Raw genomic sequence first — 57,671 nt, 5'->3', positions numbered from 1 at the left:
ACAAAAAGAAAAATATAAGTATTATGAAGGCAGATACGTTCTACTGGATCGTCGCGGCAGTCCCTATCTTTGTTATAGGCCACTGGATTTTGAATAGAGATCTGGATAATATCAAATATGTTTTTCTCAATTTCAGTGTAAATGGCATGATTAATGCGCTCATTGCGGGAGTCATTATTGATTATTGGCTTACTAAATATCCAACCCCAAGAGAAAGACCTTTTACTATACCGTTACCCAGTATTGCATTCAAATATATTGTCTCGTTTGTTGTGATTGTATCTTTGATGCTGATTACCGCTGACAGCCGCAGGCAAATGAATGACATTAAGACCTCTATACTAGCCAACCTTAAAAATGCATCATACGGTGTGGTACAGGATCATAACAGAGGGATTCTGAATAAAGATAACCTGCAAAATAGTATACAACTGTATCAACAATATTTTGAAGTGAATCTGATTGTCTTAAATGAACAAGGAGAGATCGTAGCTCCCGCACAGGAAAGTATGAACAGAGGAGAACCATTGAACTTGCGTGAATACCACGCCACTTATATTGATGGAACCCGGTTGTATCAGAAAAATACGAATAATTTCCAAAGGGATACCCTGCAAAATTGGAAAAACACTTCATTCATTTATGAGGTACAGACGATTGAAGGATTTCCGTATAAGATTCTCATTGAAATGGATTCCCAACATGATTACAACCAAATTCGAATGATCTATCTGGTCGCTCTTCAGTCACTCTATCTAATTATGCTTACATCCATGATAATTGCTTCTCCTCTGAGCAGGAAAGTGGTAAGTCCCATGAAGGGCCTTACCCGATTGACAGGTTCGTTGCCACTCATCCTATTCCGTGACCGACAAATTAACTGGCCGACAAGCCGTGTTACTGAAGTCCAGATTCTTATCAACAACTTGAGAAAAATGGCCAATGTGCTGGTCGAACAATTTGAACAAATTCGCCAGGATAAGATGACTTTGGAAGACCGTGTGAATTCAAGGACACAAGAGTTACAAAACAGTGAAGAAATCAAGAAGGCCATTATAGATTCTTCGATTGACCCGATCATTTCCGTAGAACCGAGCGGTATCATCATTGAATTTAATCCGGCAGCTGAACAATTATTTGGATGGCAATGTAGAGAAGTGGTTGGTACAGCTCAAGTCTCTACTTTATTTAAAGGAGCGAGTTTTGAAGAGATAAAAGAGCGATTGGAAAATTTCGGGTATGTCAGGCGACAACGTTTTATTGTTCTTACAGATGAAATTTCCGGTCTGCATCGAGATGGCTCCACTTTCCCAATTGAATATAAAATCGTAGAGATTCAGGTAGGGAATAATGAGATTCTTTATAACCTTTTTATTAAAGATATGACAGAAAGAACGATTGCAGAGGAAGAGAAAGTCAGACAGGCACTTGCTCTGGAAAACTTGAATGGCGAATTGGTTAAGGAAAAAAGCGCTATACAGGAGCAGCGGGATATTAGTGAACACTTTATCGAATCGGTTAGAGAAGGTTTGGTAATGTGTGATCTAAGAGGTACCATTACGATTGTTAACCAGCAGATCGAAAAAATGTTTGGATTAGGTCATTTCTTGGGTCGATCCATAGCGGATTTCGCGAAAGCAATGGATCTTGCTTCCACTACAGCGGATCTGTGTTTGGTGGATAAAGTGAATTCATTTTTATTAAGGGAACTCTCGTTTGTTGAGACGGAATTCACATACGGTGCTGACGGTACGGGCAATGTGTTTTCTTTATATATCAAACACATAGAAAGCCCGCATAAATCTTTGAATCATGGGTTCTTGCTAGTGTTTAGGGATTGTACCGAAGAAGAGCGATTAAATCGAATGAAAAATGAATTGATCAGCGTTGTGTCCCATGAATTAAGAACACCAATTGCAGCCATTATGGGACATGTGGAATTGATGTTGATGTATGACATACCTTCTGAAAAGCGGAATCAGTTTATGCAAACGATATCTGCAGAGGGGAAACGGCTAACAGGTCTTTTGGATGATTTCCTGGATATTCAGCGCTTGGAAAATGATCGAATGACTTATCATATGACGTATGTTCCTCTGATTGAACTTGTAGAAGGTGTCGCGGAACAATGGAACTTGAAAGCGACACAGCGTATATACGTACATGCCTTGGAAGGTGATTTTTTTGCCTATGCGGATCGGAATCGAATCATCCAGGTTCTTCATAATGTCGTAGGGAATGCGGTGAAATATTCACCTGAAGCAGATCGTATAGATATCACTGTTTGGGAAGATGAAGAGCAATTATGTGTGGATATAAGAGATTACGGCATTGGAATTGCCGAAAATGTCCAAGGTAATCTTTTTACCAAATTTTACAGAGTTGATAATTCGGATCACCGACAAATTGGAGGGACAGGATTGGGGTTATATATTTCCAGAAAGATCGTTGAAGATCATGAAGGGACACTAACTTTTTCTTCTGCAAAAAATAAAGGAAGTACATTTAGGATACGTTTGCCTAAGCATGGTGAATTGATTTGAGTGTGACGACTGTAAGGGGGTGCATCAATAGAAAATAACTTTGATTTGAGCAGGCTGAAATATGGACAGACAGTACGATTACTTTATGATGGTCGTCCGAAAAGGGTGGCCGATTCTAAGGAAGGTGAGGTACATTTTTACTCAATATTACTATATAGGCCCTTATAATCATGACGGATAGGAACAGGTTTACACAGAAAGTTTTGTATTGCCTGTTAAGTCTGCTGCTTATTATCAACGAACCGGCCTATGTGGGGGCCCAAAGTACCCAGAAAGATGTATTTAAGGATATTCGTCATTCGTATGCAAATTCAGAAATTAATGATTTAGCACGAAACAAGATTATTGAGGGATACCGGGATGGAACTTTCCGTCCCAATCAGCCGATCAATCGTGAAGAATTTGGAACTATGGTGGCACGTGTTTTATCTCTTCCCAAAGTAGAACCTGGAAACTCTACACCAGCTAGAGTCTCTCCTTGGGCTGAGCCATGGATAGCAGCTGTTGTAGAGGCGAAAATACCAAATGTACTACCAAATAAACACTGGTTTGGTGCTAAAAACAGAGTGACACGGGAAGAAGCCATCATGTGGTATATTCGCGCATTGGGTTTGGAAAACAAGTTACATTCGCTGGATCAAATGCCCGATTTCAAAGATGCCGATCAGATATCAACGGAGGCAAGAAATGCTCTTTGGTTTGCTCAACAGATTGGGATGATTCAGGGCAATGATGGCGGAGAATTTAAGCCACAAGCTATTTTGGATCGGCAGGGAGCTGCAGCTATTAGCCATAGAGTCTATCGCAATGCAGGGAAGTACAAAGCTGAAGCTTCTAAATTAATAGGGATGATGGAACCGGGGGCTTCGACTGAAGAACCTGAAACAGAAGAGCCAACGAATCCGATCCCGACACCGTCGGCTCCAACGAATCCGGGACCGACCCTACCGGATCCAGGACAGACACCACCGGATCCAGGACAGACACCACCGGATCCGGGACAGACACCACCGGATCCGGGGCAGACACCACCGGATCCGGGGCAGACACCACCGGATCCGGGACAGACACCACCGGATCCGGGACAGACACCACCGGATCCGGGGCAGACACCACCGGATCCGGGACAGACACCACCGGATCCAGGACAGACACCACCGGATCCGACGAATCCGGAGGTTATTCCCGTTTCTGTTACATTCGTTACCTATACCATTCCTGGAGCACACGAAGCCTTTGGCTCCAATTGGAGCATGGGGCATATGCTCTTAGATGCCCAGAATCAGGAGATTCCAGCAGATCGTCTTCCTGCAGACTTGCAAGTTGTATTCTCAGATGATTTTCAGATTTTGGGTCCAAGTGGAAATATTTCTAATTTCTATAATATTCCATCACCAGGATCTTTGGTACAGGGACAGATCAGGGTGGCCTCTGCGAAGAACGGAACGGACTGGAATCAGTCTTTTAGTTTGCTGGTGGAGCCATCTTCAACAGGACAACAATTCTTTGCTGTTTCTATTCTACTTGAAGATACTGGAGTTCAAGCGACAACAATCGCCGAAATGGACGAAATGAGAAGTATGTTGTCTTCAATAGACCCTTCATTGAAAGTGACATGGGCCTTGGATAACCGTTTTGTTTTTAGTGAGAGCCAGCGGCCGCAATTACAACGTCTTTTATATTATGTTGATACGTATGGCGATGAAATTGGAATAGCGTCGGGGTACCCTAATAACAACTATTCCTTACCTCAATGGGCAGATGAAATGAATTCATGGTTGTATATGTATCGATATAATGCGTTGAATCACTTACATGTTGGAGGAACCAATGGAGATTCATCGGTATGGGCCAGCATTCCTGATGCATATCGTCCCAAATCATTATCAACCTATGCAGTCAATCCAGAGCAAGCGATGTGGTTGAAGCAAAATTTCAATATTGACTCATTTATGGGATGGGCAGCGACACAATATAATGTGGATCAGCTCTCAGCGGAAGGTTCACCTTTAATGCCATACTGGTCTAATACCAACAATCCCATGGTCCCTGCTCAATCTTCAGCGGATAACAGTGGTTTAATTTTCATGAATGCAATAACTGTTGATCCGATCGGATCACGTTACACTACGGGATCATCGCGCTGGACGATTCATCCTGCAGATCCATACGTGAATGAAATGAATGCTTTACCACAGTTGCGTACCACTTCGAGTTATATCAGTAATCCGTATCGTGAACAGAATACTGTGAACTACTTATCTCTAATTATAGGTGCAAATTGGGTGATGCGAACGCCGAATCTCAAATCGAATTGGTCAGCCTATATTAATCAATTTCCTAAAGAAGCCGTAACCAACGTAGTAGGCGTTCACCAACTATCAGAGATTTATAAACAACGTTCCGGCGGAACTAATGATCACAGTCGTTTCACCCTAATGTTCCGGGGTACGGGGTATACAACATCACTGGGTGGTAACGATTCTCCTTCCAATCTCCGCTACCTTTGGATGGAAAACAAGACAGAAAGAATTGTTCTGGCCAAAGTGGATCAGGAGTCCTCGTGGAATATCATTGATTTTACTGACTATTCACGGACGCCAGTTCCTACACTTCCCTACACACAGAACGGTGCGGCAGATGACATCAGCTATGTGACCGGCAGAAACTATAAGCTTTCTCCCAACGCACCTCTTACACCGGCTGAGGTGGATCGTGTGAAACAGCGGCTTCAATCGATACAGTTTAATGAGACGGTGAACTATCCTTAATTGTCACCATCCGGTGTATTTTATACCGATGAACTCACATATGGGCCTTTATCTTTCTTGGATAGCTTCCGAGAGATAAAGGCTTTTTGTTTTTCAAATTTTAGGATAAAAAAACATGATTTTTTGCAAACTGTCTATATAGCCATAATTTGCATTCCATGCAAAAGGAGGACGGCAGGTCTATGTTTCGCAAACAAGAGAAAACCCTTATTATCGTCTGTTTGGTCGCAGCCGTGATCGTGCTGTATGCCGTTGTCAAAAGTATTATCCGGATCATGAGTTATTGAGGATGAGGCATATCGTCACACAGGCGGTTTGAAGTCGTACATAACGATTATGTGAAAGAGGAGTGTAATCCCATGTCATCCCTGGACCCTGTTTTGCTCAGCCGGATGCTGACCGGTCTTACCTTGTTCGTGCACATCATTTTTGCTTCCATCGGTGTAGGCGTTCCACTCATGATCGCCTTGGCTGAATGGCGCGGACTGCGCACCAATGATATCCATTACACCTTGCTGGCGCGCAGATGGGCGCGAGGTTTTGTCATTACCGTTGCCGTTGGTGTGGTTACAGGCACCTCAATCGGTTTACAGCTCAGCCTGCTGTGGCCGATGTTTATGCGAGTAGCGGGGCAGGCGATTGCCTTGCCGCTGTTTATGGAGACATTCGCCTTTTTTGTGGAAGCCATCTTTCTTGGAATCTACCTCTACACATGGGACCGTTTCAAAAAGAAATATACCCATATGCTGCTGTTGATTCCGGTGGCACTGGGATCCTCTGCCTCTGCGATATTCATTACAACGGTGAATTCTTTTATGAACCAGCCTCAGGGGTTTACCCTGATTAATGGCATCATGAAGGACATCCATCCGATTGCTGCGATGCTGAATCCGGCTACCCCGACCAAGGTATCCCACGTGCTCGCCTCGTCATACACATTGAGTGCGGGTATATTGGCAGGCATCGCCGCATTCAGCTTGCTTCGGGGTCGGGATCATGTGTATTACAAGAAGGCACTTAAACTCACAACGGTATGTGCGCTCGTATTTGCGGTCAGCACCGTCATGATCGGAGATTCTTCCGGTAAATTTCTGGCGAAATACCAGCCGGAGAAGCTGGCTGCCGCAGAGTGGCATTTCAAAACGATGACGAAGGCGCCGCTGGTCTATGGGGGTATTCTTGACGAGAACAATGAAGTGAAATACGCCATTGAGATTCCCTATGCACTCAGCATACTGGCGGGAAATAGACCGGACACGGAAGTGAAAGGGCTGGAAGAATTTCCGGCCGATCTCAGGCCGCCGTTGTCCATTCACTATATGTTTGACCTGAAAGTAACGACGGGCGTGATCATTCTGCTGATTCCGGTGCTCTATGTGTTCCGCCGCTGGCTGCCGGGGCGTAAACCTTATCCCAAATGGCTCTTGCTCGGCATCGTCCTGCTTGGACCGCTGGCCATGATTGCGATTGAGCTGGGCTGGATGTTCGCCGAAGTTGGCAGACAGCCATGGATATTGCGCGGTTACATGAAGGTGTCGGAAGCAGCAACAACATCATCCTCCGTAGGCTGGATGCTGGTTCTGTTTATCCTGCTGTACCTGATCCTTTGTTTTTCAGCGATTCGGGTACTCAGCAAGCTGTTCCGTAACAAGGAAGCAGAGAAGGAACTGGAGTCTCTCGGCCTGGAAGGAGGGATTGGGCATTGAGCTTTGAAATTGCAGGCATCGCGATCTTGTGGACGTTTCTGTTTGGATATCTGATCGTGGCTTCAATTGATTTTGGAGCCGGATTTTTCAGCTTTTACAGCATATTAACCGGACACGAGAACAAAATCCATAATATTATTCAGCGCTATCTCTCACCCGTGTGGGAAGTGACGAATGTGTTTCTGATCTTTTTTGTTGTTGGTCTGGTCGGATTTTATCCGGACAGCGCTTTTTATTATGGGACAGCCTTGCTTGTTCCAGGTTCATTGGCGATTGTGCTGCTTGCAATCCGGGGCGTGTACTACGCCTACAATACCTATGGGAACCATGGGCAGAACAGCCGGATCTACATGGCATTGTACGGAGCGACGGGATTGCTGATTCCGGCGGTGTTTTCCACCATTTTGGCGATATCCGAAGGTGGAATTATTGAGCAGGTAGGTGATCAGGTGGTTTTTCGCTGGCGTGAGTTTCTGACGAATCCGTATACCTGGTCTGTTGTATTGCTTGCCCTGGTAAGTGTGCTGTATATCTCAGCGATGTTTCTTTCCTACTATGCCAAGCGGGCGGAGGATGAGACTGCGTTTGAAGTCCTTCGGGAGTATGCGCTCTTATGGAGTCTGCCTACGATCTTTGCCAGTTTTCTGGCATTTTTACAAATTAACAAACAGAATCCCGCACACTTTGAGCAGATGTTGAATATCTCTTGGATGTTCATCGCATCTTTTATCTGTTTTGTGATCGCCGTCTCGCTGTTATGGAAACGTAAATATCTGGGCTGGTGCTTTATCGTCGTCATGCTGCAATTTGCCTTTGCCTGGTACGGGTATGGGCGTTCACATCTTCCATACATTCTGTATCCGTACATTAATATTTACGACAGCTTTACGAACAAGACGATGGGTATTGCGCTCATTACGGCGTTCAGCCTGGGATTGCTGGTGCTCATTCCTTCACTCGTGCTCATTATGAAGCTGTTTCTGTTTGATGCCAATTATGTGCGAGGTAACGCTGGCAAAAAGAAAGGATGAGTCCGTTCATGCTTCCCAACATGCTGTTCTTCATGCTTCCACGGTTGCTTCTCAGCTCTGACACGGGAGTGACGGGTATTCCCGGTATAACGGGATTAAGTTTTTTTGAGACCTTTACGATTATGTACGCCCCACCACTGATTATCGTGGCTGCAATTGCGTTTTTGTTCGTCTACTTGGCGAAGTGCAAAAATCCAAAGGATTGATTCGTTGGTACGTACTTTCCAATTCGGGATAATCTTTTGTTAAGATACAAGGAGGGGAGGAGGGCCCTTTCATGCCGAAAATCCGTTATAACAACATTGATAATGTAAGTACGGACAAAACGCTGAAGGAATTCAAGCAATGGAGGGAGCAACGGCGCAGCAAAGTTAAGGATTATTCCTATACCGTGCCCAAGCACCCACCTGAACTGGATTATCTGCACGCCAACCGGGCTGAAACCACGATTACCTGGATTGGGCATTCCACGTTTTTCATTCAATATCATGGACTAAACATCGTGACAGACCCGGTCTGGGCCGAAAAAATGGGATTTCAGCGCAGACTCGGTGCCCCTGGCATTCCGATTCAGGATATTCCGCCTTTGGATGTCATTCTGATCTCACATTCACACTATGATCATTTGCATCTCGCATCGCTGCGGAAATTGGTGACGGCCAAGACGCTGCTCATCGTTCCCGATGGTCTTAAGCGCAAAATGGTGCGCAAAGGATTCCATCGGTGTCATGAGATGAAATGGTGGGATCATATTACGCTTGGCGGGGTCAAAATAACCTTTGTACCTGCGCAGCACTGGACGCGCCGAACCCTATTTGATACCAATACGTCCCATTGGGGCGGCTATGTATTGGAACAGAATCATCCGGCAGTTGTCCCGTCTGATGAGAGCGCTGCGACGAGGGAGGATTATGATTCTGAAACATCCAGAGCAGCAGGAACAGATGATCCAGTAGAGGCATCGACTAATCATTCTCCTGGCGGCCCGCCAGTCATTTATTTTGTAGGAGATACGGGATACTTTCAAGGGTTCAAAACAATTGGTGAACGCTTCGACATTGGTGTCACCCTGATGCCCATTGGTGCGTACGAGCCGGAATGGTTCATGACTTCCCAGCATGTGACGCCGGAAGAAGCGTTGCAGGGATTTGTGGAAACGGGTTCCCAGCTTATGGTCCCGATGCATTATGGTACATTTAAGCTGGCGGATGACACACCCAAGGAAGCACTCGATCGAATGGAAGTGGAACGAGAACGCCTGGGAATCAATGCAGAACGCATTCGGGTGCTGGGACATGGCGAGACGCTCCGTATCCGGCACGAAGAAAGTAAACAAGACTAACAAAAGTGATCTAGATATGCTAATGTAAGGGTATACCCGCATGAACGGTACATTTACCAAATCTTTAACGATTAAAAAGCGGCCAATTTTCGAATTTGCCGCTTTTTTGTGTTATAATATGGTGCCAGAATAGGCTTCGGGATATTGAATCCATGATTGAATTAGTTGCTATTCATGCAGTATGCAGAATATTAAATAAAAGGATGGTATGCTTAATGATTAGTACAAGCGGCATCACGCTCCGCTACGGAAAACGTGCACTTTTTGAAGATGTGAATATCAAGTTCACGCCAGGCAACTGTTACGGTCTGATCGGCGCCAACGGAGCCGGCAAATCAACATTTTTGAAAATTTTGTCCGGTGAAATTGAAGCAAACTCGGGAGAGGTGCACATCACCCCGGGCGAACGCATGGCCGTTTTGAAGCAAAACCACTTTGAATATGATGAGTATCCGGTTCTCGAAACTGTAATTATGGGCCACAGCCGTCTTTATTCCATCATGAAGGAGAAGGACGCATTGTATGCCAAAGCGGACTTTACGGAAGAAGATGGTTTGCGCGCAGGTGAGCTTGAAGGTGAGTTTGCTGAATTGAACGGCTGGGATGCTGAGCCGGATGCAGCGGCACTCCTGATCGGTCTCGGTATCGAACGTGACATGCATGAGAAGAAAATGGTGGATCTGAGCGGTAACGAAAAAGTTCGTGTCCTGCTTGCACAAGCTTTGTTTGGTCGTCCAAACAACCTGTTGCTCGATGAGCCTACCAACCACTTGGATCTCGAATCCATTCAATGGCTGGAGAACTTCCTCATGGATTATGAAGGTACTGTTATTGTGGTATCCCATGACCGTCACTTCCTGAACAAAGTATGTACACATATTGCTGATATCGATTTTGGTAAAATCCAGCTGTACGTAGGTAACTACGATTTCTGGTATGAATCCAGCCAATTGGCACTTGCTTTGCAACGTGATGCCAACAAGAAAAAAGAAGAGAAGATTAAAGAGCTACAAGCCTTTATTCAACGTTTCTCTGCGAATGCTTCCAAATCGAAGCAAGCGACTTCGCGTAAGAAACAACTCGACAAAATCACGTTGGATGATCTTCGTCCATCGAACCGGAAATATCCGTTCATCAACTTCAAGCCTGAGCGTGAAGCGGGTAAACAATTGCTGACCGTTGACCGCATCAACAAAACAATTGATGGTGTGAACATGCTGAATGACCTCAGCTTTGTGGTGAATAAAGGGGATAAAATTGCCTTTGTTGGCCCGAACGGTAATGCTAAATCGTTGTTGTTTGATATTCTTATGGGAGAAACAGAAGCGGATAGTGGCGAATACACTTGGGGTATTACCACAACTCAGGCTTATTTCCCGAAAGACAACTCCAAATATTTTGACGGAGTAGATATGAGTCTCGTGGATTGGCTTCGTCAATATTCCAAAGATCAGGATGAAACGTACCTGCGTGGATTCTTGGGTCGTATGCTGTTCTCAGGCGAGGAATCCCTGAAAAAAGCAAGTGTACTCTCCGGGGGCGAGAAAGTTCGTTGTATGCTGGCGAAAATGATGCAAACAGGCGCTAACGCGCTGATTCTGGATGAGCCAACGAACCACTTGGATCTGGAGTCCATTACCGCACTGAACAATGGTATGATTGATTTTGACGGCACTATGCTGTTTACATCCCATGACCATCAGTTCATTCAAACCATCGCTAACCGGATTATTGAAATCACGCCAAACGGCGTTATTGATCGCCAAATGAGCTATGATGAGTATCTGGAAAGTGACGAAATTAAAGAATTGCGTAACAAAATGTATCCGGTAGAAGCTTAAGATTAGCTAATCTGTCTACATTGAGTATAGTTAACATGGTTAACTATACGTTTTAATAAAGATAAAAAAGAACCGCAAGCTCTCCAGAAGAGGCTTGCGGTTCTTTTTTGGTCATACAGGGTGATCCTGTAACCATAGAAACATCTCATACAAGAGCTTCTTGCGGTCTAGGACCCGCCAGTACGGCGGCGCTGATTGTTAGGCTTTTTGTTGTTTTGGCTCTTCATCGCTTTGGGGCCGCCTTCAAAATAGGCACTGGACTGGTTACCCGTGTTTGCCTGTTCTTTCTTCTGTGCCAGTTTCTGGCGTATGGCATCCTGCAAACTGATCTTTTTCGGTTCGTTATTATCGCTCATCGTTATTTCCCTCCCGGTCTTACAGTAAGCCGTCCGAATTGGACGGGATGTACTCATTTTATACGTTTTACAAAAGCCCCACAAGGGCAACCTGATAAAATGCTGAAATCCTTCACTTTTTTGACTGGGCCAACATTTTTTCTCTTCACCTACAGCCCTGCGGTCTGGCAACTTTGTTTCGGCTTTCCTACAGCAATGCAGCTTGGCAACACTGTTTCTATAGACCCACACGGTACGCATTTGGTAACATGGAACAACCGTAATACGAAACGTTAAAGGAGTGTCGCCCGGTTTGAACGCCTATGAAGAAATACGCAAAGGAGAGCGTGGGGCTTGGGTCAGTATTGTGGCCTATCTGGTCTTGTCTGCTTTTAAATTGATCTGCGGATATTTGTTTGCTTCCAGCGCTTTGCTGGCGGATGGTTTTAATAACCTTACTGATATTGTTGCGTCTGTTGCGGTATTGATTGGACTTCGCATATCCCAGAAGCCACCTGATTCCGATCATGCCTATGGTCACTTTAGAGCGGAAACAGTCGCTGCCCTAATTGCTTCATTTATTATGGCCATGGTTGGCCTGCAGGTATTGGTTGAAGCGGTTCGTTCCTGGTATGAAGGGAACTTTGTAGCACCGAACCTGTGGTCGGCAGCCGTTGCGGTTGTCTGTGCACTGGTAATGCTGGGCGTATATCGTTACAATCATCGTCTGGCCAAACAAATTAACAGTCAGGCCCTGATGGCTGCAGCCAAAGATAATCGTTCGGATGCTTGGGTCAGCATAGGGGCTGCGGTCGGAATCATCGGTGCACAATTTGGACTTCCTTGGTTGGACAAAGTGGCTGCAATAGCTGTAGGTCTGCTGATTTGTAAGACTGCTTGGGAGATTTTCCGTGATTCAACACATCGTCTGACAGACGGATTTGATCAGAAAGAACTGACAGACCTAAGATCATCTGTGGCTCGGGTTCCTGGTGTGGAAATGATCAAGGACGTAAAGGCGCGTGTGCATGGCAGTCATGTACTGGTGGACGTGGTTATTGAGGTGGATGGAAGACTGAGCCTGATCGAAGGTCATCAGATCTGTGACCGGGTTGAAGAGCGCTTGAAACGTTCACATAATATTATGCATGTACATGTGCATGTGGAGCCGCAGATGGAAGAAGGCACGACAGGAAGCCCTTGAAACCGAGAGGGACCAACCGGAAATAAGCGCATATGAAATGAAAAAGAGGACAGCCGCTGCCTGCGTGCTGTCCTCTTTACTTATCGTTAGAACGATTATACGATACTATTGAATAGCAACGTGGATCCAGGCTTTACCTTTCCATGTATATACTTGTACCCATTGACCGCCGTCGAATCCATCTACAACTTCACCTGTCGTATCGATGACTTGGGAACCCAGTGCACCGATTGGTTTGCCATTAGGTGCATCATAGAACCATGTGCGCTCCAACAGGTTGAGCAGCATTGTAGGGACCAGAACCTCATCTCCTGCTTTCACAACAGGTTCATCGAAGATTTTGTCATCCTTTGTTGACGTTGTTGTTTCAGTAGTCGTTGACGTACCTTCCGTACCCGTTGTGTCTTCTGTTGTGCCAGTTACGGTCTCAGCTGTGCCTTCTACAGTGTCTACAGCAGGTTTGTTCACTTCAACAGCCGGCGTTGTTGTGGTTGCCTGTGTTCCCGTTTCTGGAGCTACCGTTCCGGTAACCGCTTCCTCAGCACCTGCGGCAGCAGCCATGGAACCCATCAAAGTCAGAGCAGCGGCAAAGCTTACGATTTTTTTCATTTGTTTTTCCTCCTCGGTTTAGGTATGTAGTTTGTTGTCCTGTGTTAAAAGTAACCAAGTAAGCTCACTTGTGAATCACAAATTATAACAATATTTTCTTGGATTCTCCAGTGTCAACTGGAGCATAGGTGGGTATAAGGGGAGCCTGGATATATCATACTTCGGTGGGAGAAAACCGGGTTGGCTATGTCATAATGGTCCTGTTTTTATGATGTAATCGGGGAGAAGCGATGGAATAGACCAGAAGGGAGCGTAATACATAATAGAGATATGTCGCAATGTGCTTGGGGGAACAATTGTTGCAAAAAAGATATTATGAACGCACAAAAGCCTACCGGCTTTTGCAAGCGCGATAGGCTTTTGTATGTATCGAGTGCTGATCATAATTGGGAAGCCCCATTCATCGCATTCGGCTGCGTCCCGTAATCAGGGAGATGACGAACAGTACAACAAAGATGAAGAAGAGTACTTTGGCAATAGAAGCAGCTGCTTCTACGATACCGAAGAATCCGAAAATACCTGCAACAAGAGCAATAATTAGAAATAGTACCGACCATTTCAACATGAGTATCATCCTTTCGTTTATAGAACTTGGTAGCGAGAAGTGTTCGTCTCACTGCCGTGTGTAGTTGTTCTTTAACCGAGGCCTTTCGGGTTGAAACATTGCGATATTTTACCAGTTGGGGTTGTTTTTACAGTTGATATCCTATTTGTTTCGCCTCGGAATCGGTCGGGTAACTAAGCAATAACAAAACCGATTTATACTGGAAAGTGAGGTTCTTTTATGATCTATCAAATTAGCGTGGCTTTAATTGCAATTGCATTTGCAGTACTTGTATTCTTTTTAATCCGTACCTTAAAGTCCGCTCAGGGGTCACTCGACAATGTGTCACAGACACTGCAGGAAGTTCAGAAGACCATTGATGAGCTAAGTTATGAAGTGAAACAGACGGTAAGGCATGCCAATGATATTACGGTTGATGTGCAGCACAAAATGAAACAAATTGATCCCGTTATGGAATCTGTACAAAATTTGGGTGAAGTGCTGAACGAAGTAACGGAAGCAGCTAAGCAGGTGTCATCCACTCTGATGGCCAAGTTTCAGACGAAACGCAGCAGCAGTGAGCAGAGCAAACGTTCAGAAGTAGCGAATGTAGTACAGACGCCGCCTGCTACACCGACAGATCGGACACTGCAATCCTATGAAGCTACATATCATGATGATGCCAAGGGCGGGAAAAGCTGGCTGAAATATGTGGATGTAGCTGCTAATGTATGGCAACGTATGCGGAAATAGCATGACCGTTTTGTAATCAATAGAAGTCTTCAGAGCGGTGATGAACCTGATGAAAGGGTGAGAATCATGATGAAACTACTGCTTGTTATGTTTAGCGTAATTTCTCCCTTTTCCGTTCAACCGGCAGCGGTACCCGCTGCTCATGATATGCAATGGACGGTAGTGGAAGAGGAGACACCAGAGATCATTCTGGCTGCTGATCGATCCGGACCTGTCCAGCACTTTCGGACTCTGAATGACATTTCTCTGGATGACAGCATCAACGATATTTTAGCCAATAAAGGCCAACCGGTTCATAAGGAACATGATCCATATCTGGGTTGCCCTGAGTACCAATTCAAAGATGTAACGGTTGGGCTCTGCGAAGATACAGGAGTGGTCAATTATGTGCATATTGATTCATCCGAGAAACGTTTGAAGCTTAATCAGGAATGGATTGATATGAATATTGAGGCCATTCGAGATGTGTTGGGCAAGCCATATTATGTAGCAGAGGATGGAGAAGTGTTTCTTCGTGGAAATCAGGCGCTGAAGGTTTATATGAAGCCAGGCTCCAATGATATTGAAGGAATAGACCTATTTGATGAATCGGTTTCCTAGGATTGGTTAATCCAGAAGCGTTTCAACCCGATATCGTATGGTTATATACTAAGTAGCTCGATAAAGAAGATTAATCAGAGGAGAGTGGAAACGATGAATTCAACCAATGCGCAAGCTTATGCAAAAGTGGTAGAAAACGGAGTCCAAGCGGTAGAAGCGGTGAAAGAGTTGCAGATTACCGGGTACCTTGCTGATCATATCTTCGTTCTAGCCCATGAAAAGGATCGTACAGATCGGATTGCCGATACGGCAGATGCCAAAGAGATTGGCATCAAGGAAGAAGGCGTATTTGATTCCTTGGCGAATCTGTTCCGCTCCCGCGGTGATGAACTACGGGCCAAAATTGTTTCGATGGGCTTCACCGAAGCTGAGGCAGATTTTTACGAGAGTGAACTCGATAAAGGCAAAGTACTTGTGATTGCCAAAAAGAAAGAATAGTTAGCCGATACACACACGTAAGCTGGAGCCTTCTGAAAATGGACAAGCTTCAGAGTCAAGTATTTTGCATCAATCAAAAGAGCTTTCAAGTTGATGAAGCAGAATGCTTAACCAAAAACATAGATAAGGAATGGGGATATCCCCATTCCTTATCTATGTTTTTGCAAGTTTGGAAGCGGGATCAAAACGCAGCAAAAACAGGGTAACAGGCGGGGGAATTCTCCTGCGATGGTGCCATTTACTGATAGAGGTTTTCTGATAATACGATTATAGTTAGACTAGGAATTATTATGTCTACCGCTGTGTTGTATGCGAAATTTGTATAATTAAGGTTGTTAGCTGACCTGATAAGAATCGACAAACCCGGACGCCACAGATAAGGAGATAGAAATGAGAATACTTATTGTTGACGACAATCCGACGAATGTCATTATCATTCGAGAAATTCTGAAAAAAGAAAACTATCGTGACATTGTAACGGCAAGTTCTGCTATGGAGATGTTTGAAGTCCTAGGGATTGGTGAGGAAAACAATGAACTTCGTCCCAAGCCGTCGGATATTGACCTGATTTTGCTGGATATGATGATGCCGGAGATGGATGGAATCGAAGCATGCAGTATTGTACAGAAATTCGAAAATCTCAAGGATATACCTATTATTATGGTAACTGCGATCGGAGATTCCAAGAAATTGGCCGAGGCGCTGGATGCAGGTGCATCCGATTATGTGACCAAACCAATTAACAAAGTCGAACTGATGGCCAGAATCCGTCTTGCGCTTCGTCTGAAGCAGGAGAAGGACTGGCATAAAGAGCGTGATCAGCGTATTCAGGATGAGCTGAAACTTGCGGCGATGGTACAGAATGCTGTGTTAAGTCCCGCTATTGAAGATCCGTTGTTTCACGTTAATGCCATTTATAAACCTTCGTTTGAACTTGCAGGTGATCTGTATTCGTGGTACCCGCTTGGTGAAGGCAGATATGGGGTACTGCTGCTGGATATGATGGGGCATGGGATATCTTCATCCCTATTCACCATGTTCATTGCTTCCGTGCTGAAAGATACTGTTACAACTTATGTGGACCCGGAGAAGGTTATTCAGGAGCTGAATCGTCGCTTTAATCAGTTGCATCTGGAAAAACAGCTGGTGCAGTACTATTTTACAGCGATATATCTGGTCGTAGATACACGAATGAAGCGGATTGATTATGTTAATGCAGGCCATCCACCGGCACTCTTTTTCCGTCACGACGGAAGTGTGACAACGTTTGACAGCGTCTGCTGTCCTGTAGGTCTGTTCGACAAGATGGATATTGAACCACAAACGATTCACTATGAAGGCGATGGGCACATTGCACTTTATACAGATGGTTTGACTGAAGCTGTTCAGGGCGATCAGGAAATGCAGCAGGCGTTTCTGAAGGAAAAACTGGCGAGCTCCCATCAGTGGGATGAAGCGGCTATGCAGGCGTTGTTCTTCGATGATGAAATTCCGCAGGAGCGGGATGATGATAAATGTTTGGTGTGGATTACCTTAAATAAAGGGGTCGAAGCTGAATGAAGATCAGAAATAAACTGCTGATTGGCTTTACCGCTCTGATGGCCATCATGATCGTGCTTACGTTTGTGAGTTACGAACGGCTGAACAGCAGCAATCAACAGCTCGATCAGATGTATCAGGAGCGATACCTCAAAGTCAGATATACTTCTGCTGCACGTGGAGAGGTCAATGATATAGCCAAAGTGCTGGCTAACTTGTTGCTGAATCCCAATAATTCGATTAGTGCCGCAGACGGCGATCTGAAGGAAATGCAGGAAAAGGGCGAACGCTACCTCGAGGAAGTTCGGAATCGGGCGGACAGCGCACCAGAGCATCAACTGGTGGATCGTGTGAATACGGCCTGGGAAGCTTACAATGCTTATGCCGCAAGACAGGTCAGTTTGATGTCACAGAATCGGGCGGAAGATGCTAATAGCTACCGGAATTCAACCGGTTTGGCGGTGCAAAAGGAAGCTGTAGACAGCCTGAATGCCCTGTCCCGTTATCAGGACCAGGAGATAGATACCGAGATTAAGGATGCGAATGCAGCCTATATGCGCGCGGTACAGATTACAGTAGCTATCATGATTGCCGGATTGCTACTTGCATTGGGTGTCATTATGTGGGTTCTGCCAAGCATTACACGGGGACTGAATACCGTGTCCATGATGATTAACAGCTTTGGAAAAGGTCGTTATCGAACCATTCGCCGCATACAGGTGAAGTCTACCGACGAGATTGGTCAGATTGCCACTGTGTTCAAGGATGTCTCCAGTGATTTGGAAGAAAAACTGGAAGTCGAGAAAGCTTATTTACAAGCGCAGCAGGATCAGAACTGGATGAGTTCCAACATTGCCAGAGTTCCGGAATTGTTACGGGGTATAGGGTCGATTCGTCAGATTTCACAGATGTTTATCAGTGAATTCACACCTGTACTTGGAGCTCAACTGGGTGTCGTATACCTGGTTGATGAAGAGAAGCATCCGGACGAACTGAGACGTTATGGTGCCTACGCGTTTGAAGAGAACGAAGATGTTGGCAAAGAGGTTTACCGTATCGGCGAGGGATTAATTGGTCAAGCCGCGTTGGATATGACGCCAATTATTCTGGGAAAAACTCCGGAGGATTATGTGAACATCGGATCAGCAACGGGATCATCACATGCTTCCGGTGTGATGATCTATCCTGTTGTATTTGAGGATGAACTGATTGGTGTTGTCGAACTGGCTTCGTTTGAAGGGTTCACCAATCTGCATACACAGTTGTTCTCGCAGCTGATTATGAATCTGGGCGTTATTCTGAACAACGTTCGTCGTCGTTTGCGGGTGGAGGAATTGCTGCGTGAATCTCAAGCGCTTACTGAGGAATTGCAGGTGCAATCCGAAGAGCTTCAGACACAGCAAGAGGAGCTGCGCCGTTCCAATGAGAATTTGGAAGAACAGACGGGAGCTCTCAAACGTTCTGAAGAGCTGTTACAGCGTCAACAGGAAGAATTGGAGCATTTCAATACCGAACTGATTGCCAAGACTCGTGCACTGGAAGAACAGGTGCGAGAAGTGGAAGAGAAGAACGACGAGATCGAGAAAACCAAAACACAGTTGGAACAGCAAGCCATGCAATTGTCGATGACGAGCAAGTACAAGTCCGAATTTTTGGCAAATATGTCGCATGAATTGCGTACACCACTTAATAGTCTTTTGATTCTGTCCCAATTGTTATCGGAGAACAAGGATGGAAACCTGAGTGTTAAACAGCAGGAATATGCCCAGACGATCTATATGTCCGGTGCGGACTTGCTGAAAATGATTGATGAGATTTTGGATCTGTCCAAGGTGGATGCAGGCAAAATGGATATCAATTATGAAACGGTGCGGATGGAAGAACTGACCAGCTTTGTTCAACAGAACTTTGGCCCAATGGCGAATAAAAAAGAACTTAGCCTGAACATTGAGTTCGACAGCAATTTGCCGGAATGGGTATATACCGACAGCCATCGCGTCAAACAGATTTTGCGAAATCTGTTGTCGAACGCGTTCAAATTTACCAACCGGGGATCTGTAAGCCTGATTGGACGGAAGATGAAGACAGATGACCTTCCTGGCTACCTGAATACGAACCAGGAATATGTAGGGTTTACCGTGAAGGATACCGGGATCGGAATTCCATCCGATAAAACGGATCTGATCTTTGAAGCATTCCAGCAAGTGGACGGCACAACCAGCCGCAAATATGGCGGAACGGGCCTGGGACTGTCCATAAGCCGCGAACTTGCCCGCCTGCTTGGCGGTGCCATCCAGGTGGAGTCTTCCGAAGGTGTGGGCAGTTGCTTCACCTTGTTCCTGCCGGATAACCACGAAGAGGAAGTTCAGGTGAACGATGCGGCAAGAGAAGCCGCTGCTTCTTCTGACATTGAAAAGTCTGGAAGAGACTCACGGACGATGCGTTCAGGCAGACAAACTGTACTCACGCCTGATCCGGAAAGCAGTTCATTCATGGAACTGCCTCAATCCGACTCACCTGTGCCTGTACAATTGGAAGATGATCAGGAGAACCTCTCGGAAGGTGACAAAATTCTACTCATCATTGAAGACGATGTGAATTTTGCGCACATTTTGATGGATATGGCAAGAGGCAGAGGATTTAAGGCTATTGTGGCGCTTCAGGGAGACAAAGGACTCGAAATGGCCCGTCAATATTTGCCGGATGCGATCATCCTCGATATTCAGTTGCCTGTGATGGATGGCTGGGCGGTTCTGGGTGAACTGAAGAGCAGCTCGGCGACTCGTCATATCCCGGTGCATGTCATCTCGGTAATTGATGATATGAAACAAGGTCTGATGATGGGAGCCATTGCTTATCTGAAAAAACCCTCCAGTAAAGATTCGCTGGATAAAGCTTTCTCGCATATCGAATCCTATACAGAAAATCAATTGAAACGCCTATTGATTGTGGAAGATGATGAAATACAGCGAAAAGCCATCATTGAGCTGATTGGTCATGATGATGTCGCAATTACAGCAGTGTCTACTGGCAGTGAGGCCTTGAATGAATTACACAGTCAACGCTATGACTGCATGGTTCTGGACTTGATGCTGACAGATATGACCGGATTCGAGCTGCTGGACCAGATTCGGGATGATCAGTATCTGAATGATCTGCCGATCATTATTTACACAGGCAAAGAGCTGGACAGCAAAGAAGAGATGAAGCTTCGCAAATACGCGGAGTCCATTATCATCAAAGACGTGAAATCACCTGAACGTCTGCTCGATGAGACGACCTTGTTCTTGCACCGGGTAGAAGCTAACCTGCCGGAAGATAAGCGTCGAATTCTGCAGAAGCTGCATAACAAGGAAACCTTGTTTGAAGGGAAGAAAATACTGCTTGTGGATGACGACATTCGTAATGTATTTGCCCTTTCAAGCGTGCTTGAAGGCTATCGCATGGATGTGACATTTGCGGAGAACGGTCGTGAAGCTCTGGAGATTCTGGATAAGAACCCGGAAATCGATCTGGTATTAATGGACATGATGATGCCGGAAATGGACGGTTATGAGGCCATGACACGGATCAGACAGATACCAAAGTTCGAAAAATTGCCTATTATCGCCTTAACCGCTAAAGCGATGAAAGATGACCGTGGCAAGTGTATAGAGGCTGGAGCATCCGATTATGTAAAAAAACCGATCCAAACGGATCAATTGTTATCCTTGATGCGGGTATGGCTGTATTCGTAACCCGATAGTTTGGGTAATGAAAGACAATACATCTATTACGCAAGTAACAAATGAAGAAGTGGAGAGAAGATATGACACCCTGGGAACCTACCGAGGCGGAGGCAGAATCGATCCGCATGCCGCAAGATGAAGAGCGTGAACTGATCGAGATCGAGTTGCTGTTGGAAGGTATGCACCGTTTATATGGATATGATTTTAGGAACTATGCATTACCGTCGTTAAGACGCAGAATCTGGCATTATGTACATGCCGAAGGACTGAAGACCATTTCAGGTTTACAGGAGAAGGTGCTTCATGACCGTGCTGTATTTGATCGTTTTGTACAGAATCTGTCCATCCCTGTAACGGAAATGTTTCGTGATCCAACCTTGTTTCGGTTCTTCCGGGAACAGATTATTCCTGTGCTGAGGACTTATCCATATATCCGGATATGGCATGCTGGCTGTTCTACAGGAGAAGAAGTCTATTCCATGGCGATTATGCTGCATGAGGAAGGACTGTACGACAAGGCAAGAATATACGCAACAGATATGAATGATCGCTCATTGCAGCAGGCCAAGGAAGGCGTATATGGTATTGAGAAAATGAAATTATATACTACTAATTATCTGGAAGCCGGGGGCACCCGCGCATTTTCGGAGTATTACACCGCGAAATATAATTCCGTTATATTTCATCCTTATTTACGGAAAAATATTATTTTTGCCGAACATAATTTGGCAACAGACCGGTCATTTAACGAGTTTAATGTAATCTTCTGCCGCAATGTCATGATTTATTTCAATGATGAACTGCGGAACCATGTACACGGACTTTTTCATGAAAGTTTGAGCCACTTCGGCATCCTTGTTCTGGGGTCCAAAGAATCGATACATTTTACGGAATACAGCGATGCCTACGAGCCGTTAGACCGGACGGAAAAAATATACCGGAAGATTAAATAGGGGGTTAGGCTTAGTCATGGGGCTCAATGAACCAATCCACATATTATTGGTAGATGACCGCCCCGAGAACCTGCTCGCTCTCGAAGCGGTTCTGGAATCGGAACAGTACAAGCTCGTCAAAGCAACCTCCGGGGAAGAGGCACTTCGCTGTTTGCTGAAAGATGAATTTGCGGTCATTGTGCTGGATGTGCAGATGCCTGGGATGGACGGAATTGAGACAGCAAAATTAATTAAGGCGCGTGACAAGTCCAAGGATGTGCCAATCATATTTATCTCTGCGAACAGCAGAGAGGCAGAGCACTTATTTGCAGGTTATTCCGCAGGGGCCATTGATTACATGGTCAAGCCGTTTATCCCTCAGATTTTGAAATCCAAAATCGAGGGCTTTGTAGAAATGTTTATCACGAATAAACGTTTGAAAACACAGACGATGCTGCTGCATCAGAAGACACAAGAACTAGAGAAAATGAATCAGCAGCTCATTCAGGCTAAAGAGGAAGCGGAAATCGCTGCAAACGCGAAGACCGAGTTCCTTGCTATGATGAGTCATGAGATTCGTACGCCGATGAATGGTGTCATTGGTATGGTTGATCTGTTAATGGAAACGGATTTGAAAGAAGATCAGAAGGAATACGCGGATATTGTCCGTCGCAGTGCCGATGCACTCGTTACGGTGATTAACGATATTCTTGATTTCACCAAGATGGAATCCGGCAAAATGGAGCTGGAAGAGCATCCATTCGAACTTGTTTCCTGTATTCGTGAAGTACTGAGGCTATTCGCGGCAGAAGCCGGCAAAAAGAATATTGAGCTGGAATATTTCCTGGAAGATTCGGTACCCGAATTGATCTATGGAGATATGGCAAGGCTTCGCCAGGTTTTGTTGAATTTGATTGCCAATGCCATCAAGTTCACGGACCATGGCGGCGTGTATCTGATCGTATCCGTTAGTAAGGAGAAAGACGGGCGAATGACGCTGGAGTTTGCTGTAAAAGATACAGGAATAGGCATAGCGCTAGACAAAGTAGATCGTCTGTTCCAGCCGTTTTCCCAACTGGATACATCCATGACGCGCAAGTATGGTGGAACCGGTCTGGGGCTGGCTATATGCAAAACGCTCGTTGAAATGATGGGTGGACAAATATATCTGGATACGTCGGAACTGCGTGGCGCAACGTTTGTATTTACCATTCAGGCGCAGCGGTATGTCGAGACTGAGCTGACGACAGGTATAGGGGAAGATCAGCTTACGGACATTAAAAAAAATGATGAAATGCATCCAAGCGTATTAATCGTCGATGATCACCCAATTAATCAGAAACTAATGTCCATTATGCTGGGCAAGCTTGGACTCGTCGCAGATATCGCCGAAGATGGCAAGAAGGCGCTGGAGATGGTTTTGGCGAACCGCAACTATGATTATATATTTATGGATTTGCAGATGCCCGTGATGGATGGATTGGAATGTACTCGCAGAATTCGTGAGAGCCTTCCTCAAGACCAGCAGCCGGTTATTGTAGCGATGACCGCCAATGTCATGGATGGTATTCAACAGCGATGTTCCACTGTAGGTATGGACGATTACATCAGCAAACCTGTGAAAATGGGCAATGTGAAACAGAAGTTGTCCCGATATCAGGAAGAAAGGCAAGTGTTCAAATCCAACGCATCGGCCATAAATCAGGCCAATTGAAATATTTGCTAATTCGATTACTGTTTCATATGTGCTGTAGATGGGTTATTAGGTAAAGAAACCATTGATCAGGAGAGAGATGTCTAATGAATACAAATAAAAATGAAAAATTCAATGCAAGAACAGAAACACATGACGGCGTGTGCACGGTGTATCTGACTGGCGAACTGGATTTGTCGGTTGCTCCTGAATTCCGTTTGGTGATGGAGCCGTTAGTGGACAACAAGGAACAAGATTTGATCATTAACATGCAAGACTTGAAGTACATCGATAGTACAGGGATTGGAATCCTGTTATCTGTTCTGAAAGCACGGCATGGAATGGAAGCTCGCTTTGAAGTACAGGAAGTTCCTGCGCAAATTCAGAAACTTTTTGATATGACGGGTATTGCCAAATTCTTTGTCTCACAGAAGAATTCCCAATAGGAAAGGATCGAAAAAGGAATGAATGCAGAAGTTCAAAGAGTCACCCTTAATTTACCGGCGACAGCTGATTACGTTGATATTGTAAGACTCAATTTATATGGTGTTGCGTCCAAAATGGGATTTTCTTATGAGGACATTGAGGATATGAAGGTTGCTGTATCCGAGGCTTGTAACAACTCTGTACTGTATGCTTACTCACACGAAGGCGGCATGGTTGAGGTTGTGTTCGAAGTGGATAGTGACACGCTGGCTATTACCGTCAAAGATGAAGGAGCCAGCTTCGAGAACATTAACCCGGCGGTATCCCGTGCCGGCCTTCACGACAAAGAGCTGACAGATGCCCAAATCGGTGGACTTGGATTTTACCTGATGCAAGCTCTGATGGACGATGTCAGTGTGGAAAGTGAGACGGGCAAAGGTACGAAAGTAGTACTCGTAAAACGTCTTGCAAGAAGTGAGGAGAAAGTATGAATGAAAAAGTGACTCCCCCAGAGTCCATGTCTGAAGCAATAGGTTTGATCTGGGAATACCAGCAAACCCAGGATAACGAAATTGCAACAGTTCTTATCCGCAAATATGAACCGATGGTGAAGATGGCAGCAGGTAAAATTGCGCGGAATCGACCCGATCTGTATGAGGATTTGTATCAGACCGGGCAGATGGCTCTGATTCGTTTGCTGAAGCAATACGATATCAATCTGGGTATTCCGTTTGAACCTTATGCCATGAAGAGCATGATCGGTCATATGAAGAATTATTTAAGGGACAAGTCCTGGTATATTCAGGTGCCCCGCAGAATTAAGGAAAAGGGAGCACTTGTCCAGCATGCCATTGATGAATTGACAGTGAAGCTGGAGCGTTCACCAGGTGTGAACGAAATTGCTGAATACCTGGATTTAACCCCTGAGGAAACCATCGAGGTCTTGGCTGGTCGGGAATGTTACCACTATGTGTCACTGGATTCTCCGCTATCACAGGATGAGAGTGCAGCCACTTTGGGTGAACTGATCAGTTCTGATGTAAATGACTTCGATTCGGTTGAGAAGCGGATGGATTTGCAGCAGGCATTGGGACAGTTGAAGGAACAGGAACAAAAGGTGCTTATTTTGGCATTTCAGGATGGCCAGTCGCAGCGGGCAATTGCTCAAAAGTTGGGAGTCTCCCAAATGAGTGTATCCCGTATCCAGAAGCGAGCCACTGAGAAATTAAAACAGATTATGTCGAATGCTTCATTATTATGAGATGCAGATCGGTGATGATATTGAGCACGGCATAGAGAAGGACACGTGATTCCAATGGAATGCATACGTGTCCTTTTTTTGGGATCAATGATTTCCTAATGAACAGTATGAATGCAGGAGTGGATGTTTGTGATTGTGGATAAAGTCAAGCTGGAAGCACGTCGGGACAAGGTCACTTACTCAGACCATTGGGAATGGTGGGATTGGGTGGCACCTGATCAGGAGAGTATGGCTGATGCCTTGGAGGAACTAACGGGCACATTTCCAGAAATGCAGTACTGGCTTCGCAAAATACCGGAGGTAGAGTCCAACTATCTCTCCGTCCGCTTCATGAACGGCACGGAGCCCGTGATATTCGGGTCATTATTATATGCAGTTAAGAATGAAAGAAACGATCAACGTAAAGATAATCAGATGTTTTTCTATGTGGATCAAGAGAGACTGGTTACCTTGAACGTAGATGACAATACCAGAGGGATTATGAATACAGGTGAACGTGCAGCCATGTTACAGCAGTGCAGTGAAGCCCGGGACGGCATGTTTGTGCTCTTTCGGGCCATATTGCATTATTACCATGTGGGTATGGATCATTTTGAGATGAATTTGAGGGACTTGGAACGGACGATGGAATCCCGCAATGCACGCACGCTGATGGATCAGATCCTTGCGGCCAGATTTGAGCTGCTGTATTGGAGTAACCTGTTCATTCCGTATTCCGAGTTGATGGCCGCCGCGAGGGAAGCCTACCTGGATGAATTGAAAGAGAATCGCTTTTTCCAGCAGCTTCAGCACCGGATCGAACGGATGGAGCGTTTGTTCAAACATTATGAGACAGAGATTGATACACTGATCTCCATTGATAATGCCATTTCAGGAGTGCGGGGCAATGAGATTATGAAGACGCTGACCCTTGTAACCTCGGTATTCACGCCTGCAACGGCTGCAGGAGCCATATGGGGAATGAACTTCGAGAACTTACCTTGGATCGACAAAACATGGGGTGTTGTACTCGTCCTTGCACTCATAATCATTAGCATGATCGGCATGTATGTATGGATGATGATGAAAGGCTGGACAGGGGATCTGCTCAAAGTGAAGTCCTCTCAGCCGTCGGCCAAAGAAACAGAGAAGCGTGCCCATGGCAAACGAAGGCGCTGACTATTGCAAGCCTCACCCTGTGCCTTTTATTTTTTATAATCTTCAATGTATCCCAGCAAGTCAGCAATATATTGTCCCACAATCGGCATGTTCACGAATTGACTGAGAATAAAAGCGAGCAGACCAAGAACGACGAATGTCCCTACCGTCAAACCTAAACCACGTGCCATACCAGCGGTAAAGTTGGTAATGATGCGTTTTTTGGGACTGCTGTAGTTTTCGATAATATCCTTGATTTGAGCTTTTTCCAGACTGTCTGCAATCTGATCCAGCCGTGTATTCAGACGTTTGACCTCATGACGCAATTCAAAAGGGTGTTCGCTGGTATCATACTGTTGCGCGGGTTTTGCTCCGGTAATGGGCGTATTGCCGTTCATTGTGACTTTACTCATGTTCTTCCTCCTTTAATCTCGCGTGACCAATAGCCAGCTGGAATACAGCTGGCTATTGGTCACGCGATCCATAAGCCTTACAGGCTGGTCGAGTTCAATTCTTTACGTGCATCTTCCTTAGCTTCTACAGAAGCGGCAGCCACTTCGTCCGACGCTTTGGATGCTTCATTCGCCACATCAGCGGAAGCTTTTCTTACGGAGTCCATAACGTCATTCCGGCCTTGGTTTACCGTTTTTGCAATATCAGAAGTTTTGGAAGAGACCGTTTTAGCCAGTTCGGAAGCTTTGTCGCCGACAACCGCTGCAACTTCTTTCGTGCGATCTGTAACAATCCCCACTTTCTCGGAAAGGTCACCACGCAATTCGCGTCCTGGTTTAGGGGCAAAGAGTAGTGCTGCAGCTGCTCCCAGCAAACCTCCGATGAAAATTCCTTTGGCGAAAGTGGAACCGCTTTGTACAGGATATTGTTCTTCTGCTTTATTCATGTCAAATCACTCCTTCTTCAAATTTAAGAAACGGATACGAAACAACGAACACCTTGTTGACCGATCAGGCAGCCTGTCTGAACAGTCTGGACACAAGCCCCAGCAAAAAGACAAAGACTGCTGTTCCAATGATGGCAGGAATTACGGCAAAGTTACCGATGACCGGTCCCCAGTTACCAAGCAAGAGTGCTCCCAGCCAGGCTCCGGCAAATCCGGCAACCATTGCACCGATGATTCCTCCAGGCATGTTATGACCAGCAAGTGCATCACCGATTACACCGATAATGGCTGCCATAACAATGCTGATAATGATACCCCACATAACAACCGCCTCCTTTATGCTTAATGTAGGATGGTGTCTGTTCGCGTTTGCTTACTTCGTATATAAACGCCGTGCTTCAAGGTGAAACAATCAATGCAGGGAGAAATGTACTGGAAATTATAGGATAGTACAACTCAGACGGCACGTTGAATCCCTTTATTCATGCAGAAGATCCAAACCAGTCCAGCAGCAAATCCGGTGAAAACATCGGTTGGAAAATGGACACCCAGCATGATACGGCTAAGACCGACCAAGAATATAAAAGTGATTCCGCAAAGGACAGGCAGAGCGATGCCAGACTCACGTTGATGTCGTTCAATTGCCCAGATAACAAAGAGCATGCCATAAAATCCCATCGAGATCATCGCATGACCACTTGGAAAGCTATATCCATGAACAACCAGCAGATGCTCCAGCTCAGGTCTACTGCGCCTGAATATTTCCTTCAATAAGGTGTTGAGAATCCACATCATGGCAAAACTGCTGAGTAACGCATATCCATATATGAGGAAACGGGGACGGCGCTGCCACAAGAATAGAATTGAAAAACCGATAGCTGCTAACGCAGAAAGTTTGAAAGAACCGAGCGCAGTAATGAATGAAATGAAAGGTAACAGATGAAGACGTGAATCCGAGTTCAGATAAAACAACTGCTGGATACGATCATCCAATGAAAGGATAGCATCGTTACCCAGCAACGCTCCCAGAGCCGCCAGCAAGAAGACGACCGAAACGCTGGCTATAATTCCAACACCAGCCCAGTTGAGCAGTGGACGTATCGACGTTTTGCGAGCTAACCCGGAAGTGGGTAAATGCGTTTTGCGCAGCATAAATGATGATCTCCTTCAGTGATGGTAGTAGGTAGATAAAGATTGATAATGGATTACCCGAAATGTCTGTCGAAAAAACTGTAAAAACGTCGCTTTTGTACTATACTATTTAAGATATCCCATGCGGCGTCATGACGCAAAGCAGAGATGAATTCGGGAGTATAAAGGAGAGAACTCGCATGGAGAGTGCCCTGTTAATTAAAGAATACCGTGCGGGTGTTATGGAATGCGCCCATTACGGACACATAAGCATTACGGATGAGAAAGGCAATGTTGTATATTCAGCCGGAGATCCTCATTTTAGAGCGTTTACCCGTTCATCCGCCAAACCGTTTCAGGCCATTCCGGGGATTCGGGCCGGTATTGCTGGACATTATGGCCTAACAGCTCAGGAGATTGCTATCATGTCTTCCTCGCACCGATCGGAACCGATGCATATTCAGGTGCTGGAGCAGTTGGAGAGCAAAATAGGATTGGGCGAAGAGTGCTTGATTTGTGCACCGAGTTATCCCCTAAATGAAGAAAGCAGGAATCAATGGCTGCGTGCTCAAGGAGAGAAGCGTCGTATCCTACACAATTGCTCCGGTAAACATCTGGGCATTCTCGCATACACTCAGATGAAGCAGGCTGATTTGGGAAGTTATGCAGAGCCAGAACATCCGGTACAGCGTGAAATTCTGGAAACCATGGCCTATATGGCAGGGATTGAACAGAAAGAGATAAAACTTGGGACGGATGGCTGCGGCTTTCCGGTATTTTCGTTGCCGTTATCGGCATTGTCGAACGCATATCTGAAGCTGGCTTGCCCGGATCTGATCGAGGACCCATCTACACGCTCCGCGGTAGAGACCATTACTGGAGCCATGAACGAATATCCGTTAATGGTAGGAGGAACGCAGCGTGTGGATTCTGTGCTGCTTGAAGACAGCAACATTGTAGCCAAGGGCGGTTTTAAGGGTGTGTTTGGTTTTGCCCTGAAAAAGGAACGCCTTGGAATTACGTTCAAAGTGCTTGACGGTTCGGAAGAAGAATGGGCCTTTATTGCCCAATCCATTCTGGAGCAGATTGGGTATAGCAATCGGAAAACCATCGAACGACTGGCCGAAGTATATCCACCGGACATTCGGAACGACGCCGGTAAAGTCGTAGGACGGGCAGAGAGCGAATTCAAGCTTCACTCACCTGAAGAAAGCGTATAACCATAAGCAAGGGCGTGATTAGAATTCCCGGACCACGGGTAAAGATGACATACCAACTGGTATTGATCTATAGAATTCTAATTATACACGCAAGAACTGTTGCGATAGTGTGGCAGCTCTAAACCCTTGGAGGTGGATGAACATGATTAAAGTAGTGACATCGGAAGAAAGGCACACGTCGGATCGAGGTTGGATACACAGTGAATTCAGCTTTTCCTTTGCGGACTATGATGATCCAAGCAATGCCCATTTTGGTTGTCTTCTGGCTCATAATGACAACACACTGATGCCGCAGGAAGGCTTTAAGCGACATCCACATCATGACTTGGAGATTGTTAGTTATGTCATATCAGGTACGTTGAAACATACGGACAGCATGGGAACGGAGCAATTGTTGGAACCGGGAACGGTTCAGGTCATGAGTGCGGGTGCCGGGGTAGAGCATTCAGAGACTAACCCGTCCGAGGATGAACCGGTACGCTTCCTACAGATGTGGTTCTTGCCATCCCAGCGCATGTTGAAGCCCTCGTATAATAATCGTCGTGTAGAGGCTCAGGAGCATCTGAACCGTCTTTGTCCGATTGTATCGGGGCAAGGGGGAGAAGGAGCCGAGGGAGCATTGCCTATTTCACAGGATGTAACTTGCTATCTATCCCATCTGGAATCCGGTAAAAAATTAATGTACCCTCAACATGAAGATAGGCGTACACATCTCTTCCTGATTAGTGGTCATATTGAGATTGTATGTTCAGATGGCAACTTCAATCTCAACCCGGGTGACGCTGCACGAATCCGCAAAAGCTGTGATCTGCAAATTACAGGTACAGGCAGCGAGACTGCTGAATTTGTACTGGTGGATTTGCCTTGACGAAAAAAAGCAACCGGAAGAGGACCTGTTTCCACTCTGATGTGGAGGACAGGTCCTTTTTGTACGGGTTGTTTTGGATACTTTCATAAAAGAGCCGCTCAAAGTTCCATGAGCGATGTCGCCCTAGGATTTGCGAAGTTTACCCAGTTCGGAAGCGACAGCTTCCACTTCAGAGATACTCAGATGTTCCTTGCCCAGAACCATCTCATATAGGTCAAACAAATCTTCATACTTCTCAAGTGGGAAAGCCGAAGCCTGCATGGCAGCTCCACTGGCCATCCGCAGCTTCGTTTTGATTGCTTCAATCATATATTCCATGTTGGCTGCGCTTGCTTGCGTTAAATCCATCGTTATGTCCATCCCTTCCGTATCGGAAACTGTTGTCATTGTATCATGAGTGGACAGGCTCAGGCCAATGCTTTTGCGACGGAATCAAGCATCGGGTAAAATGAGAAATATAACAATAGAGCCTCAGGTGGGGAACACATGTGTAAAGGAGGTAAAGAGATTGGCAGTATATAAGCGGGAATTGGTTCGCCCTCAAAGTAGAGAAGCCCGCCAAAATGTGCAGGGAGAAGACTTGTTATTATTTTTCAAGCACATCTATCAGCTTCATTCACCGGACGAAATCACCTTTGTCTGTATCGGGACGGACCGTTCCACCGGAGATGCACTGGGCCCATTGACAGGCAGTCTGCTGGAGGAGTATGGAGTGAATCACGTTGTAGGGACTCTGGCTTCTCCTTGTGATGCAGATACGCTGGAGAAGAGGCTGGCGCTTGTCCCGTCACATCACGCCATCATCGCCATAGATGCTTGTCTGGGTCCAAAACAGGCAACAGGTACATACTATCTCGCAGAACATCCACTCATTCCGGCAAAATCGGTTGGTGGCAAGCTACCGCCAGTTGGTCATTACAGCGTGGCTGCTGTAGTGAATGCCAATGGACCGAGACCTTATTCCATTCTGCAGATGACCTCGCTTCATTTCGTTATGGGCATGTCCCGAACGATTGCTGAGGCGGTCGCCGAAGCAATGAAAATCAGATAAACGTTTCATTAATGATATGCGGGCTTAATAATATACAACTTGAATTAATTTAATTCGCGCAGAGAGAGGGATTTATATGGAAAAAGTGATGTGTGACGGAACGACGATATGTTATGCCGAACAGGGTAAGGGAGAAGCACTCATTTTGCTCCACGGATACTGCGGAAGTTCATCCTACTGGGATGAGGTTGTGCCTGAGCTTGCACGCAGTTATCGTTGCATCGTACCCGATCTGCGTGGACATGGCAAAACGGACGCGCCTGTAGGAAGTTATACCATTGATCAGATGGGCAACGACGTATTGCAATTAATGGACGAGCTAAAGGTAGACAAGGCCGTCCTGCTTGGTCACTCCATGGGTGGATATATTGCACTTTCCATCGCACAGCGCCACCCGGAACGATTGAATGCCTTTGGCTTGATTCATTCCACAGCGTATCCGGATAGTGAAGAGGGTAAGGAAAAGCGCCTTCGTGCAGTATCCACCATTCAGACGGAAGGCATTGTTCACTTTGTAGATGGGCTGGTTCCCGGTTTGTTTGCACCAGAACATGTGGAATCGCTATCGACGCAAGTGACTCGTGTGAAGGAAATTGGTTACCAGACTGCGCCGCAAGGGGCAACTGGAGCTGCACTGGCTATGCGGGAACGACCGGACCGCCGTGATGTATTGTCCGCTACACCGCTTCCTGTCCTGCTGGTTGCTGGCGAGAAGGATGCCGTCATTCCGCCGGAACGTACATTTACAAGTGACAAGCCACATATTACACAGGCCGTGATTCCTGGAGCAGGACATATGAGCATGTACGAAGCTCCGGAAGAATTAATTCAGGTCATTAAACCATTTTTGACGGGATTATCGAAGTGATTTTAATGGAACAGGAATAGAGTATCAGATGATTTCGCCTCCTTGGCGGATTGTCTGGACCTTGCTAAACCCCTGCAACGTTCGCTCAAGAACGGCAGGGGTTTTATTTGTTTAGGGTCAGAGGATGGTGAGAGTCTTAGACACTGTTTTGGCTTTTTGTCATGGCATGAATTAAAATAATGAGAATGGATCATGCAAGTGAAACTGAAATGTACAGATCGAACGATGAGGGGGCACATAGCATGTTCAGGAAAGATTATCTGCTCCGCATGATGGAGGAAATGACAGAAGCGATCGGCAAAGTATTTACACTCAAACAACAGCGAAAACACACGGAGGCTCTGTCCGAGCTGGACGAGTTGCTGCGCAGGCAGTTTGGTCTGAATTTATCTCTGCTGAACTCACTGCCGGCCGAAGATGTCATTGAAATGTTCCGTTTTCGCGGCATCATTGAAGTGGACAATCTGCAACAAGCCGCCAGGCTGATCGAAGAAGAGGCGTACATTTATAATGAAAAGGCCAAAGTGGAGGGCATAGATGACCAGGAAAAAATGGAGTCAGAGGAGGAAGCACTAATTCGTCTGATGAGATCACTTCATTTTTACCTGTACGCACTGAATAATGGGGCTAACCCGAAGCTGCTGGATGCACCAGATCGTGTGGAGGGAATATTGGAGCAGACGAAACCATACGAACTTCCTGCACGAACGGAAAAGCAGCTTGCCCTATATCGTGAACAGCAGGGGCGTTATGATCAGGCAGAGAATAGCTGGTATAGATTGTTGCAGGTAGACGACAGTCATCCCATTCATTATCGGAGTGAGGTACAGGCTTTCTATGAAAGGTTAATACAACTGGAAGATGAGCAATTGCAACAAGGTGGCTTGCCTCGTGAGGAAGTGGAAGAGGGGCTTGCCGAGCTGAATCGTTAGACCGATCAATAGGCCGTTAACTTGGAGAGGGAACGGAATTGTGGTATGGTAACGGTTGACCAAACCAAACCGAAAGTGAGATGTACCCCCGTGGATTCATTGCGAAAGCTTATACAAGACATCTTTGAACAGAATTCGCTGATTACAGCGACCTGGAGCCAGCTGCGCAGACGGGACAATGTCTCGTATACCAAAGTGCAAGTCAAGCCGGTAACGCTCAAGAATCAGCTGCATTATCAATTTGCATTTCATTATTCCAATAAAGTGCTGCACGAGAATTTGACTCCGGCTGAAGCGGCAGAACGCATGACTTTGCTATGCGAAGAGACGTTTCGTCAAGGACTGCTCTGTACTGCAGACGCAGACTATCAAATTTTGATCAGCAAAAAATATAAAGTGTCCATCTTGACCAAGTCCCCTTCCAAGACTGCGGTGGACCTCTCGCATAATCGCAAAAAGCAATATGTGCTGGAAGATGGAGTTCCCGTTTCGTTCCTGGTCGAGCTGGGGATTATGAGCGAGGAAGGCCGCGTTTTGGCTCGCAAGTATGACAAGTTTAGACAGATCAACCGTTTCCTCGAAATGGTACAGGATGTCATCCCGCATCTGCCGGAGGGCCGTCCACTTACCATTGTTGATTTTGGTTGCGGGAAGTCTTATCTCACCTTTGCTTTATATCATTATTTGTCCGTGCAGCAGCGCAGATCGCTCAAGATTATTGGTTTGGATTTAAAAGCCGATGTAATTGAACACTGCAATGATCTGGCAAACAAGTTGCATTACGGTGACCTGAAGTTCCTCGTTGGAGACATCGCTGATTACGACGAGCTGAATGAAGTGGATATGGTCGTAACGCTGCATGCCTGTGATACAGCAACCGATGCTGCTTTGGAGAAAGCCGTTCGTTGGGGCGCTTCTGTCATTCTATCTGTACCGTGCTGTCAGCACGAGCTGTTTGATCAGATTGAATCCAACGTGATGAATCCGTTGTTGTCACACGGTATTCTGAAGGAACGCTTCTCCGCCTTGGCAACCGATGCCATTCGGGCGAAGCTGCTCGATCTGATGGGTTACAAAACGCAATTGCTCGAATTTATCGACATGGAGCATACGCCGAAAAATATATTAATCCGTGCAGTACGAGGCCAGGCTGGACAGACGGCTGACATGTGGAACGAATATACGGCATTCCGTGATTTCATTCACGCAGATCCTTATTTGGAGCGGGCTTGTGCGGACTTGCTTCCAGGTGGCGGCAAGCTCAAAGAAGCTGCACCGAACCTTGGCGAAGATGCGAGCCAAGAGAATTCAAATGGGGAATCCATCAAAGATGTCATCCAAGATGCCAGCCACTGTGATCACTGTTGAATTTGAATGCTTACGGGGTAATGAAGAGTGATGCATAATGTTTCACGGCAGATGGTAAAAAGGATGGATGCATGATTTCGTTGCTTAATCCTCTGAGATGATGCAGATCGTCTGCCATCGCTCTTGACGGGACATACTGATAAGAGGGTCCCGTGAAAATAACATAATGTGCCAAAGGTTTGTAATCAGGCAGAAGACCCTTACGGGAGCTTCTGTCTTTTTTATTTGAAATTGATTAAGAAGAATACGGAGACGGGAGAAAGGAGAGAGACACATGAAGGGGGCGAAATCAGATAAGAAGATTAAGCGGAGTAAGGTAGATGATACAGACAGGCTGGACAAGGTGGACGAAGCAAATCAGGGAATCGTGTTTTCCGGATTATCAGAATCGGCATTAACGGCAGTTCTTGGTTTAATTGCAGTGGCTTTACTGTTGGCAGGATGTCTATGCAGGGGATTGTTTTATGTTACGGACGTATATCCCATGGTACTGATGGCATCAGGAAGTGTACTTATTTGGTTTGTTTTGTTCATTATGTGCTTCAATACACCGAAGACGAGAGGGCAGATAGGAATTGCTCAGTGGTTGGATTACCTCAAACGACTATATGTGGCCATTATGCAGCATGCTCATTTTCGCTGGATGCTCTGGCCCTTGGCTATGGCAGGCTGGTTTGGCCTGCATGTATGGATGGGCTCTGTGAGTGTACAGGGAAGCTTGGATGAGATGCTGCGCTGGAGCCTTCTGGCGATATTTGCGTTGCTAACCGTCATGTTGGCCTCACGAGCGAACGGAGAGCGATGGTTTGCCTGTGGCTGGCAAATGGCAGGCGGCCTGCTTGTGCTAAGCGGAGTGCTTGCCGCGTGCGGTGTGCTGCCGCTGCCATATGGGGTCATGCGAACCGCTGACCCCGAGATCAGCTCCGCCGGAGCCCGGCTCGGCGGATTGCTGCAGTACCCCAATGCGTACGGTGCCGTTGTTGGCATGTACGCATTGGAGCGGCTGGCTGCCGCCGCACGCGCCATGGCCCGGCCGCTGTCGGCCGGGCGGCTCATCGCGGCAGCGCTGCCGCTCATGCCCGCGCAAGCCGCGCTCCTGCTGAGCGAGTCGCGCGGCGCTTGGCTGGCGACCGGCTGCGCCGCGGTCGCCGCCTTCGCTTTGCAGCGGCGCGGTGCCCGCCTGCCGCTGCTGCTGGCCACGGCCGCGCCACTGGCGTGCGCGGCCTGGCTCTACCGCCAGCTGGCTGTTGCCCAGCTGGCGCCTGCACCCGTGCCCGGCCTGTTGGCACTGGCCGGGACATGGGCAGCTGCGCTGCTCGGCACGCTGCTGCTGTGCCGTTTGAGGCACAGCGGCGTTCGTGCGCGCGCCGCTGCCCTTACGGCCACAGTGCTGGCGGGAATCACCGCCGCCACTGTGGCCGTGGCCTCCACCGCCGACCGCATGGCGGCTGGTGTCGGCACAGGGCTATCCCGCCTTCAGATGTGGCGGGACGCCCTGAAGCTTTGGACCGAGGCCGCATGGCTGGGCCACGGGGGAGAGACATGGCGCAACATGTTTCGCGCCATCCAATCCTCGCCTTATGTCGGAGGCGAGGTCCACAACGGCTTCCTCGATCTGGCCCTTGATACGGGCGTGATCGGGTTGCTGCTTATCGCCGGATGGTTCCTTTTCACCTTGCGAATGATGTGGAAACATGCACCCCAGCTGCTGCCTTCGGTTATTGTTTTTGGCCTCCATGGCGCAATGGACTTTGACTGGAGCTTTACCTTCCTCTGGATGATGTTCATTTGGCTGGGGGGCTGGGCCTTCTCGTCGCCAACGCTAAAGGAATCCGTGGCTGACAAAAAGCGGCCCCGCTTTTACCGTCCGTTAAACCCGTGGCCTCAACGGATATTCACTGGGCTGTTCATCATGTTTTGGCTTGGCGGCACAGCCTGGCTTGCTGGACAACATGTGGCGGCAGAACAACAATATCGTCTAGCCATGTCAAAAGATACAGGAAGTGCTGAACAAAAGGTGCTGCTTACTGCGGCGTACAAGTTCAACCCCTACAGGCCGGATATCGCCATCTCCCTGTCCCGTACGTTTCCAGCGGAAAAGGCTGAATCCATATTAGTGCAGAGCTTGTCCTTTTCCCCTGTTTCCCCCCAACTCTACGGAGAGCTGGGGCGGTTAGCCGCTCAATCGGGTAGAGGAGAGTTGGCTGGGAACTATTTTGAACAAGCCTTAGACCTGAATCGTTTTGACGCGTCCAGCCAGTCTCAGACCTTGTATTGGATGGAACAGGCATCACGGAGGGAACTGGCGGCAGGGTATGCTGAACGAGGAAGGCAGACCGCTGCTGCTGGAGTAAGGATATACGAACGATATAGACAACTGACTGAAGAAGTGGCAGCAGGGGCGGAGAGAAATGATCGGCGTTTTGGGCTTGGAGAAGAAGCATTACGTTATGGGGATAATCTGCGCCTCCTAGCTTTTGGTCCACTTGCTTCAGAGGTGACCAGGAGGAGTCCCTGAATGAACAAGATCCATGAAAACAAATGATTCAACATGCTCCCAATCTACAGTCGATATCCGCCAAACGCCTGCTTAAAGGCACCTTGCAGCGGTTCTACCTCCACACCCCATAGAGTCGCAATCTCCGCACTGACATCCGCGTTCCACCATTCGCATAATTTTTTGCGGTTATCCCGATTTTCTCCGATCCAGAGAAGATTGGCGATGACCTTCCCATAATACAATTCTTCCGCCTGCTTCATCAGCTCGGGGGAGATATATACCTTTAGCTTTTTGGCTGTTCGATACAGCTCTTTGCTGCATGCTCTTCGGATACCGCGGGCAGAAGGCAGTTTCTGGCCTGGGGTGTTATGTTTTACCAGGGGAGTACCGGGTGCTGATTTGAATGACATCTTCTCACGCTCCTCTCCCGATACCATATGCAAACGGCTGCCTGCGGGACACTATCCCAAACGGGTGAAGTAGCAACAGCTACAGGCCTGTGATAAAATAAGGACGAACATCCATGGTGCGGAAGGGCACTGCCAATCAGGATGAAGAAAGAGGGTCGAGATGGACGTTATTCATAACATTGTCAATCAATTATTCGATTGGATTCAGAGTCTTGGATACTTTGGAATTATGCTTGGACTAATGCTCGAAGTTATTCCGAGTGAAATTGTACTGGCATATGGAGGTTTTCTCGTTTCACAAGGCCATATTAATTTTTTCGGTGCAATGATTTTTGGTACCGTGGGCGGTGTCATAGCCCAGCTATTTATTTACTGGATTGGCCGTTATGGCGGAAGACCTGTACTTGAGCGCTACGGAAAATACATATTGATCCAGAAAAAGCACATCGACCATTCCGAAGAGTGGTTCCGCAAGTATGGGACAGGTGTTATTTTCACGGCGCGTTTTGTTCCGGTCGTAAGACATGCCATATCGATTCCTGCCGGTATATCCAAAATGCATACGGGTCGATTTATTTTGTTGACAACCCTCGCTGTTATACCTTGGTCTGCATTGTTTATATATTTAGGGATGATACTTGGAGATCAATGGCAACATATCAACGAGAAAGCGGCACCTTATATTATGCCGATTCTGCTCATTGCTCTGGCACTTATGATTGTTTATGTACTTATTAAATGGATGAATGCTCGTAAAAAGAAGGGAAGTGTCTAGTTATGGGAAAACCAAACTTGTCTCACAAATTCGGTAAAGGTCTGCCACCGAAAGAATTTATCGAGAGCATGACGAAGAACCAAAGTGAGTTTCAGACAAACTATGACAGCTTTGCATGGCCGAGCGAGGATGATCGTGAATTTTTTGAAAGCCTGAATCATCGCGATGATTTGCGTGTGTTAATTTTGGCTGCTGACTGGTGTGGCGATGTGGTACGCAATGTTCCGGTCGTGTTCCAGGCTCTGGAAATCTCCGGTATTCCGACAGAAGTCCTTATTTTGGAAAATCACCCTGAAGTGATGGATGAGTTCCTTACCATGGGCGGACGCTCTGTCCCTATCGTTATTTTTGCAGATACGGGTGGACATGTGCTGGGTCAATGGGGGCCTCGTCCGCAACATGTGCAGGAAGTTATGGTTGAATTCAAACGTCTTAACCCGGACCGTGAAGCGGCAGATTATCAGGATAATTTGGCCGTTGCACGCCAAGAGATTGGGAAACGTTATGGGGAAGGAACGGAGTCAAATGCAGCTATTATTCGTGAGTTGCGTGAACTGATTTCGGGTTACTGAGCCGATATGCTTAACATTCGTACATTTTCATTGGGACCGCTCCAAACCAATGCGTATCTGCTGCAGGGTGATGATCCAGGTAAAGCCGTAATCATTGATCCGGGAATGAATCCGGGCCCATTACTCAAGGCCATTCAGGACCTGGAGATTGAAGCGATCCTGCTCACTCACGCGCATTTTGATCATATGGGTGGAGTGGATGAAATTCGCAAATTGAAAGGCTGTCCCGTTTATTTGCATGACTTGGAGAGCGATTGGCTCACGACGCCGAAATTGAATGGTTCTTTGAACTGGCCGCAGGCTACCCCACCGCTTTCGACAGATCCAGCTGAATATGCCATGGACGAAGGGCAGACTTTGAACTTCATTGGTCATACGTTCAAAGTGTACCATACACCAGGACACTCACCAGGCAGTGTAAGTCTGCTATGTGGTGATGATCTGTTTGCAGGGGATGTTCTGTTCCGTATGGGTGTAGGCAGAACGGATCTGACCGGGGGCCGTGAACGGGATCTGATTGATTCAATCCAGAACAAGTTATACACCTTCTCGGATGAGGTCAAAGTGTACCCAGGTCATGGTCCCAAAACGACAATCGGTTATGAGAAGAAGAACAATCCTTACGTGTCTGCAAGATGATCCGACAATTTATGTGAAGAAAGTCTGGACAAGTGACAACTTTTTCATTAGAATAGCAATTAGTTGTTACAAGCGTTAAAGCACCATCTAACTGAAGCAATAAAAAGAAACACCCTAACTTGCGAAGCACGCAGACTGTGGTATATACCCGGTTTGCGTTCTTTTTTTGTTTTCAGCCTCTTTTTTATCAAAAGATACATCCCGTATAGCCCTACATACAGTTATTTACAAGTATCTACAGAAAATCGTTCTATTCCATTTAGCAAGTCGAATTATAATAAGCTTGAGCTGGTAATAGTAAGAAGAATCTTGGAACAATAGCTAATGAGAGCGAGGAATTAGAAGTGGAGAAAAAGCGAGTGATCCAGTTGGGACAACGTGCCGAGCATCTGATCATCGAAGAAAACCGTCGAGCAATGGAAAGTGGCAGAATAGAAGCAGTTACCCAGCGTCCTCAACTACATAACAACATGAATAATGAGATGAATCCAATCAAGGATCAACAGCAAAATATATGGAGAAGTCGTTTATTAAGCAGCGGAGCCCGCAACCAACCGTGGTTCGACAAACTGCAAGATTACCGAGATGAAGTCTGATTGCCCGGGAAATTGTCGGCTTCAGATTTTTTTGGATTGAATTGAACGTTTCTGCAGAGCCTGTCGTAATAACATAAGACTGAGCGGAGAGCAGGTGATGATTCAGATGGAGGCAGCCGAACTGGAAGAGGTACAGAGAGCGATACAGGGAGATGACAGTGCACTGGCAGAACTGCTGCAGCGTCACTACGCTTTTGTGTATAAGTATCTTGTCAAAGTAACGATGGACCCCAACGTTGCCGAGGAGACAGTGCAGGATACAATGATTCGATGTATGGAAAATATTAATAGATACGATGGCTCGTCTGCCTTTTCGTCATGGATGATTACGATTGCCACCCGTATATATATCGACAAGACGAGGCGCAGGCGAAGAGAACAGATCTGGTTGGAAGCAATTCGTAATCAGGCTGTACGAAAATTGCGATGGCAATTTGAGAGTCGGAATGAAGAATGGACAGATGTGATGGATGCCATGACAAGGTTAACACCTGAACATCGTATTGCCGTCCTGCTAAAGCATTATTATGGCTATGGATATGATGAAATTGGTGAAATGCTGGGTATTCCATCCGGAACGGCGAAGTCTCGTACTGCCTATGGCCTTCGTCAATTGAGAAAGGAGCTAGGATGAGCATGAGCAGATCTGAAGAACAGGATGAACCAGAAATTCTGAAACGGATGCAACAACAGATGAAAGTGCTTGATAATGCCTATGAGCCTGTAAATATTCCTTCAGTAGCCTCAATTGAAGCCCAAGTCAAGGAACGACGACAAATGAGACGACGAGCCAATCGGATCGAAATGATCTTGTTCTGGATTGTGGGATTGTTCATTATCACTTTTGGTGCCTTATTGTTCCATTCAGCTCCAGCTCTATATTTGGGTCTTCAGGCTATTAGCTTGTGCGCAGCGATTGCCGTGGCAGCAATCTGGTCAGGTCGACGCCGGAAGGAGACGCGTCATGAATGATATGCATTATCCTTTAAATGAAATTCCTCTCGTATGGCTTATTCTGATTGCCATTCTTTTGCTGATACAGGGAACATGGATCTTTCAGGATGCACGCAGGCGTGGCCGTTTCCCCTGGTTATGGGGGTTGTGGGGCATCACCGGATTCCCAACACCTTTGATCATATATTGGTTCATTGTGGTGCGAGCAGACCGCAGGCCCCCTAAGCAAACATCGGACAAATGATAAAGTTTACGACATGGAAAAAAGATTTTGCACAAATGTTTTGTTTAATTCTAGTAATCGTAGACATCGCTATTCTTTTCTAGTAGACTATACAAATAATAAAAAGATAGACTACCAGGAGGTTAGACGATGCTGCGATTAGGAGAGAAGGTTGTCATCGTCGCGGATGCGTTTGAGCAGAATCTTCCTGTGGGGGAATATGGTTTCATCATCGCTTATGACCGGAATCCGGACAATGCGTTCGATTACGTGCTTCGAGTGCCGCAGGTGAATCGGAACTTTTTTGTTCCATCCGGCGACGTCGATCTAGAAGAGGTTCTGCTGAAGCAGGAAGCTGAGCGGGTCGAGCGAGAAGCGTTGATAGATTACGCCCTTGCGACACACAATGAGAAACTGTTTCATCATCTGATGAACGGAGATTTTCAAGCTGTGGAAGAGGAAGAGGAAACCGCGAACGATGTTATGTCACAGGCGGATTTTATAAAGCAGGTTAACCTGCGTGCATGGATTTAGAATTTTAAGAGTCGGCTGATGCCGGCTCTTTTTTGATTTCTCGACATCCTATTTCCAAAACTCAAACCGTTTCTGTTCAGAATCGGTTCAGAGACAATTGATAAAATACCTTGCAATGTAGAGGGGGAATGTTCCCTTCAAATTATACATAGACAAGGAAGGTAGATATTAGGATGAAAAGGAGCATTCGAAACGGTAGAAGGTTCATGATGATGGTATTGGCATGTCTAGTGATTATGGGGGGCAATCCAATCTTTCAGATTTGGGATATAAACCGCGCTTACGCCTCTACTGGCGAAGAATGGACGTTAATGGGGGAAGCAGGTTTCTCGGCTGGCGAAGCATCTGCTCCCAAGATGGCACTGGATCAATCAGGTACGCCATATGTTGCTTATACGGATTTGGGCGCTGGTTTCAAAGCAACGGTGATGAAGTACACTGAGCCTAACGGTTGGCAATTGGTAGGTGACAGAGGCCTATCTCTTGGTTCAGCAAGCGGGATCACACTCGTTCTGGATCACGCAGGAACTCCGTATATAGGTTATCAAGATAACGGTGCTGGCGGTAAAGCGACAGTCATGAAATATAGTGAATCAGACGGTTGGGAATTGGTAGGAGAGGCAGGCTTTACTCCAGACAGGGCGAACTACCCTTCGCTCGCGCTGGATCAGGCGGGTAATCCTTATATTGCTTTTAAGGACGGAGCCAGTGGGAAAGCAAGCGTAATGATGTATAGCGAACCAACGGGCTGGGCCCTGGTGGGAACAGCTGATTTTTCTCCGGAAGTTGGCAGCGCTGTATCACTGGTTCTTGATCGAGCCGATATGCCTTATTTGGCTTTTCAGGACGCTTCATACAATACGACAGTAATGAGATTTCGCGCAAATTCGTGGGAACTGGTAGGTCAAGAAGGAATTTCGTCAGGATATGCAACTTCGCCCTCATTGGCACTGAGCCCATCAGGCAATCCATATGTTGCGTTTGTGAATAATGCATCTAAAGTGACGGTCATGACATACCAGGATGTGAAAGCGGCCTGGGAAGAAGTGGGTCAATCCGGGTTTTCACCAGGCACCGCTTCTTCGCCATCACTGGCAGTAGACCAGGCAGGTACACCTTTTGTGGTATTCAAGGATGGTGCAAACGGAAATAAAGCCACTCTAATGAAATACAGCGAGCAATATGGCTGGGAGTTTGTCGGTCAAGCCGGTTTCTCTGCTGGGGTGGTGTCTACACCTTCACTCGCATTGGATCAAGCAGGCAAGCCTTGTGTTGCTTATCAGGATGCATCAAGTGTTTCCAAAGCTACGGTAATGACGTTTGGAGCGAAAGTTTCGTACACGGTCACATACGATGGAAACGGAGCACAAGCAGGCAATCCACCCGTAGATTACCAGCAGTACAGTGAACAAGCAGGGGTAACCGTTTTTGACAACACGGGCATTTTAGAAAAAACAGGTTATACATTCGCTGGCTGGAATACGCAAGCGAATGGAAGTGGAACAAGCTATAACGCAGGTGAGACGCTCGTTATGGGGTCTTCCAATCTGACGTTATATGCGGTTTGGATTCCAGTTTTACCTGATGATACGGATAACCCGGATGAGGATATAAACAAGTGGAAAGTTATTGGCAATGCAGGTTTCTCAGAGGGAATGGCTTTTGATCAAGATCTTGCTGTGGATGCAAATGGCACACCATATGTCGTATATCAGGATGCATCCAAGGGGTATAAAGCCACGGTTATGAAGTTCAGCGGAGCAAATGGCTGGACCGCAGTAGGACAACCGGGATTTACAGAGAGTTTTGTTACAAAGAACAAATTGGCAATAGACCAGAGCGGAACGGTATATGTTGCCTTTAGTGATATAAATTATGGTGGCAAAGCGACAGTCATGAAGTATACGGAGCAGGATGGCTGGAAATTTGTAGGTTTTCCGGGTTTTACTTCAGGGAACTTATCGAGTCTTGATATGAAACTGGATACAAATGGTGTGCCATATGTTGCCGTTAATAGTGGATATCAGCTCACCGTGATGAAATATAATAACGAGTCCGGTGAGTGGATGTCAATCGGCAATCCCGGAAATACTCTGGGAGGCGTTGGAGGAAGTATATTGGCTTTAGGGTCAGACGGTGTCCCTTACGTTGCATTCAGCGATAATAGTGGAGGATTCAGATTGTCGGTCATCAGATATAACGAAGCGGATGATTCTTGGTCCTTTGTTGGTAATCGTGCTTTTTCACAAGAGAGCGTAGCCGAAATTGCGTTGGCAGTGGATCAGAACGAAACGGTGTATGTTGTATATACCGGTGGATATGACGGACAAAAGCCGACGGTCATGAAGTACACTGGCTCCGGAACGTGGACAGAGGTTGGGAGTGCCAGATTCTCTGAAGGTGCAGCAAATTTTCTTTCCATGGTGCTTGATCAAGATGGAAGCCCGTATGTGGCATATATGGATTCAGCAAATATGAACAAAGCATCCGTTATGAAATATACCGAGGCGGATGGCTGGAATGCGATAGGGGGGGCTGGTTTCTCAGAGGGAATTGCACAGAACACCGCGTTGGAGATTGATGCAGCAGGAAACCTGTACATTTCTTTCAAAGACGGAAGCAACGGAAACAAAGCTACAGTTATGTCCTATGCACAACCGAAGAGATATCAGATCACCTACAATAGTAATGGAGCCTCAGCAGGAAACGTGCCCTTAGACAACCGGACATATAAGCAACAAACGTTGGCTACAATTTTGGGTAACACAGGTAACCTGGTGAAGACGGGTTATACTTTTGCAGGCTGGAACACGGCAGCGGACGGCAGCGGAGAAAACTATAGTGTGGGCGATACGTTCCTTATAGGCACCTCTAATGTGACATTGTTCGCGAAGTGGCTTGTGTCGAATAACGGGGGAACAAACCCTCCAGATGGTTCTGACAACTCCAGTGGTGGAAATGGCGGTAACGGTTCAAATCCGGGTAGTGGCAGTACTTCTGGAGGGTCTGCAAGCGGAACGGCAGGTACAGCGCCCTCTGGAGGAGGACAGGCCAATGTGGGCGTTTCGATTCTGGTGAACGGGAAGCCAGAAACGGCAGGAACCTTGAAAACGTCTAAATTGAACGGACAGAATGTGTTGACTCTGATAGTTGACGAACAGGCTGTCATGCAAAAGTTGGATGCGGAAGGCAAGAACGCCGTAGTTACCCTGCCTGTAAACAGTGGAGAAAAAGATCGGGTTATCGGTGAACTTACCGGACAATTGGTGAAGTTCATGGCAGACAAGGAAGCTATGCTCGTACTTCAGACGGACGCAGTTTCCTATTCCGTGCCTTCCCGACTGGTGGAAATCAATACTCTGGCACAACAACTTGGCGCTGAAGATCATTTTGGGGATGTGCTCTTTCATTTGGAAATCGCTCCTGCTTCTGCTGAAACGATATCCGCGGCGGAAACGGTTGCCCGTCAAAACGGCTATGCCTTGATTGGTCCTCTGTTTGATTTCAACATAACGGCTACGTATGGTGACAAAACTGTAAGTGTGGACCGATTTAACGAATACGTCGAACGAGCAATTACGTTGTCCAATGAGGTTGATCCTACCCAGGTGACGACCGGGGTTGTTGTTGAGAAGGACGGCGGCGTGCGCCACGTTCCGACCAAAATTACACAAGTCAATGGAGTGTATCATGCACAAATCAACAGTTTGACGAATAGTGCGTATGGTCTCGTCTGGAATCCCCAGACATTCGTAGACGTTGTTGGACATTGGGCAGAAACGGAAGTAAACGATATGGGCTCAAGAATGGTTGTCCGTGGAATATCGGATACGATCTATAATCCGGATGCGAGCATAACCCGCTCTGAATTTGCGGCCGTGATTGTGCGGGCACTGGGGCTTCAACTAGGTGAAGAAAATGACCGATTCAGCGATGTAAACCCGAGTGACTGGTATGCAGACGTAGTAAGTGCTGCTTCCAACCTGGGTCTGATCGACGGTTATGCAGACGGCACATTCCGGCCAACACAGAAGATTACCCGTGAGGAAGCGATGATGATCATTAATCGGACGATGAAACTTACCAGCTTGGATCGTAAGCTGCATATCGACACGGACCAAGATCACTCCCGTTATTTAGATATGGAGCAGGTATCGTATTGGGCGAAAGAAGCTGTCGACTTCAGTCTTGAATCTGGGCTTGTATCTGGTCGGAGTAACGCAACCCTTGCTCCGAAATCCATGATCACTCGGGCAGAGACGGCGGTGCTTATTCATCGTTTGTTACAGCATTCGGGTTTGATCTAAAGAATAATTAGTATGGTATACAGCAAAAGGCAGGGCGAATTCGCACTGCCTTTTTGCCAATTTAGACTAGGAGCAGCAATTTATACAGTGAATTCATAATAGCGATGGTTTTCTGCGTAATAGAAGCTAGTACAGTCGTATGCATTGAATTGTCGAACTATCTCACCTATAATGAAAAAAGTTATCTTGGGACTTTAGCCCGTTAAACGGACGATTCGTTTTCGGCGGTTTCAGGAATTAGAACGAATGAAGGAGGCATCCGGAAATGAGTATTTCGAATAATGACGTTCAGCATGTGGCGAAGCTGGCCCGGCTTAATTTGACTGCCGAAGAAGAGCAGACCCTGACAGGACAGCTGAACGCAATTTTAAAATATGCTGAGAAGCTGAATGAACTGGATACAGAGAACATTGAGCCAACCACTCACGTTCTGCACGTCAGCAATGTGATGCGTGAAGATGAGACGAAGGAAAGTCTGTCGATTGAACAGGTCATGCGCAATGCACCAGAAGAAGAAGAAGGGCAATTCAAAGTGCCTGCTGTAATGGAATAACGGATAACCGGAAGGGGGACGAATTACGTGAGTTTATTTGAACAATCGTTGCCGGAGATACATAACAAGCTGCACGCCAAGGAGCTGTCGGTCAGCGATCTGGTGAATCAGGCATATCAGAACATTGGTGAACGGGATGAGAAGGTTAAGGCTTATCTGGCACTGGATGAAGAACAAGCACGTGCTCGTGCACGTCAACTGGATGATCGTCTCGTCAGCGGTGAGGAGAAAGGTTTGCTTTTCGGTCTGCCAGTCGGCATTAAGGACAACATCGTTACGAACGGACTGCGTACAACATGTGGCAGCCAGTTTCTGCGCAATTTCGACCCGGTGTATGATGCAACGGTTGTCGAGAAGCTGAAAGCGGCGGATACCGTCACGATCGGGAAGCTAAACATGGATGAATTCGCCATGGGTGGCTCCAATGAAAATTCAAGCTTTTACCCTGTTCGTAACCCATGGGCACTCGATCGTGTTCCAGGCGGCTCAAGTGGTGGATCTGCTGCGGCTGTTGCGGCAGGAGAAGCTTATTTCACATTGGGATCAGATACAGGGGGCTCCATCAGACAGCCTGCTTCCTATTGCGGCGTTGTCGGTTTGAAACCTACCTACGGACTCGTATCCCGTTTTGGTCTGGTTGCATTCGCATCTTCCCTGGATCAAATTGGACCTTTGACGAAAAATGTCGAAGATTCTGCCTATGTGCTGCAAGCCATTGCTGGTTATGACGCCAAAGATTCGACATCCGCGAAAGTGGATATCCCGGATTACTTAAGCGGACTGACAGGGGATGTCAAAGGACTTCGCATTGCTGTTCCGAAGGAATACATTGGTGAAGGCGTTGATCCTCAAGTTAAAGAAACCGTCCTATCTGCCCTGAAAGTCCTCGAAGGACTCGGCGCAACATGGGAAGAAGTATCCCTTCCGCATACCGAATATGCGGTAGCTACGTATTATCTGCTCGCTTCCTCGGAGGCTTCTTCGAACCTGGCTCGTTTCGACGGTGTGCGTTATGGTGTTCGTGCAGACAATCCGGAAAACTTGCTGGATCTGTATCACCAGTCCCGCAGTCAAGGGTTTGGTCCCGAAGTGAAACGACGCATCATGCTTGGAACCTATGCGCTCAGCTCGGGTTATTACGATGCGTATTATTTGAAAGCTCAAAAAGTACGTACGTTGATCAAACAGGATTTCGACGACGTATTTGCCAAATATGATGTCATCATTGGGCCAACAGCGCCAACAACGGCATTCAAACTTGGTTCCCAAGTCGATGATCCACTTACGATGTATCTCAACGATATTCTGACCATCCCGGTCAGCTTGGCTGGTGTACCTGCAGTCAGCATCCCTTGCGGATTCTCGGATGGCCTACCTGTCGGCATGCAGATTATTGGTAAAGCTTTTGATGAAACGACCGTACTGCGCGTAGCGCATGCGTTTGAACAAAATACGGAATTCCACAAGCAGCGTCCGCAGCTGTAGACTGCCCGGAACGGAGGAATATAGAAATGTCCGCATCTAAATATGAAACGGTCGTTGGACTTGAAGTCCATGTCGAGTTGCATACAAACTCCAAAATCTTTTGCGGCTGCTCCACTGCCTTTGGGGCTCCGCCAAATACACATACTTGTCCGGTCTGTCTCGGACATCCAGGCGTATTGCCTGTATTGAATCGCCAAGCTGTAGATTACGCGATGAAAGCAGCCATGGCCCTTAACTGCACCATTGCTGATGTCAGCAAGTTTGACCGCAAAAACTACTTCTACCCCGATTCTCCGAAGGCTTACCAGATCTCACAATTCGATCAACCGATCGGTGAGAATGGCTGGATCGATATTGAAGTAAACGGTGAAACGAAGCGAATCGGCATTACGCGTCTTCATCTGGAAGAAGATGCAGGGAAGCTTACCCACGTGGATGGCGGCTATGCTTCCTTGGTCGATTTCAACCGTGTAGGTACCCCGCTGGTGGAAATTGTGTCTGAACCTGAGATTTCTTCTCCGGAAGAAGCTCGGGCATACCTGGAAAAATTGCGTGCCATCATGCAGTACTGTGATGTATCCGACGTGAAGATGGAAGAAGGCTCACTGCGTTGTGATGCCAACATTAGTTTGCGTCCGCATGGACAGGAGAAGCTGGGAACGAGAGCCGAACTGAAAAACATGAACTCCTTCCGCGGCGTTCAGCGTGGTCTGGAATATGAGCAGTATCGCCAAGCGGAAATTTTGGACGACGGCGGGGAAGTGGTTCAGGAAACTCGTCGCTGGGATGAGGCTCAAGGGAAAACACTGTCGATGCGTGGTAAAGAGCAAGCGCATGACTATCGTTATTTCCCAGACCCGGACTTGGTGAAGCTACATATCGATACAGCTTGGAAAGAACGGATCAGAGCTTCCATACCGGAGCTTCCAGACGAGCGTAAAGCCCGTTATACCGCTGATTATGGACTGCCTAATTATGATGCGGAGGTTATTACCTCATCCAAAGCGGTCGCTGATCTATTTGAAGACAGCCTGAAATACACCAAGGATGCCAAAGCCGTATCCAACTGGATCATGGGGGATTTGCTCGGTTACTTGAATACCAGCAACCTTGAATTGACTCAGGTGCCACTGACTGGCCAAGGTCTGGGTGAGATGATTGGACTGCTTGAAAAAGGTACAATTAACAGTAAAATCGCCAAAACGGTATTTAAGGAAATGCTGGAGAGCGGCAAGCTTCCTCAGCAAATCGTTGAAGAGAAAGGTCTGGTCCAGATTAGTGACTCAGGTGCCATTCTCGCCATTGTGGAGCAGGTTGTTGCGAACAACCCGCAATCCGTGGAAGATTACAAGGCTGGTAAGCAGAAGGCTATTGGCTTCCTCGTTGGTCAAGTCATGAAAGAAAGCAAAGGCAAAGCCAATCCGGGACTAGCCAATCAACTGCTTACAGATGTACTGAACCGCTAATCCATCCGGTGAGGCCGGACAGAAAGAGGCTCGTCCCTGTGACAGCCTCTTTTTGTTAGGGGCACAAGTTTGATTTTATTGTCTTGGATTCAATGACGTACGAAGGAGATGAGGAAGGTATGAAGATTGAATCTTTGTCATTGAGTGATACGGAGACAGTAGGGCAGCTCTGGCGATTGCAGCATGTAGCGTATCGGCTTGAAGCCGAAATAATCGGTTTTCAGGAAATTCCACCTTTAATGGATACGATGGAGACGCTGCAGAGCTGTGGAGAGACCTTTTATGGCTATCTAGATACGGATGGCGAATTGCTTGGTGCGGTTGCAGTAGATGAGGAAGAGATCAATACGTTGACGATCACACGAATGATGGTGCACCCTGATCATTTTCGTAAAGGAATTGCAGCTGCTTTGATGACACATGTGTTTGAGCAGTATCCGGAACTTCCGCGTTATATCGTTTCCACTGGAACATTGAACCAGCCAGCCGTGAAATTGTATACCAAATTCGGTTTTAAGCCCGTGGAAGCTGTACAGATTGCACCAGGAGTGGAATTAACGACATTTCATAAGAATAAAGATTAATGATGTGAACAATTTGGAGGAGGAATACCGGCTTTGGGCAATCCCTGGTTAATAGATGAGTGGCACATTTTATTGCGATTATTACTGGCTATGCTGCTTGGAGGGCTTGTAGGCCTGGAGCGGGAGCGTTCCAATCACGCTGCTGGTTTACGCACCCATATTTTGGTATGTCTTGGATCTGCACTGATCATGATGTTGTCTGTTTATGGATTTAAAGATTTTGCACATGAATTAAACGTAAGGATTGATCCGGCCCGTCTGGCTACAGCCGTTATTACCGGCGTTGGGTTTCTCGGAGCGGGCACGATTCTATTTACCGGCAAGTCGATTACCGGACTGACAACGGCAGCTTCCATTTGGGTTGTGGCAGCCATCGGACTGGCTACAGGCGCAGGCTTCTTTTTTGCCTCCATCGTGTCAACAGTCTTGGTATTACTTAATCTCTGGGTATTCAATAAGTTGGAGCTTAGGTATATACGGGGAAACAAACTGCATGTCGTAACACTTCATACCTTATCTGAGCCCGGTTTTCTGGAACAGGTATCTTCATTTATGGAGCAGGAGAAGATCAAAATCCGTAAAATAACAGTTAATGAGCAGGATTTGGCTTATGCAGAAATGATATCGGTTGAACGTAAAATTGAAATTGTGTTGCATGTTTACATGCCCCATGAGTTCAGTGCAGTGCAGCTCGTATCCAAGCTAAGACAGTGGGAACATGTAACGAAAGTGTCGGTCGAATAAATGAATTAAACCCTCTAAGGCCTTTAGTGCCGGAGGGTTTTTGCTCATAACCATATTTCTTCCAGTTACTCTCCCGGCTCTTTAGGGTACTATCTAACCAAATGCATGAAGAGCGGGAACGTCAGCCCGGAAGAAAGGAGTCGTTTATGAAACGGAAACGTCAGTCGAACAATAATTCCAGCGGAACGCGAGGAAAACCTGTCCGAAATCGGACTCACAAGTTTATTGCCGGATTGCTAAGTGCGGTTATTCCGGGTCTGGGCCATATTTATCTCCGGTTATACATGAGAGGTCTGACTTTCATGATGCTTGTGCTTCTGGACCTGTCAGCACTCTTGTATTTCTCCTCTATTGGAATACAGATCAATGTACCATTGCTTATCCTGCTGGCGTTGTTTATACCAGTGATTTACTTTTACAATGTATTCGACGTATTGCAATCTGCGGACTGGGTGATGATGCGGAGGAGAAGAGAGGTTACCCACAATAGCTCGGACAAGCCTATCCCTAATGAACGTTTGGCTGGGGAAGCCATGATGGTGTGGGAGAGAGGCATTTCGTTTGGACTGCTTCTGATTGTAGGAGGATCGCTGCTGGTATTGTTTTTTCGCAAACCGCGTTGGTTTAAAGAGCTAATCGCTGTGTATGGTGGATACACTTTTGCTGTTCTCATGATCGCAGGAGGACTAATCCTTTTCGGACGGGAGATCTGGGTCATGCTGCGCAAGAAGAAAATCTAGCGTGAACTATTTAAGGAGGGATAGCCATGAACCGTAAAGTCCGGGTCGGCCGCTATACGGCTGCCGCCTTAATCGTAGCTGTCGGTGTGCTGTTGATTTTGGATAAACGGTGGGGAACGGACTATGTATATGAGATGGTCGATTGGTGGCCCCTCTTGCTCGTTGTGTTAGGTGTGGAATACATACTGTTGTTCTTAGTGACACGTCGAAGAGGGAATGTAGCTTCAGACAACCAAGGTGAGAAAATCAAAATGCGCTTCAGACCCGATGCGAAGGGCATCCTGACGTCCCTTGTCCTGACGGCTTCTGTATTTATCGTTTCAGAGCAGGATCACTATATGCATTTGTGGAACAGGGTCAGTCTTAATCTGGGAGCGGCATCCATGGACTATAGTCAGGCAGCAGGATACATGGAAGATAAGGGCACGATTCGGGTCCCTGTAGGTATGGATACGTCGGACCTTGTTGTTGAGGGCGTGAACGGGGATATCTCGGTACAGCGGGGAGACACGGAAGAGATTGAAGTGCGCACGGTAGTTTGGGTGGATCAGACAACTGAAGTACAGGCCAAAGCAGTGGCGGACGCTTCCTTTGTTGAGGCAGATGGTACAAAAGTGATTCATATCAAGACTACAGGCAAAACGTATGGAGAGAACGAGAAAACACAGCCGCGGATGAATATCACCATAACGATTCCGGATGATCGTCGTTTCAATCTCGATATTCGGACGTCCAATGGAGCCATATTGTTGAATCGTCCGGAAGCCATCAGTACCATTTTGGCCGAGACAGGAAATGGACGTATACGAATTACGAATGCCGTAGGTGATATTTCTGGTAAAACGCTGAATGGTGATGTCGTTGTGGCAAATGCGATCGGAAATGTGGACTTGAACAGTAATCGAGGGGACATGAAGGCCCGTGGGGTTTCTGGAAATGTGAATCTGACTACACAAGTCGGAAGTATTAGCATCACGGACTCCGTCGGAGAAATCACAGCGGACACCCGAAACGGAAATATCAATGTAGACGGTGCAAGTTTGGCAGTCAAAGCTCAATCCCTCAATGGCAGTATAAGCATTGTATCCGCCAAAGTAGGCGGTGACTGGGATGTTTATAGTGCTGTAGGTGCTATTAACATTCTGCTTCCGGAGCGGGGGGATTATAGTCTCAGTGGCTCCAGCAGTTATGGAGATTTGCAAACGGATCTGCCGTTTAAAGTGAAGAATAAAACGATTGAGGGCCAGCTTGGTGAAGGCGAGTATACGGTTAAAGTTGAGGGAAACAGCGACCTCACTATTGATCGTAATCCTGCAGTGCCCCCTGTTGGAACGAATTCACTGGATACGGAAGATACGGTTGATAACTTGGAACAAATGACCGAAGACGGACAGAATTCCCAAGACCAAACGTCCGAAGTTCCCTGACTGGCGCGTTGACAATAAACTTGCAATCGCCGTACAATAAATATAAACTGGCAAGGTTACACGGCAGGGAAAATGTAATGTCGTTGTTCCAGCCGAGGATCAACTCTGAATAAAGAGAACATGTGATACTACATTCTGTCTCTGCAGAGTAATGAAAGGTAAGGCGGTGGGTTTTATGGCAACACGTGTCCAACATGCGTTGGAGCATCTGAAAACGACCGGTGTCCGTATTACACCCCAGCGTCATGCCATATTGAACTACTTGATGGAATCCATGGGGCATCCGACAGCCGATGAAATTTACCGTGCGCTTGAACCCCAGTTTCCCAGTATGAGCGTGGCGACTGTATATAACAATTTGAAGATGTTTCTGGAAGCGGGCATGGTCCGGGAGTTGACATACGGAGATAACTCAAGTCGCTTCGATGCCAATGTGACGGATCATTACCATGTTATCTGTGATAAATGCGGCAAAATTGAAGATTTTAGTTATCCTTCGCTAAAAAGCGTGGAGCTCCAGGCGGAGTCAAGTACAGGGTTTGAAGTACATGGTCACCGATTGGAAGTATATGGTGTTTGTAAAAGTTGCAGGGATTAAGAGAGTTGAATTACAATATTAACGTGCAGAATTCAGTTTGGATTCTTCACGTTTTTTGTTTTTAGGACGATAGAATGTATATAGTCTCAGCAAATTAGCTATTTCATGATTCAGCATGATTAACGGAGGTAGACGTTTGAGTAGAAAAAGCAGATATACACGTCAGAAGCGCCGCTCGTTCTGGCCTGGATTTTTGGCTGCCTGTGTTGTCGCAGGCGGTGCTTATTGGCTAATAACGAATGTTTGGCTTAATCAGATTCACGAAGACCCCGACTGGATTGGCATGAATCAACCTATTTTTGTGGACGGACAACTGATGGATGGTGAAGCTTCAGGAGAGGGAGATCAACTTAAGTTGCCCGTATCGGTGCTGCAAGAGGCGATTGATTCCGGAATACGTTATGAAGCTGACACAGGAGATATCATTATTGCAACACCGCAGCGAGTGCTTCATATGAAGGAAGGCAGTACAAAGGCGGAACTTAATCATCGAGATTATCCCATGACGGTTAAACCGGAGGTGGTTGGGGGAGAAGCTTATATTCCGCTCAAACCACTGAAAGAAGTATATGGGATAGCTATACAGGAAGATCCTACAACGGGTGCCGTGCTGCTGATGCGTGGAGGTGACACCATTCAGTATGCAGAGATTGATACATTGTCTTCCAAGGCGGACAAAACGGTTCCTCTATACAAACGCGGAGGAGAATCTTCTCCCATCATTGCTGATATGGAGCAGGACGCTCGCGTAAGAGTATGGCAAACAGGTGATGACCAGAGCTTTGTTCAGTTGGATAATGGTTATGCCGGTTATGTGGCTAATAAATATGTCACCCTTACGGAGAAAAAGGAACTGGACAAGCCCAAATTCACACTCACCGAGGCGGAGAAAAAGTGGCAGAATAAACCGGTTAACCTGGTTTGGGAAGCCGTATACAATCGACAGCCTGATGTGACTTCAATTGGCAAGATGCCTGGAGTCAATGTGGTCAGTCCCACATGGTTCCATATTACAGATGGACAAGGCAACGTAAAAAGCAAAGGGGATAAAGCATACGTTAACTGGGCTCACCGTTCCGGCATGGAAGTGTGGGGCTTGATGGATAACAGCTTTGATCCGGATATTACGAAAGAAGCCGTGGCCTCATATGAGACACGTACGCATATTATTGAGCAGATGCTGGAGTATGCACAGACCTATCATTTGGACGGCATTAACATTGATTTTGAGAACGTCTATACAGACGATGGACCGAATATCACTCAATTTGTCCGCGAAATCAAGGCGATGGCTCGTATTCATGGCTTGATGCTCTCGGTTGATGTGACACCGAAATCGAACAGTGAGATGTGGTCCGCTTTTCTGGATCGTCGCTCGTTAGGCTCTTTTGCCGATTATATTGTCGTTATGGCGTATGACGAGCACTGGGCTGCGAGTCCAAAGGCCGGTTCAGTTGCCTCGCTTCCGTGGACAGAGTCTTCTATGAGACGGATCCTGGATGAGGATGAAGTACCATCGAACAAATTGATTATGGCTGTGCCGCTATATACTCGAATCTGGACGGAAGAGACCAATGATCAAGGAGAAGTGAAAGTGTCTTCCAAAGCGGTAGGCATGAGTACCGTCGCAGATCTAATCAAGGAAAAGAAACTCAAACCTGTTCTGGATAAACAAAGCGGACAGAATTATGTGGAATATGCCGAGGATGGGGCCACCAAGAAAATCTGGATAGAAGATGCCGTTTCGCTTCAGGCACGCGTTGATTTGGTTGCTTCGTTGAAATTGGGTGGAGTGGCTGCATGGAATCGAAGCTTTGCCGATGCATCGGCATGGGAGACGCTTAAACAGGCAGGATATTCGAAATAAATATGAAATTAATCTATTGAACTTATATATACATTAATTTAAAAGTCTTTGTGAAATTCAAAAAAGGTCCGGTGAAGATACCGGGCCTTTTTTCTGTCTCTGGGCTTTGATGAAAAGAACATCTAGCTGTTGGAACTCATGCCATGATCTGTGTCGGAAGGGGATGGAGCTGTGGAATGCGCTTTCAGTTGTGAACTGGTTGTATTGGCCTGATTAGGGTCCAGGGTAAGGATGGTGTGACAGAACATACAACGATCCGTCTTGCCGAGCATTTTGGTTAACTTGCCACATTCCGGACAGTCTACTTGTACTGCGCTTGTGGAAAGCATGCCAGCCCAGAAATAAATGGCCAGACTAGCCATCATGGCAATCAGGCCGATGACGAGTCCCACAGCGGCAAATACTTTGCCCGCGTGTCCCCAGAAGACAATTCCGGCAGTTCCCAGTACCATTAGGCCCATGCCTAGCATGGTAAGTAGCAGTCCCCAAGTGCGAAAAGCATTAATTTTTGCTGATTTAAAAATCATGAAAAATGCTCCTATCGTATGAGTAGTATCGGACCTGGATAAGAAGGAAACTTCAGTCTGCATGTAGAATTACATTATAACTGACTTGGCGCTTATCTGCCATGAATTGTATGGAGGGAATCGTGGAACTAAAGAACCTTGCTTTTTTGTCTGAACAGTCGGAAGAGACAGGGGCAGTTGGGGCTATCGCTTATTCCCACCCAGGAGAGCGATTCCACGGCTCCCTAATCCAGGATTTTGAGTTGCTCGTACTTGTTGTTCATAATACCGGCCAGTTGATATCCAAAGTTGGACACTACAAATATGGTGATCTTCGTTATCAAATGATCTATCTCAGCCGTCATGAGCTGCAGAGCAGTGTAATTACGGGGGATAACAATAACATCATGCAGTGCCTGATTGAAGGTGAGATCATTTGGGAAGCGGATAACGCCTTGAGCGCTTTGCGAGAGGAACTATCTGCTTTTGGAACCGAATTGCGTGAGCAAAAGCTGCTACATGAATTTGCTAGTTTTCTGAGAATGTATGTGGAAGCCAAACGTTACATTCAAGAGGGTCATGTTGTTGATGCCTATTACAATGTGCTTGAGGCTCTGGGGAACTGGGCTAGAATTGTACTTATTGAACAGGGAATCTACCCGGATCATGCCGTCTGGACACATGTGCAGAGTTTGGATCGCGCCTTGTGGAAGCTCTATCAGGAGCTTACCGTAAGCTCGGAGACGCTGGAACAGAGAGTTGAGCTTGTACTGCTTGCTTGTGAATTCTCAGTGATGTCTAAAATGAGCGATTGCTCTGGACTGCTTCTGCGTGTGCTGGGAAGTCGAAGGGAACCGTGGAGTATGGATGAACTTGTCCATCATCCACAGTTGAGATTTGTACGGGAGGATTTGCCGCTCATCCTTCGTAAGCTGGTGTTTCGTTCTATAGTAAAAGAATCGGCAGGATGGCCATCCTTTATAGGAGGAGATGGACGGGAAATCCGCTACTGGATTGAGGCGTAGTTACTCGTGAGACCTGCCGTTATATGACTTATAAAGTGGGAGGGGAAACCTTCCTTTTTTGTTTGTTTAATAATTTATAAAAAGAGGTTGACTCTTATTTAGGAAATATGATACATTATATTTCGTTCCTCAAACGAGCTTATCGTCAACAAATGATAAATTCTGCATAGGAAATAGTGAAGAACTAAAAGCTTCAAAAAAAGAAATTAAAAAAAGTTCTTGACGAAAACAAACGAAATGTGATACATTATTTAAGTCGCCGCCGAAAAAATGGTTGAGACGAAAAAGAGTAACACAAATCGAGTTTGATCTTTGAAAACTGAACAACGAGTGAGTAACGATCTTGCTTGCAAGATCGACGCTGGAAAATCGGTACAAGCCTTCAGGCTGTATGATT

Annotated in this window: 57 protein-coding genes; 46 read left to right on the top strand and 11 right to left on the bottom strand. The window is 46.6% G+C overall.

What is annotated here, in order from left to right; all coding sequences use genetic code 11:
* The first annotated feature begins 89 nt into the window (after positions 1 to 89).
* The 7 genes from ACFVQB_RS29370 (at position 90) to ACFVQB_RS29340 (ending at position 11,234) form a co-directional block, all read left to right on the top strand.
* Positions 90 to 2,543, top strand: a complete 2,454-nt coding sequence (locus tag ACFVQB_RS29370; protein WP_379447781.1) for an ATP-binding protein — start codon at positions 90 to 92, stop codon at positions 2,541 to 2,543.
* A gap of 170 nt (positions 2,544 to 2,713) precedes the next feature.
* A complete protein-coding gene (locus tag ACFVQB_RS29365) occupies positions 2,714 to 5,314 on the top strand; it encodes an S-layer homology domain-containing protein (protein WP_379447778.1) in 2,601 nt (866 codons plus the stop codon).
* 359 nt (positions 5,315 to 5,673) lie between these two features.
* Complete coding sequence (locus ACFVQB_RS29360) at positions 5,674 to 7,020, top strand: cytochrome ubiquinol oxidase subunit I (protein WP_379447772.1); 1,347 nt, start codon at positions 5,674 to 5,676, stop codon at positions 7,018 to 7,020.
* Positions 7,017 to 8,051, top strand: coding sequence for a cytochrome d ubiquinol oxidase subunit II (locus tag ACFVQB_RS29355; RefSeq protein ID WP_379447770.1), 1,035 nt, complete (start codon positions 7,017 to 7,019; stop codon positions 8,049 to 8,051). The genes ACFVQB_RS29360 and ACFVQB_RS29355 overlap by 4 nt, the downstream gene beginning before the upstream one ends.
* A gap of 8 nt (positions 8,052 to 8,059) precedes the next feature.
* Positions 8,060 to 8,257, top strand: coding sequence for a cytochrome bd oxidase small subunit CydS family protein (gene cydS, locus ACFVQB_RS29350; protein WP_379447767.1), 198 nt, complete (start codon positions 8,060 to 8,062; stop codon positions 8,255 to 8,257).
* Positions 8,258 to 8,328: 71 nt separating this feature from the next.
* The gene (locus tag ACFVQB_RS29345; protein WP_379447765.1) at positions 8,329 to 9,393 is read left to right on the top strand and encodes an MBL fold metallo-hydrolase; all 1,065 of its coding nucleotides are present in this window, start codon (positions 8,329 to 8,331) and stop codon (positions 9,391 to 9,393) included.
* A gap of 215 nt (positions 9,394 to 9,608) precedes the next feature.
* Positions 9,609 to 11,234 carry an ABC-F family ATP-binding cassette domain-containing protein gene (locus ACFVQB_RS29340; protein ID WP_076291255.1) on the top strand — a complete coding sequence of 542 codons (1,626 nt, stop codon included), beginning with the start codon at positions 9,609 to 9,611 and terminating at the stop codon, positions 11,232 to 11,234.
* Between the two features lie 167 nt (positions 11,235 to 11,401).
* Here ACFVQB_RS29340 and ACFVQB_RS29335 read toward each other — a convergent pair whose 3' ends face one another.
* Positions 11,402 to 11,590, bottom strand: coding sequence for a hypothetical protein (locus ACFVQB_RS29335; RefSeq protein ID WP_113055388.1), 189 nt, complete (start codon positions 11,588 to 11,590; stop codon positions 11,402 to 11,404).
* 292 nt (positions 11,591 to 11,882) lie between these two features.
* On the opposite strand from ACFVQB_RS29335, the gene ACFVQB_RS29330 reads away from it, so the two are divergent.
* Entirely contained in the window at positions 11,883 to 12,773 is an 891-nt protein-coding gene (locus ACFVQB_RS29330) for a cation diffusion facilitator family transporter (protein WP_379447763.1), read from the top strand.
* A 105-nt stretch (positions 12,774 to 12,878) separates the two neighbouring features.
* On the opposite strand, the gene ACFVQB_RS29325 is transcribed toward ACFVQB_RS29330, so the two are convergent.
* On the bottom strand, positions 12,879 to 13,382 hold the full coding sequence (locus tag ACFVQB_RS29325; RefSeq protein WP_379447761.1) for a hypothetical protein: 504 nt from the start codon (positions 13,380 to 13,382) through the stop codon (positions 12,879 to 12,881).
* Positions 13,383 to 13,782: 400 nt separating this feature from the next.
* Positions 13,783 to 13,947 (bottom strand): DUF1328 domain-containing protein, encoded by a 165-nt coding sequence (locus tag ACFVQB_RS29320; RefSeq protein ID WP_017692264.1) that lies wholly within the window; start codon positions 13,945 to 13,947, stop codon positions 13,783 to 13,785.
* Positions 13,948 to 14,166: 219 nt separating this feature from the next.
* On the opposite strand from ACFVQB_RS29320, the gene ACFVQB_RS29315 reads away from it, so the two are divergent.
* The 12 genes from ACFVQB_RS29315 (at position 14,167) to ACFVQB_RS29260 (ending at position 26,454) form a co-directional block, all read left to right on the top strand.
* Positions 14,167 to 14,679, top strand: coding sequence for a DUF948 domain-containing protein (locus ACFVQB_RS29315; RefSeq protein WP_379447759.1), 513 nt, complete (start codon positions 14,167 to 14,169; stop codon positions 14,677 to 14,679).
* 66 nt (positions 14,680 to 14,745) lie between these two features.
* Entirely contained in the window at positions 14,746 to 15,279 is a 534-nt protein-coding gene (locus ACFVQB_RS29310) for a hypothetical protein (protein WP_379447757.1), read from the top strand.
* 93 nt (positions 15,280 to 15,372) lie between these two features.
* Positions 15,373 to 15,717 (top strand): YflT domain-containing protein, encoded by a 345-nt coding sequence (locus tag ACFVQB_RS29305; RefSeq protein WP_064640589.1) that lies wholly within the window; start codon positions 15,373 to 15,375, stop codon positions 15,715 to 15,717.
* A gap of 38 nt (positions 15,718 to 15,755) precedes the next feature.
* Positions 15,756 to 15,923 (top strand): hypothetical protein, encoded by a 168-nt coding sequence (locus tag ACFVQB_RS29300; protein ID WP_379447754.1) that lies wholly within the window; start codon positions 15,756 to 15,758, stop codon positions 15,921 to 15,923.
* 184 nt (positions 15,924 to 16,107) lie between these two features.
* Positions 16,108 to 17,277: a PP2C family protein-serine/threonine phosphatase gene (locus ACFVQB_RS29295; RefSeq protein ID WP_379447748.1), complete on the top strand. Its 1,170-nt coding sequence runs from the start codon at positions 16,108 to 16,110 to the stop codon at positions 17,275 to 17,277.
* Positions 17,274 to 20,993, top strand: coding sequence for a response regulator (locus tag ACFVQB_RS29290; protein WP_379447746.1), 3,720 nt, complete (start codon positions 17,274 to 17,276; stop codon positions 20,991 to 20,993). Before ACFVQB_RS29295 ends, ACFVQB_RS29290 begins: the two co-directional genes overlap by 4 nt.
* 71 nt (positions 20,994 to 21,064) lie before the next feature.
* Positions 21,065 to 21,937: a CheR family methyltransferase gene (locus tag ACFVQB_RS29285; protein WP_379447744.1), complete on the top strand. Its 873-nt coding sequence runs from the start codon at positions 21,065 to 21,067 to the stop codon at positions 21,935 to 21,937.
* Positions 21,938 to 21,953: 16 nt separating this feature from the next.
* Positions 21,954 to 23,630, top strand: a complete 1,677-nt coding sequence (locus tag ACFVQB_RS29280) for a response regulator (protein WP_379447742.1) — start codon at positions 21,954 to 21,956, stop codon at positions 23,628 to 23,630.
* Between the two features lie 86 nt (positions 23,631 to 23,716).
* Positions 23,717 to 24,055 (top strand): STAS domain-containing protein, encoded by a 339-nt coding sequence (locus ACFVQB_RS29275; RefSeq protein ID WP_053778980.1) that lies wholly within the window; start codon positions 23,717 to 23,719, stop codon positions 24,053 to 24,055.
* An 18-nt stretch (positions 24,056 to 24,073) separates the two neighbouring features.
* Positions 24,074 to 24,526, top strand: a complete 453-nt coding sequence (rsbW, locus tag ACFVQB_RS29270) for an anti-sigma B factor RsbW (RefSeq protein WP_110001626.1) — start codon at positions 24,074 to 24,076, stop codon at positions 24,524 to 24,526.
* A complete protein-coding gene (locus ACFVQB_RS29265; RefSeq protein ID WP_024631358.1) occupies positions 24,523 to 25,296 on the top strand; it encodes a sigma-70 family RNA polymerase sigma factor in 774 nt (257 codons plus the stop codon). The genes rsbW and ACFVQB_RS29265 overlap by 4 nt, the downstream gene beginning before the upstream one ends.
* A 129-nt stretch (positions 25,297 to 25,425) precedes the next feature.
* Complete coding sequence (locus tag ACFVQB_RS29260) at positions 25,426 to 26,454, top strand: magnesium transporter CorA family protein (RefSeq protein ID WP_379447737.1); 1,029 nt, start codon at positions 25,426 to 25,428, stop codon at positions 26,452 to 26,454.
* Positions 26,455 to 26,480: 26 nt separating this feature from the next.
* On the opposite strand, the gene ACFVQB_RS29255 is transcribed toward ACFVQB_RS29260, so the two are convergent.
* The 4 genes from ACFVQB_RS29255 to ACFVQB_RS29240 all read right to left on the bottom strand — a co-directional run bounded on the left by ACFVQB_RS29255 (position 26,481) and on the right by ACFVQB_RS29240 (position 28,483).
* On the bottom strand, positions 26,481 to 26,846 hold the full coding sequence (locus ACFVQB_RS29255) for a DUF5665 domain-containing protein (protein WP_379447735.1): 366 nt from the start codon (positions 26,844 to 26,846) through the stop codon (positions 26,481 to 26,483).
* A gap of 77 nt (positions 26,847 to 26,923) precedes the next feature.
* Positions 26,924 to 27,331 (bottom strand): YtxH domain-containing protein, encoded by a 408-nt coding sequence (locus ACFVQB_RS29250; protein ID WP_099858577.1) that lies wholly within the window; start codon positions 27,329 to 27,331, stop codon positions 26,924 to 26,926.
* A gap of 64 nt (positions 27,332 to 27,395) precedes the next feature.
* Positions 27,396 to 27,653 carry a GlsB/YeaQ/YmgE family stress response membrane protein gene (locus tag ACFVQB_RS29245; RefSeq protein WP_379447730.1) on the bottom strand — a complete coding sequence of 86 codons (258 nt, stop codon included), beginning with the start codon at positions 27,651 to 27,653 and terminating at the stop codon, positions 27,396 to 27,398.
* A 134-nt stretch (positions 27,654 to 27,787) separates the two neighbouring features.
* Positions 27,788 to 28,483 (bottom strand): phosphatase PAP2 family protein, encoded by a 696-nt coding sequence (locus ACFVQB_RS29240; protein WP_379447728.1) that lies wholly within the window; start codon positions 28,481 to 28,483, stop codon positions 27,788 to 27,790.
* A gap of 179 nt (positions 28,484 to 28,662) precedes the next feature.
* Between ACFVQB_RS29240 and ACFVQB_RS29235 the strand changes: the two genes are divergently transcribed.
* Positions 28,663 to 29,682: an asparaginase gene (locus ACFVQB_RS29235; protein WP_379447726.1), complete on the top strand. Its 1,020-nt coding sequence runs from the start codon at positions 28,663 to 28,665 to the stop codon at positions 29,680 to 29,682.
* A 142-nt stretch (positions 29,683 to 29,824) separates the two neighbouring features.
* Positions 29,825 to 30,550 carry a pirin family protein gene (locus tag ACFVQB_RS29230; protein ID WP_379447724.1) on the top strand — a complete coding sequence of 242 codons (726 nt, stop codon included), beginning with the start codon at positions 29,825 to 29,827 and terminating at the stop codon, positions 30,548 to 30,550.
* 123 nt (positions 30,551 to 30,673) lie between these two features.
* Here the strand turns inward: ACFVQB_RS29230 and ACFVQB_RS29225 are convergent, their stop codons facing one another.
* Positions 30,674 to 30,898, bottom strand: coding sequence for a DUF1128 domain-containing protein (locus tag ACFVQB_RS29225; protein ID WP_379447721.1), 225 nt, complete (start codon positions 30,896 to 30,898; stop codon positions 30,674 to 30,676).
* Positions 30,899 to 31,058: 160 nt separating this feature from the next.
* On the opposite strand from ACFVQB_RS29225, the gene yyaC reads away from it, so the two are divergent.
* The 4 genes from yyaC (at position 31,059) to ACFVQB_RS29205 (ending at position 34,769) form a co-directional block, all read left to right on the top strand.
* On the top strand, positions 31,059 to 31,601 hold the full coding sequence (yyaC, locus tag ACFVQB_RS29220; RefSeq protein WP_379447719.1) for a spore protease YyaC: 543 nt from the start codon (positions 31,059 to 31,061) through the stop codon (positions 31,599 to 31,601).
* A gap of 76 nt (positions 31,602 to 31,677) precedes the next feature.
* A complete protein-coding gene (locus ACFVQB_RS29215) occupies positions 31,678 to 32,469 on the top strand; it encodes an alpha/beta fold hydrolase (RefSeq protein ID WP_379447717.1) in 792 nt (263 codons plus the stop codon).
* Between the two features lie 242 nt (positions 32,470 to 32,711).
* Positions 32,712 to 33,401, top strand: a complete 690-nt coding sequence (locus tag ACFVQB_RS29210) for a DUF6483 family protein (RefSeq protein ID WP_379447715.1) — start codon at positions 32,712 to 32,714, stop codon at positions 33,399 to 33,401.
* Between the two features lie 90 nt (positions 33,402 to 33,491).
* Positions 33,492 to 34,769, top strand: a complete 1,278-nt coding sequence (locus ACFVQB_RS29205; protein WP_379447713.1) for a class I SAM-dependent methyltransferase — start codon at positions 33,492 to 33,494, stop codon at positions 34,767 to 34,769.
* Positions 34,770 to 35,399: 630 nt separating this feature from the next.
* Here ACFVQB_RS29205 and ACFVQB_RS29200 read toward each other — a convergent pair.
* Entirely contained in the window at positions 35,400 to 35,825 is a 426-nt protein-coding gene (locus ACFVQB_RS29200; RefSeq protein WP_379448167.1) for a hypothetical protein, read from the bottom strand.
* Here ACFVQB_RS29200 and ACFVQB_RS29195 point away from each other — a divergent pair.
* Positions 35,755 to 37,287 carry an O-antigen ligase family protein gene (locus ACFVQB_RS29195; protein ID WP_379448137.1) on the top strand — a complete coding sequence of 511 codons (1,533 nt, stop codon included), beginning with the start codon at positions 35,755 to 35,757 and terminating at the stop codon, positions 37,285 to 37,287. The genes ACFVQB_RS29200 and ACFVQB_RS29195 overlap by 71 nt on opposite strands.
* A 44-nt stretch (positions 37,288 to 37,331) precedes the next feature.
* Here ACFVQB_RS29195 and ACFVQB_RS29190 read toward each other — a convergent pair whose 3' ends face one another.
* Complete coding sequence (locus tag ACFVQB_RS29190; protein WP_379447711.1) at positions 37,332 to 37,679, bottom strand: dehydrogenase; 348 nt, start codon at positions 37,677 to 37,679, stop codon at positions 37,332 to 37,334.
* A gap of 160 nt (positions 37,680 to 37,839) precedes the next feature.
* Here ACFVQB_RS29190 and uptA point away from each other — a divergent pair, with 160 nt between their 5' ends.
* The 18 genes from uptA to ACFVQB_RS29100 all read left to right on the top strand — a co-directional run bounded on the left by uptA (position 37,840) and on the right by ACFVQB_RS29100 (position 55,743).
* Positions 37,840 to 38,454, top strand: coding sequence for an undecaprenyl phosphate transporter UptA (gene uptA / locus ACFVQB_RS29185; protein ID WP_379447709.1), 615 nt, complete (start codon positions 37,840 to 37,842; stop codon positions 38,452 to 38,454).
* Between the two features lie 2 nt (positions 38,455 to 38,456).
* The gene (locus tag ACFVQB_RS29180; protein ID WP_379447705.1) at positions 38,457 to 39,026 is read left to right on the top strand and encodes a thioredoxin family protein; all 570 of its coding nucleotides are present in this window, start codon (positions 38,457 to 38,459) and stop codon (positions 39,024 to 39,026) included.
* Between the two features lie 6 nt (positions 39,027 to 39,032).
* On the top strand, positions 39,033 to 39,665 hold the full coding sequence (locus ACFVQB_RS29175) for an MBL fold metallo-hydrolase (protein WP_090904734.1): 633 nt from the start codon (positions 39,033 to 39,035) through the stop codon (positions 39,663 to 39,665).
* Between the two features lie 344 nt (positions 39,666 to 40,009).
* The gene (locus ACFVQB_RS29170) at positions 40,010 to 40,261 is read left to right on the top strand and encodes a hypothetical protein (RefSeq protein WP_379447703.1); all 252 of its coding nucleotides are present in this window, start codon (positions 40,010 to 40,012) and stop codon (positions 40,259 to 40,261) included.
* A 106-nt stretch (positions 40,262 to 40,367) separates the two neighbouring features.
* The gene (gene sigY / locus ACFVQB_RS29165; protein WP_379448134.1) at positions 40,368 to 40,895 is read left to right on the top strand and encodes an RNA polymerase sigma factor SigY; all 528 of its coding nucleotides are present in this window, start codon (positions 40,368 to 40,370) and stop codon (positions 40,893 to 40,895) included.
* A 2-nt stretch (positions 40,896 to 40,897) separates the two neighbouring features.
* Positions 40,898 to 41,233 (top strand): YxlC family protein, encoded by a 336-nt coding sequence (locus ACFVQB_RS29160; protein ID WP_379447701.1) that lies wholly within the window; start codon positions 40,898 to 40,900, stop codon positions 41,231 to 41,233.
* Entirely contained in the window at positions 41,226 to 41,459 is a 234-nt protein-coding gene (locus ACFVQB_RS29155; protein ID WP_379447697.1) for a sigmaY antisigma factor component, read from the top strand. Before ACFVQB_RS29160 ends, ACFVQB_RS29155 begins: the two co-directional genes overlap by 8 nt.
* 129 nt (positions 41,460 to 41,588) lie before the next feature.
* The gene (locus ACFVQB_RS29150; protein ID WP_024631336.1) at positions 41,589 to 41,972 is read left to right on the top strand and encodes a hypothetical protein; all 384 of its coding nucleotides are present in this window, start codon (positions 41,589 to 41,591) and stop codon (positions 41,970 to 41,972) included.
* A gap of 173 nt (positions 41,973 to 42,145) precedes the next feature.
* Positions 42,146 to 46,279 carry an S-layer homology domain-containing protein gene (locus ACFVQB_RS29145; RefSeq protein ID WP_379447695.1) on the top strand — a complete coding sequence of 1,378 codons (4,134 nt, stop codon included), beginning with the start codon at positions 42,146 to 42,148 and terminating at the stop codon, positions 46,277 to 46,279.
* A gap of 265 nt (positions 46,280 to 46,544) precedes the next feature.
* The gene (gene gatC / locus ACFVQB_RS29140) at positions 46,545 to 46,832 is read left to right on the top strand and encodes an Asp-tRNA(Asn)/Glu-tRNA(Gln) amidotransferase subunit GatC (RefSeq protein ID WP_110001637.1); all 288 of its coding nucleotides are present in this window, start codon (positions 46,545 to 46,547) and stop codon (positions 46,830 to 46,832) included.
* Positions 46,833 to 46,859: 27 nt separating this feature from the next.
* On the top strand, positions 46,860 to 48,317 hold the full coding sequence (gatA, locus tag ACFVQB_RS29135) for an Asp-tRNA(Asn)/Glu-tRNA(Gln) amidotransferase subunit GatA (protein ID WP_064640573.1): 1,458 nt from the start codon (positions 46,860 to 46,862) through the stop codon (positions 48,315 to 48,317).
* A gap of 26 nt (positions 48,318 to 48,343) precedes the next feature.
* Positions 48,344 to 49,783, top strand: coding sequence for an Asp-tRNA(Asn)/Glu-tRNA(Gln) amidotransferase subunit GatB (gene gatB, locus ACFVQB_RS29130; protein ID WP_379447693.1), 1,440 nt, complete (start codon positions 48,344 to 48,346; stop codon positions 49,781 to 49,783).
* 119 nt (positions 49,784 to 49,902) lie between these two features.
* Positions 49,903 to 50,367 (top strand): GNAT family N-acetyltransferase, encoded by a 465-nt coding sequence (locus ACFVQB_RS29125; RefSeq protein ID WP_379447689.1) that lies wholly within the window; start codon positions 49,903 to 49,905, stop codon positions 50,365 to 50,367.
* 33 nt (positions 50,368 to 50,400) lie between these two features.
* On the top strand, positions 50,401 to 51,111 hold the full coding sequence (locus ACFVQB_RS29120; protein WP_379447687.1) for an MgtC/SapB family protein: 711 nt from the start codon (positions 50,401 to 50,403) through the stop codon (positions 51,109 to 51,111).
* Between the two features lie 146 nt (positions 51,112 to 51,257).
* On the top strand, positions 51,258 to 51,851 hold the full coding sequence (locus ACFVQB_RS29115) for a hypothetical protein (RefSeq protein WP_379447685.1): 594 nt from the start codon (positions 51,258 to 51,260) through the stop codon (positions 51,849 to 51,851).
* A gap of 26 nt (positions 51,852 to 51,877) precedes the next feature.
* The gene (locus ACFVQB_RS29110; RefSeq protein WP_379447663.1) at positions 51,878 to 53,278 is read left to right on the top strand and encodes a DUF4097 family beta strand repeat-containing protein; all 1,401 of its coding nucleotides are present in this window, start codon (positions 51,878 to 51,880) and stop codon (positions 53,276 to 53,278) included.
* A 175-nt stretch (positions 53,279 to 53,453) separates the two neighbouring features.
* Positions 53,454 to 53,876, top strand: coding sequence for a peroxide-responsive transcriptional repressor PerR (gene perR, locus ACFVQB_RS29105; protein WP_024631328.1), 423 nt, complete (start codon positions 53,454 to 53,456; stop codon positions 53,874 to 53,876).
* 136 nt (positions 53,877 to 54,012) lie between these two features.
* Positions 54,013 to 55,743: a glycosyl hydrolase family 18 protein gene (locus tag ACFVQB_RS29100; RefSeq protein ID WP_379447660.1), complete on the top strand. Its 1,731-nt coding sequence runs from the start codon at positions 54,013 to 54,015 to the stop codon at positions 55,741 to 55,743.
* Between the two features lie 122 nt (positions 55,744 to 55,865).
* Here ACFVQB_RS29100 and ACFVQB_RS29095 read toward each other — a convergent pair whose 3' ends face one another.
* A complete protein-coding gene (locus tag ACFVQB_RS29095) occupies positions 55,866 to 56,270 on the bottom strand; it encodes a YgzB family protein (RefSeq protein ID WP_379447656.1) in 405 nt (134 codons plus the stop codon).
* A 122-nt stretch (positions 56,271 to 56,392) separates the two neighbouring features.
* Here ACFVQB_RS29095 and ACFVQB_RS29090 point away from each other — a divergent pair, with 122 nt between their 5' ends.
* Positions 56,393 to 57,274 (top strand): nucleotidyltransferase-like protein, encoded by an 882-nt coding sequence (locus ACFVQB_RS29090; protein ID WP_379447654.1) that lies wholly within the window; start codon positions 56,393 to 56,395, stop codon positions 57,272 to 57,274.
* The last annotated feature ends 397 nt before the right edge of the window (positions 57,275 to 57,671 follow it).

Source organism: Paenibacillus sp. NPDC057886, assembly GCF_042796655.1.
In the GTDB taxonomy this organism is placed as follows: Bacteria; Bacillota; Bacilli; order Paenibacillales; family Paenibacillaceae; genus Paenibacillus.
The sequence above is the reverse complement of the archived record's forward strand: the minus strand, read 5'-3'. Positions and strand labels throughout refer to the sequence as shown.

Excerpts from the sequence above, each read along its gene's own strand:
- ACFVQB_RS29365 (WP_379447778.1), top strand. The coding sequence starts at position 2,714 with ATGACGGATAGGAACAGGTTTACACAGAAAGTTTTGTATTGCCTGTTA.
- ACFVQB_RS29360 (WP_379447772.1), top strand. The coding sequence starts at position 5,674 with ATGTCATCCCTGGACCCTGTTTTGCTCAGCCGGATGCTGACCGGTCTT.
- cydS (WP_379447767.1), top strand. The coding sequence starts at position 8,060 with ATGCTTCCCAACATGCTGTTCTTCATGCTTCCACGGTTGCTTCTCAGC.
- ACFVQB_RS29345 (WP_379447765.1), top strand. The coding sequence starts at position 8,329 with ATGCCGAAAATCCGTTATAACAACATTGATAATGTAAGTACGGACAAA.
- ACFVQB_RS29340 (WP_076291255.1), top strand. The coding sequence starts at position 9,609 with ATGATTAGTACAAGCGGCATCACGCTCCGCTACGGAAAACGTGCACTT.
- ACFVQB_RS29335 (WP_113055388.1), bottom strand. The coding sequence starts at position 11,590 with ATGAGCGATAATAACGAACCGAAAAAGATCAGTTTGCAGGATGCCATA.
- ACFVQB_RS29325 (WP_379447761.1), bottom strand. The coding sequence starts at position 13,382 with ATGAAAAAAATCGTAAGCTTTGCCGCTGCTCTGACTTTGATGGGTTCC.
- ACFVQB_RS29320 (WP_017692264.1), bottom strand. The coding sequence starts at position 13,947 with ATGTTGAAATGGTCGGTACTATTTCTAATTATTGCTCTTGTTGCAGGT.
- ACFVQB_RS29315 (WP_379447759.1), top strand. The coding sequence starts at position 14,167 with ATGATCTATCAAATTAGCGTGGCTTTAATTGCAATTGCATTTGCAGTA.
- ACFVQB_RS29310 (WP_379447757.1), top strand. The coding sequence starts at position 14,746 with ATGATGAAACTACTGCTTGTTATGTTTAGCGTAATTTCTCCCTTTTCC.
- ACFVQB_RS29305 (WP_064640589.1), top strand. The coding sequence starts at position 15,373 with ATGAATTCAACCAATGCGCAAGCTTATGCAAAAGTGGTAGAAAACGGA.
- ACFVQB_RS29300 (WP_379447754.1), top strand. The coding sequence starts at position 15,756 with ATGGACAAGCTTCAGAGTCAAGTATTTTGCATCAATCAAAAGAGCTTT.
- ACFVQB_RS29295 (WP_379447748.1), top strand. The coding sequence starts at position 16,108 with ATGAGAATACTTATTGTTGACGACAATCCGACGAATGTCATTATCATT.
- ACFVQB_RS29290 (WP_379447746.1), top strand. The coding sequence starts at position 17,274 with ATGAAGATCAGAAATAAACTGCTGATTGGCTTTACCGCTCTGATGGCC.
- ACFVQB_RS29285 (WP_379447744.1), top strand. The coding sequence starts at position 21,065 with ATGACACCCTGGGAACCTACCGAGGCGGAGGCAGAATCGATCCGCATG.
- ACFVQB_RS29280 (WP_379447742.1), top strand. The coding sequence starts at position 21,954 with ATGGGGCTCAATGAACCAATCCACATATTATTGGTAGATGACCGCCCC.
- ACFVQB_RS29275 (WP_053778980.1), top strand. The coding sequence starts at position 23,717 with ATGAATACAAATAAAAATGAAAAATTCAATGCAAGAACAGAAACACAT.
- rsbW (WP_110001626.1), top strand. The coding sequence starts at position 24,074 with ATGAATGCAGAAGTTCAAAGAGTCACCCTTAATTTACCGGCGACAGCT.
- ACFVQB_RS29265 (WP_024631358.1), top strand. The coding sequence starts at position 24,523 with ATGAATGAAAAAGTGACTCCCCCAGAGTCCATGTCTGAAGCAATAGGT.
- ACFVQB_RS29255 (WP_379447735.1), bottom strand. The coding sequence starts at position 26,846 with ATGAGTAAAGTCACAATGAACGGCAATACGCCCATTACCGGAGCAAAA.
- ACFVQB_RS29250 (WP_099858577.1), bottom strand. The coding sequence starts at position 27,331 with ATGAATAAAGCAGAAGAACAATATCCTGTACAAAGCGGTTCCACTTTC.
- ACFVQB_RS29245 (WP_379447730.1), bottom strand. The coding sequence starts at position 27,653 with ATGTGGGGTATCATTATCAGCATTGTTATGGCAGCCATTATCGGTGTA.
- ACFVQB_RS29240 (WP_379447728.1), bottom strand. The coding sequence starts at position 28,483 with ATGCTGCGCAAAACGCATTTACCCACTTCCGGGTTAGCTCGCAAAACG.
- ACFVQB_RS29235 (WP_379447726.1), top strand. The coding sequence starts at position 28,663 with ATGGAGAGTGCCCTGTTAATTAAAGAATACCGTGCGGGTGTTATGGAA.
- ACFVQB_RS29230 (WP_379447724.1), top strand. The coding sequence starts at position 29,825 with ATGATTAAAGTAGTGACATCGGAAGAAAGGCACACGTCGGATCGAGGT.
- ACFVQB_RS29225 (WP_379447721.1), bottom strand. The coding sequence starts at position 30,898 with ATGGATTTAACGCAAGCAAGCGCAGCCAACATGGAATATATGATTGAA.
- ACFVQB_RS29215 (WP_379447717.1), top strand. The coding sequence starts at position 31,678 with ATGGAAAAAGTGATGTGTGACGGAACGACGATATGTTATGCCGAACAG.
- ACFVQB_RS29210 (WP_379447715.1), top strand. The coding sequence starts at position 32,712 with ATGTTCAGGAAAGATTATCTGCTCCGCATGATGGAGGAAATGACAGAA.
- ACFVQB_RS29195 (WP_379448137.1), top strand. The coding sequence starts at position 35,755 with ATGTACGCATTGGAGCGGCTGGCTGCCGCCGCACGCGCCATGGCCCGG.
- ACFVQB_RS29200 (WP_379448167.1), bottom strand. The coding sequence starts at position 35,825 with ATGAGCCGCCCGGCCGACAGCGGCCGGGCCATGGCGCGTGCGGCGGCA.
- ACFVQB_RS29190 (WP_379447711.1), bottom strand. The coding sequence starts at position 37,679 with ATGTCATTCAAATCAGCACCCGGTACTCCCCTGGTAAAACATAACACC.
- uptA (WP_379447709.1), top strand. The coding sequence starts at position 37,840 with ATGGACGTTATTCATAACATTGTCAATCAATTATTCGATTGGATTCAG.
- ACFVQB_RS29180 (WP_379447705.1), top strand. The coding sequence starts at position 38,457 with ATGGGAAAACCAAACTTGTCTCACAAATTCGGTAAAGGTCTGCCACCG.
- ACFVQB_RS29175 (WP_090904734.1), top strand. The coding sequence starts at position 39,033 with ATGCTTAACATTCGTACATTTTCATTGGGACCGCTCCAAACCAATGCG.
- sigY (WP_379448134.1), top strand. The coding sequence starts at position 40,368 with ATGGAGGCAGCCGAACTGGAAGAGGTACAGAGAGCGATACAGGGAGAT.
- ACFVQB_RS29160 (WP_379447701.1), top strand. The coding sequence starts at position 40,898 with ATGAGCAGATCTGAAGAACAGGATGAACCAGAAATTCTGAAACGGATG.
- ACFVQB_RS29155 (WP_379447697.1), top strand. The coding sequence starts at position 41,226 with ATGAATGATATGCATTATCCTTTAAATGAAATTCCTCTCGTATGGCTT.
- ACFVQB_RS29150 (WP_024631336.1), top strand. The coding sequence starts at position 41,589 with ATGCTGCGATTAGGAGAGAAGGTTGTCATCGTCGCGGATGCGTTTGAG.
- ACFVQB_RS29145 (WP_379447695.1), top strand. The coding sequence starts at position 42,146 with ATGAAAAGGAGCATTCGAAACGGTAGAAGGTTCATGATGATGGTATTG.
- gatC (WP_110001637.1), top strand. The coding sequence starts at position 46,545 with ATGAGTATTTCGAATAATGACGTTCAGCATGTGGCGAAGCTGGCCCGG.
- gatB (WP_379447693.1), top strand. The coding sequence starts at position 48,344 with ATGTCCGCATCTAAATATGAAACGGTCGTTGGACTTGAAGTCCATGTC.
- ACFVQB_RS29125 (WP_379447689.1), top strand. The coding sequence starts at position 49,903 with ATGAAGATTGAATCTTTGTCATTGAGTGATACGGAGACAGTAGGGCAG.
- ACFVQB_RS29115 (WP_379447685.1), top strand. The coding sequence starts at position 51,258 with ATGAAACGGAAACGTCAGTCGAACAATAATTCCAGCGGAACGCGAGGA.
- ACFVQB_RS29110 (WP_379447663.1), top strand. The coding sequence starts at position 51,878 with ATGAACCGTAAAGTCCGGGTCGGCCGCTATACGGCTGCCGCCTTAATC.
- perR (WP_024631328.1), top strand. The coding sequence starts at position 53,454 with ATGGCAACACGTGTCCAACATGCGTTGGAGCATCTGAAAACGACCGGT.
- ACFVQB_RS29095 (WP_379447656.1), bottom strand. The coding sequence starts at position 56,270 with ATGATTTTTAAATCAGCAAAAATTAATGCTTTTCGCACTTGGGGACTG.